The organism is Streptomyces sp. NPDC059003, assembly GCF_042740445.1.
Taxonomy (GTDB): Bacteria; Actinomycetota; Actinomycetes; order Streptomycetales; family Streptomycetaceae; genus Streptomyces.
This window is the reverse complement of the sequence record NZ_JBHYJH010000027.1, coordinates 1-55353: the sequence shown is the minus strand read 5'-3', so window position 1 is coordinate 55353 and position 55353 is coordinate 1. Positions and strand designations below refer to the sequence as shown.

The window sequence follows — 55353 nt, the reverse complement described above, 5'->3', positions numbered from 1 at the left end:
GCGGTGGTTGGCGCGTCGGAATGCGGCGGTGCGTGGCGCGCACCGGCGGGGTGTGCCGGTGGACGTCCTCGCGGCGCGGCTGCGCTGTTCGCCCGGGTGGGTGCGGCAGGTCCTGAACGGGAAGACCGAGCCGGAGGTTGAGGAGGCCGCGTAGCCGTATGCCGAAGCGCTCCTGTCCTCATGACCGTGGAAGGCGCTATCGCATGCGGAGCACGGCGCCTCAGGTGCTGTCAACAACTTCTTCGAGGTGGGGCTGCTCGTCGCTGTCAGCCTGTGGCGGGATCTTCTTGTCGGCTACCTGATCCCGGCGACGAGGGCCCACGGCCAGTTCCAAAGGATCACTTGGCGATCAGTCAGGATCACATCGTCAATGCTCCGCCGCTGGTAGGCAGCGTATGCAGAGTCTGACCGTTCCACCTGATGGCCTCCTATGTCACCGATTCCCCTCCGGTTCTCCTCCGCCCCCTTTGATTCCTGTGGTTTCCCTGGTTCCCTTGGAAGGTATGCCGCCGACCGACGGATTCCGGGCCAGCGCCGCGTACGAGGGACTTCCCGGCGGGATCGGGGTGTCGCGCCTGCGGGTGTACGACTGGCCCGCCGCCGACGGGCTGCGCGGTGGGACGCCGCACCTCCATCTGACGTGCACGGAGGGCTACGCGGTGGTGAGCGGTCGGGGCGCCGTGCAGACCCTCACGGGATCCGGGTTCCGGCACACCCCGCTCGCGCCCGGCGCCCTCGTGTGGTTCACCCCCGGCACCGTCCACCGCCTCGTCAACGAGGGCGACCTGACCCTGCACGTCCTGATGCAGAACAGCGGCCTGCCCGAGGCGGGCGACGCGGTGCTCACGCTGCCGCCGCCGCTCCTCGCGGACGCGGACGCCTACCGGGCCGCGGTGGCGCTGCCCGCCCGAGGGAGCGAGGCGGACCAGGAGCGCGCCGCGCGCCGGCGCCGCGACCTCGCCGTCGAGGGGTTCATGGCGCTGCGCGCCGCCGCCGACGCCGGGGACCCCGGGCCGCTCGCCGCCTTCCACCGGGCCGCCGCCGCGCTCGTCCGACCGCTGGCCGACCAGTGGCGCGAACGCTGGCGGGCAGGCGCCGCCGCGGCGGCAGCGGCCACCGGCGCACAGCTCGACCTCCTGGCGGACGGCGACGCCACCCATCTCGCGCGGGCCCGGGTACGGGCCGAACAGCCGGTGGCGCGCGGGCGGTTCGGGATGTGCGGGCGCCTCGACGTGTACGACACGGGCGCGCTCTCAGACACGGGCGGGCTCTGAGACACGTGTGCGCTCTCAGACACGGGCGCGCTCTCAGACACGTGCCCGCCGCGGCGCGGGCCCTGCCCCGTCCGCCGCGCCCCCTCCCCCGTACGCTGCGAGCCGCCGTCCCCGTACGCAAGGAGCACCCCATGAGGCTCGTCGCCGAACCGCTGACCAGTGAGCGGCTCTCGCTCGAACCTCTGCGCGTCACGCACGCCGAGGAGATGGCCGTCGTCCTGTCCGACCCGGCGCTGTACGCGTACATCGGTGGCGCCCCCGACGACGTGGACGCGCTGCGCGCCCGCTACGCGCGGCAGGTCGCCGGGGCGCCGGACCCCGCCGTGTCCTGGTGCAACTGGGTCGTCAGGGTCACTGCCGACGGGCGCCTCGCAGGGACCGTGCAGGCGACCGTGCGCCCCGGGGACGCCGCCGGTGGCCTGGTCGCCGAGGTCGCCTGGATGGTGGGCGCGGCCTGGCAGGGCCGCGGGTACGCGACGGAGGCGGCGGGCGCCCTGGTCGGCTGGCTGCGCGGTCACCCGGAGGTGACGTCCGTCGTCGCGCACATCCACCCGGAGCACGCCGCGTCCGCCGCCGTGGCCCGCGCCGCCGGGCTCGCCCCCACGGACGAGTGGCACGACGGAGAGGTCAGATGGCGGCTCGCCCCGGGGCGTTGAGACCCCGGGCGGGCGCCGCCCCCGGCAGGGACGGGGCCGAATTCCACGTCGAGGCGTGGATGACGGATGATCGTGGCATCCGTACCACGCAGGTTTGTGCAACTCAGGGAGGACCACCCCATGGATGAGCGCTTCGACGTCGTCGTGCTCGGAGCAGGACCCGGTGGCTATGTGGCCGCCATCCGCGCCGCCCAGCTCGGCAAGCGGGTCGCGGTCGTGGAGGAGAAGTACTGGGGCGGTGTCTGCCTCAACGTCGGCTGCATCCCGACGAAGGCGCTGCTGCGCAACGCCGAACTGGCGCACTTGTTCACGCACGAGGCGAAGACCTACGGCATCAAGGTCGACGGCGAGGTCTCCTTCGACTACGGCGAGGCGTTCCGGCGCAGCCGCACGGTCGCGGAGGGCCGCGTCAAGGGCGTCCACTTCCTGATGAAGAAGAACAAGATCACGGAGTTCGACGGCCGGGGCACCTTCCTCGACGCCAACACCCTTCAGGTGGCGAAGTCGGACGGCACGACCACCACGATCGGCTTCGACAACTGCATCATCGCCACGGGCGCGACCCCGAAGCTGCTGCCCGGCACGCGCCGCAGCGACCGCGTGGTGACGTACGAGGAGCAGATCCTCGCCGACGAGCTGCCGCAGTCGGTCGTGATCGCGGGCGCGGGCGCGATCGGCATCGAGTTCGCGTACGTCCTGCACAACTACGGCGTGAAGGTCACCATCGTCGAGTTCCTGGACCGGATCGCGCCCCTGGAGGACGCGGACGTCTCCAAGGAGCTGGCCAAGCAGTACCGCAAGCTCGGCATCGACGTGCTGACCTCGACCCGGGTCGAGACGATCGACGAGTCGGGCCCGCAGGTCCGCGTCACCGTCACGGGCAAGGACGGCAAGAGCCAGGTCCTGGAGGCCGACAAGGTCCTGCAGGCCATCGGCTTCGCGCCGAACGTCACGGGCTACGGCCTGGAGGCGACCGGCGTGGCCGTCACCGAGCGCGGCGCCATCGACGTCGACGGCCGCTGCCGCACGTCCGTGCCGCACATCTACGCCATCGGCGACGTCACCGCCAAGCTGATGCTCGCGCACACCGCCGAGTCCATGGGCGTCGTGGCGGCCGAGACCATCGCGGACGCCGAGACGATGGAGCTCGACTACCCGATGATCCCGCGCGCCACCTACTCGCAGCCGCAGATCGCGAGCTTCGGCTGGACCGAGGCGCAGGCCAAGGAGAAGGGCTTCGACGTCAAGGTCGCCAAGTTCCCGTTCCAGGCGAACGGCAAGGCGCACGGCCTCGGCGACACCGTCGGCTTCGTGAAGATCATCAGCGACGCGAAGTACGGCGAGATCATCGGCGCCCACCTGATCGGTCCTGACGTCACCGAGCTGCTTCCGGAGCTCACGCTCGCCCAGCAGTGGGACCTCACCGTGCATGAGGTGGCGCGCAACGTGCACGCCCACCCGACCCTGGGCGAGGCCGTCAAGGAGGCCGTGCACGGCCTGGCCGGACACATGATCAACTTCTAGTCCGGTTCCGGTCCGCGCAGGTCACGCCGCTCCTGCGCACCCGTCTCCGCCCGCCCCCGCCGCTCCCCGGGCCCCCGCCCCGAGTGGCGGGGGCGCATGGCCTCGCCGATGCTGGGCAGGATGCGATGTGCCTCGGGGGCGAGGAGAGGCAGTAGTACATGTTCTCTGCACTGGGCCGATTCGTGGTCCGCCGCCCCTGGTGGATCATCCTTGCCTGGGTGGTCGTGGCCGGTGCCGTCATCTCGCTGGCACCGAAGCTGACCTCCAGCACCGACGAAGCGAGCTTCCTGCCCGAGCACTACGAATCCATCCGCGCGTCGGACCTGCAGGAGCGGGAGTTCCCGCAGCAGGAGAACATCGGCGCGATCGTCGTCTTCCAGCGCTCCGACGGCGGCCGACTGACCCCCGCCGACTCCGCCGAGGTCACCCGCGTCTCGAAGGACCTCCAGGCGAAGAAGATCAAGGAGGTCCAGGCCGTCACGCCCGGCGAGGTGTCGCCCAACAAGCGCGTGCAGACATCCGTCGTGGCGATGCCGAAGATCACCAACCCCGAGGACACCAAGCAGCAGGACGCCGTCGAACAGCTCCGCAAGGACCTCAAGGCCGAGCTCAAGGGCACCGACCTCAGCGCGGGCATCACCGGCTCGGCGGCGCAGGCCCTCGACGAGAGCGACGCGTCCGAGCGCGCGGGCCTGCTCGTCGGCGTCGGCACGATCGTCATCATCGTCGTGCTGCTGCTCGTGATCTTCCGCAGCCCCATCATCGCGCTGCTCCCCGTGGTCCTCATCGGTCTGATCTCGCCGATGGCGACGGGCCTGATCGCCTCGGCGAACAAGGCCTTCGACATGAAGGCGGACTCCTCCATCCAGGAGCTGCTCACCGTCGTCCTGTTCGGCGTCGGCACGGACTACATCCTGTTCCTGCTGTTCCGCTACCGGGAGGCGCTGCGCGCCGGCGAGGACCCCAAGGGCGGCATGGTGCACGCCGTGGAGCGGGTCGGCGAGGCCATCACGTCGGCGGCCGGTGCCGTCATCGTCGCGTTCGCCGCGCTCACGCTGTCCTCGCTCGGCATGCTGCGCTCGATGGGGCCCGCGCTCGCGATCGCCGTGTTCCTGACGCTGCTCGCGGGCCTCACGCTGGTCCCCGCGGTGGTGTCGCTGCTCGGTACGAAGGTCTTCTGGCCGTCGAAGTCCTGGCAGCGGGAGCCGCACGGCACGGGCTTCGCCAAGCTCGGTACGTCGATCGCCCGCAAGCCCGCCGTGTGGGCGGTCGTCTCGGCGCTGTTCATGGGCGCCCTGGCGCTCGGCGCCCTCGGCTACAAGGCGAACTTCGACCTCGCGGGGTCCTCGCTGCCCAAGGACAAGGAGTCCGTCGTCTGGCAGGACAACCTGGAGAAGGGCTTCCCGGCGGGCACCACCGACCCGACGTTCGTGTATCTGACGTCGACCGGTGACGGGGCGCTGCCCGACGATCAGCCGGCCGCGTTCCGCAAGCAGTTGGAGTCCGTCGAGGGCGTCGGCTCGGTGGCCGCCCCGCGGATCAGCAAGGACGGCACGACCGCCGCGTACTCCGTGGTGCTCTCCGATCCGCCCGCCTCCGAGAAGGCCCTGGACACCGTCAAGGACCAGCTGCGGACCACCGCCCACCAGGACGCTCCGGCCGGCACCGAGGCGCTCGTCGGCGGCACGACGGCCGTGTACGTCGACATCAACAAGGCCGTGGACCGCGACTACTCGGTCGTCTTCCCGGTGGCCGCGATCGCCATCATGGTCATCCTCGGCCTGCTGCTCCGCAGTCTCGTGGCGCCGTGGTACCTGATGCTGTCGGTCGCGCTCGGCTTCGGCGCGACGCTCGGCGCGACGTCGATCATCTTCCAGCGGATCGGCAGCCAGCCGGGCCTGATGTTCATGCTGCCGGTGATCATGTACTTGTTCGTGGTCGCCCTCGGCACGGACTACAACATCCTCATGGTGTCGCGCCTGCGCGAGGAGGCCCGCGAGGGCCGCGATCCGCACGACGCGGCGGGCACGGCGGTGCGGCACTCGGGGCCGACGATCGGCTCGGCGGGCGTGATCCTCGCGGGCACGTTCGCGACCCTGATGCTCGCGGGCAACTCGACGCTGTCCCAGATGGGTTTCTCGCTGTCCTTCGGCATCGTGATCGCGGCGTTCGTCATGGCGATGCTGTTCACTCCGGCGTTGACGGCGTTGATCGGCCATGCCGCGTGGTGGCCCGGCCATGGGGATCAGGCCCCTCCGTCCGCCGAGGGGGAACCCGGTGTCAGGCACCGCGAAGAGTCCCGCCGTTGACCTACGGCGCCGTCGATCGGCCTTCGGCCTCGTCCTCGAACTCCCCCACAGCTCTTAAGGAGCAGGGGGTACCCCCTCGACGGCCATGTCGCGGCCCGCCCGGGAGCGGCCCACTCCCGTCCGTGTCGCCGTCACCGCGATGGCGACCAGGCCTCCGCCCGCCGCCAGGCACACCGCGGGGACGCCCCAGGTGCCCGCCGCCGCGGTGACGGCCGCCGCGCCCACGGGGCCGAGCGCGTTGTGGATCGTCCAGAACGACGACGTGACGCGGCCCAGGAGGTGGCTTGGCGTCACTTCCTGGCGCAGTGACATGGAGTTCATGCCCGCCATGGCTGTGCAGAAGAGCACGACGGCGGCCAGCGCGCCCACCACCGGCACGCTGCCCGTGAGCCCCAGCGCGGCCACGGCTATGCCCGCGACGACGTGCACGCCGACCCAGATCACCCCGAAGCCGAGGCGTTTGCGCGTCCGGTCGACCACGGCCGCGGCGGCGAGCGTGCCGAGCATCCCGGCCGCGAGGACATAGCCGACGGTGCTGTCGCCGTGGCCCAGTTCGTCCTTCACGCGGAAGATGATGACGTCGGTCATGCCGTAGGTGAGGAAGATGACCAGGGCGAGGAGAGCCGTGAGCGGCCGCAGCACCGGGTGCCGCCACAGGAACCGCGCACCGGTGACGAACTCCCGCCGCACCCCGGCCCGTTCGGCCCCCGCGTCCGCGTCCGCGCCGGGCGGCGGTGCGGCGCGGAACCGCACGAAGAGGATGCCGACCGCCGACACCGCGAACGTCGCGGCGTCCATCCCGATGGCGGCCGCAGGTCCGAACGCGGCCGCGACGAGGCCCGCGAGCATCGGCCCACCCGCGCCCGCGACCGCGTACGTCCCGAACAGATGGCTGTTGGCCTGGAGTATCCGGCCGTGCGGCACGATGGCGGGCACGACCGTCACGAACGTGACCTGGAACAGCATCGAGAAGACCCCGGCGAGCGGCACCACCGTGTAGACCAGCCAGATCGGCGTCGCGAAGAGCCACACCACCGGCACCAGGGCGAACAGGACGCAGCGCGCGACGTCGGCGAGCACGAGCAGGCGGCGCCGGTCGACGCGGTCGGCGACGACTCCGGCGAACAGGCCCGTGACGATCGTGGCGACGCCGGTCAGACCGGTGACGAGGCCCATCTGCGCGACCGACCCCGTCCGGTGCAGGACGAGCAGCGGGATCGCCACGTGCGAGAAGGAGTCGCCGAGCGCGGACAGGCCCTGCAGCGCGAGGAACAGACGGTAGTTGGGGTCGGCCCACAGGCTCGGCGACGCCGCGTCGGGGTCCGCCGTCCTCCCCGTACGACGCGACGTGTCCCGCCCTGCCATCCCTCCCCCTCCCCGCCTCGCCCCTCCCGCCCCGGCCCGCACTACCGTCCAGGCTCGCACACCTGCCCCTCGTACACCGTCGCGAGATCTTGCGCGTCGGCGTACGACAGGACGTCCCTGGGGCCCGCGGCTCCGCGGGCGAACTCCTGGGCCACGTCGACGGCTTGCTGCACGGCCGCGCGGAACAGCAGCGACCCGGTGCTCACGCGCCGCACGCCGAGGTCGGCGAGGCGCGCGGGGGACAGCGTGCCCGGCGCGTACAGGATGTTCAGCGGTACGTCGAGCGCGGCGACCAGACCGCCGATCACGGCCTCGTCCTGGACCCCCGGCACGAACACCCCGTCCGCGCCCGCCTGTTGGTACGCGGCCGTGCGGCGCTCGGCCTCGGGTGCTCCCCCGGCGTCCAGCCAGTACGCGTCCGTGCGGGCGTTCACGAACAGCTCGGGCGCGGCCTCCTTCACCGCCCGGATCAGCTCGCTCTGCGCGCCGACGGCCGTGAGCGTGCCGTCAGGGCGTCCGTCCTCGATGTTCACGCCGACGACACCCGCCGCGGTCAGCTCCCGGGCGAGCGCGGCGACGTCCTCGGGGCGCTCGCTGAAGCCGCCCTCGATGTCGACGGTGATCAGCGCGGGCAGCCGCGCGATGCCGCGGGCGAGCCGCACCGTCTCCTCGCGGGCGGCCCCGGTGGCGTCCGCCTTGCCCGCGGCCGCGGCGACGCCGAGGCTCGTCGTGCCGATCGCCGCGAATCCGGCGCGGGCGAGCGCGGCGGCGGACGCGTGGTCCCAGGCGTTGGGCAGGAGCAGCGGGGCACCGGCGCGGTGCAGGGCGCGGAAGGCTTCGTGACGATCGGTCATGACGGGCACTGTGCCAGAGGGGTCTGACAGTGGGGTGCGGCGGTGACGCTGATCGGACGCCAACAGGAACCTGACAGTTTCCTCATAACTTCGCGCCAGCCTGTGCCTCGTGCCCGGCGAGGGGTCCCTGCCTCGCCGGGCCTTGCCCCGTACGACCTGGAATGGAGCCCACACCATGTCCCACCGCCGCCACCGTCCCCACCGCCGTCAGCTGCGGGCCGCGGCCGTCGTCACCGCCGTGACCGCGGGCGTGCTCGCCGCCCCGGCCGGCATGGCCTTCGCGACCGAGGCGCCCAAGCCGAAGCCGTCGGTCTCCAAGGCCCCGTCGACCCCGTCGGCCCCGTCGGCCCCGTCGGCGCCGTCGAAGGAGGACATCGCCAAGAAGCGCGCCGCCGTGGAGAAGGCCAAGGAGGCCCGCAAGGAGCAGGCCGCCCCGCGCGGCGGCGTCGCCGCGGGCGAGCGTCCCACGACCGGCGACGACAACACCGGCACCCTCATCGGCACGGCCGCGGGCATCGCCCTGGTCGCGGGCGCGAGCACGGTGGTCCTGCGCCGCCGCGCCGCCGGGCGCGTCCAGGGCTGACCACACCCCCCGGTCACACCTGACGCCCCTGTCCCGCCCGACCACACCGTGGTGGTGCCGTCCACGCCAGGGCGGCACCACCGCGTACGGAGCCCCATGTCTTCGACGACGTCCCCGACACCCCACCGGCACCGGCCGACGCGGCACCGGCGCGCGTCCGCGCTCGCCGCGCTCGCCCTCGTCTGCGCGGCCGCGAGCGGCTGCTCGTCCGGCGGTGGCACCGACGCGCCCCGCTCCTCGTCGACGTACTCGGTGGACGCCTCGGGCGGCGACGAGCCCGCCGCGCGCAGCGGCACCGTCACCCGGGTCGGGGCCGCCGACCCGGTGCGCGTGTCCATCCCGTCCATCGGCGTGAGCGCCCCGCTGATGCGCCTCGGCCTCAACGCCGACCGCACGGTCGAGGTCCCGCCCCCGCACAAGGGCATGACGGCGGGCTGGTACACCGGCGGCGCCGTGCCCGGCGAGCGGGGCGCGGCCGTCCTCATCGGCCACAACGACACGCGCTACGGCAAGGCCGTCTTCCACGACCTGAAGGACGTGCGGGCGGGCGCCCGCATCACCGTCCGCGACGCGCACGGCCGGACGGTGCGCTTCACCGTCACCCGCACCGAGACGGTCCGCAAGAAGGCCTTCCCGACCGACAGGGTCTACGGAGCGACCTCGTCCCGCGCCCTGCGCCTGATCACCTGCGACGGCGCGTACGACGCGCAGGGGCATCCGGTGGACAACCTCATCGTGTACGCGACCGCGAACCCATGACCGTCGGCCCGCCGGACGAGCGGGTTAGGCTACTTCGGCAATCTGTTCATGTGTGCGAAGTGGGGATCTCGACGGTGTCCGATCCGGGACGGCTCGTGGCGGGCCGCTACCGCCTGGTCGAGCGCGTGGGCCGGGGCGGCATGGGCACCGTGTGGCGGGCCGAGGACGAGCTGCTAGGGCGCCATGTCGCCGTGAAGAAGCTGCACGTGCCGCCGCATCTGCACGACGACGAGATCGAGACGCTGCACGAGCGCACGCGCCGCGAGGCCCGCAGCGCCGCCCGCATCGCCCACCCGCACGTGATCGTGGTGCACGACGTCGTCGACGACGAGGGCCTGCCGTGCATCGTCATGGAGTACATCCCCTCCCGCACGCTGGGCGACGTCCTGAAGGAGCGCGGGGCGCTGCCGCCCGGTGAGGCGGCCCGGGTCGGCCTCGCCATGGCGTCCGCGCTGCGCGCCGCGCACGACGCGGGCGTCCTGCACCGGGACGTCAAGCCCGCCAACGTGCTGCTCGGCCGCGACGGGCGGATCGTGCTCACGGACTTCGGGATCGCCGTGGAGAGCGGCACGCCGTCCCTGACCAGGACCGGTGAGCTCGTCGGCTCGGTCAAGTACCTCGCGCCCGAGCGGCTGCGCAGCGCCGGGCCCGGTCCCGCCTGCGACCTGTGGTCCCTCGGTGTCACGCTGTACGAGGCGGTCGAGGGCCGCCACCCCTTCCAGCGGGACGGCGCCATGGAGACGGCGTACGCCATCGCCACCGAACCGCACGAGCCGCCGCGCGACGCCGGGGAGCTGACCCCGCTGCTCGAGGGCCTGCTCGCGAAGGACCCGGAGCGGCGCATGGACGCGCACGAGGCCGAGCGCCTGCTGCGCCGGGCGTCGGAGGCGGGCACCGCCGTCCTGGACGCGGCCGCGCACCCGAAGCCCGCCGCGTCTTCCGCTTCTTCCGCTTCTTCCGCGCACTCGAAGTCCACCGCGCCCTCCGCGCGCCGTGGCGGGCGCGGCCGCCGCGCGGCCCTGTGGTGCGGGTCCGCCGCCGTGGTCGCCGGCTGTGTGGCGGCCGGTGTGCTCCTGTGGCCCGGCGACACCGACGCGTCCGGCGCCCGGTCGTCCGGCTCCGGCACCCCCGACCACCGCCCCTCCCCGTCGTCCGTCCCGCCGGTGCCGTCCGGGTACCACCTGGAGAAGCCGGACCGCCGCATGTCCCTGCCCGTGCCGGACGGCTGGACCCGCAAGGTCCTGAAGGGCGGCGACGTCGCCTACCTCGACCCGTCCGGGCGCGTGGGCCTGCGGGTCAACGTCGCCGAGTTCGCCGGGTCCGACCCGGTGGAGCACTGGCGCGAGACCGAGGAGGAGCAGACGCGGCGCGACAACCGGAACTACGAGCGGGTGCGGATGGCCTCCACGACCTTCCGCGGCAAGCCCGCCGGGTACTGGGAGTTCACCTTCGACGGCAGGGCCCGCACGTACCGGGCGGTGGAGATGGCGTTCGCCGACGGCGACGGCACGCAGTACGTCGTCTACCTCTCGGCGCCGGACGAGCAGTGGAAGCAGCACCGGCCGGTCTTCGACAACGCCATGAAGGGCGTCCGCCTCAAGGGCTAGGTGCGCCCCGGGGTCCGGGCGCGGACGGACGCGCCTCGTGCCGCCCGGCGGCCCGCGCGTGCTCGGGCACACGGCCCTGGAGCTGCGCTGCCCGCTCCCTGATCGCGGGCAGCTCGGCCCGCAGGGCGGCGCCCGGGCAGTGCGTCGAGTAGCCGTCGGCGTGCCCGGCCACGGCGTCGAACTCGGCGGGCGTGCCCGCGGGGAACCGGCTCAGGTTGTTGCTGGACACCAGGCGCGCCCGCAGCCTCGGGTCGACGTCGGCGAGGCCGAGCTTCCACGCGGCGAGCGCGGCGATGGCCTCCGCCATCGGGCCCGGCACCGGCGTGCCCTCCGTGAACGTGCCGATCGCGGCGATGCCCGCCGTGCGGTGGTTGAAGCCCTGCGTGTGCGCGCCGACGACGGGCTGGTCGACGCCGCCCGCGCGGCCCTCGTAGATCGTGCCGCAGCGGTCGACGAGGAAGTTGTAGCCGATGTCGTCGAAGAGGCGGGCCTTGGTCTGGCCCGCGGCGAGGGCGCGGATGATGCGGGGCGCGTCGGCGCAGTCGTAGCGGTTCGGCGAGTCCGTGTGGTGGACGAAGACGGCGGCGACGGGACCGCCGTAGCGCACCGGCGGATGGCTGGGCGGCGTGTCGCCGAGCCAGCGTGCGCGCGGCACGATCACCGGCCGGGCGGCCGGGTGCCCCGCCGCGACGGGCCTCACGGCGGCCTTGCCCCCGCTCCCGTCCGCCGCGTCCTGCACGCCCACGGCGCACAGCACGAGGGCGGCCGCGGCGGCCAGGCCGGGCGCCACCGCGAGGACCAGGCGCGCCACGCGCGGGAGCCGCCCCGCCCTGGCATGCGGAAGCAGCCCCGCCACCATGTCCCGCAAGGCACGCATGCCCTCACTCTCCCGGCAGCGGCCCGGCGGCGCGCCGTGGGGTGCGCCGCTCGGGGGACGCCGCGCAGGACGTCGCGCAGGACGGCTCCCAGAAGTAGGGCGAAAGAAATCCGCGGAACGTGTCGAGAGCGGGTCGCCCGCTCCGACGTCCCCTGTGAGAGTTGCCCATGAGGGGTGACCACACAGCCGAGGAGTACGGACATGAAGTACTTGGTGATGGTGCAGGGCTCGCAGGCCGACTACGACGCGATGAGCGGCAAGGCCTCCGCGCACAGCCCGGCCTGGAGCGAGCAGGAGCTCCAGGCGATGTTCCAGTTCATGGGTGCCCTGAACGACGATCTCGCCGAGTCCGGTGAGTTCATCGACGGCCAGGGCCTGACCGACCCCGCCCGGACGCGTCTGGTGGGCCGGGGCGACGACGGCCGCCCGGTGATCACGGACGGTCCGTACGGCGAGACGAAGGAGGTGCTGGCCGGGTACTGGCTCCTGGAGTGCGAGAGCCTGGAGCGGGTCACCGAGATCGCCGAGCGGATCCTGCAGTGCCCCGGCCCCGAGGGCGCGCCGACCCCTCCGGTGGTGATCCGGCCCGTGCAGGAGGCGGGCGGCAGCTGCTAGGGCCTGTCCGAGCGGCACCGCCACCACCGTCAGGAGGCCGTGGGTGAAACACCCGAGTGAGGTCGAGGACCTGCTGCGGCTGCACGCGCCGCAGGTCCTCGGCGCGCTGGTGCGCCGCTACGGCCACTTCGGCGAGGCCGAGGACGCGGTGCAGGAGGCGCTGCTCGCCGCCGCGGGGCAGTGGCCGGAGCAGGGGGTGCCGGACAACCCGCGCGGCTGGCTGATCAAGGTGGCGTCGCGGCGCCTGACGGACCAGCTGCGCAGCGACGCGGCCCGGCGGCGCCGCGAGGAGAACGCGGCCCGGCTCACGCCGCGCGACGCCCTCGCGGCGCCCGCGCCGGGCGAGAGCCGCGCCCCGTCCGACGACGACACGCTCACGCTGCTCTTCCTGTGCTGCGACCCGTCGCTGACCCCGGCCGCGCAGATCGCCCTGACGCTGCGGGCCGTCGGCGGTCTGACGACGGCCGAGATCGCCCGCGCCCACCTGGTGCCGGAGGCGACGATGGCGCAGCGCGTCAGCCGCGCCAAGCAGAAGATACGGGGCGCGCCCTTCACGCAGCCGGGGCCCGCCGACCGCGACCAGCGGCTCGCCGCGGTCCTCCAGGTGCTCTACCTGATCTTCAACGAGGGCTACACCGCGACGTCGGGCGCCGCGCTGCACCGCACCGACCTGGCCCGTGAGGCGATCCGGCTGACCCGTGCCGTGCGCCGCCTGCTGCCCGCGGAGGGCGCGGTGACGGGACTGCTCGCGCTGATGCTGCTCACGGACGCGCGCAGTGCCGCCCGGACCGGGCCGCGCGGCGAGCTGATCCCCCTGGACGAGCAGGACCGGGGCCGGTGGGACGCGCGGGCGATCGCCGAAGGCACCGCCCTCGTGGAGGAGGCGCTGCGGCAGGGCCCCGCGGGCGCCTACCAGGTGCAGGCGGCGATCGCGGCCCTGCACGACGAGGCGGCGCGCGCCGAGGACACCGACTGGCCGCAGATCCTCGCCCTGTACGACGTCCTGGTGCGCCGCGCGCCGGAGCCGATGGCCGAGCTCGGCCGGGCCGTCGCCGTCGCCATGGTGCACGGCCCGCGGGCGGGCCTGGCGGAACTGGCGGACCTGGAGGACCGGTTGGCGGGGCACCACCGCCTCGAAGCGGTCCGCGCCCACCTCCTGGAGAAGGCGGGCGACGTCGAAGGAGCACGCGCCGCCTACCAGTTGGCGGCCCAGCGCACCCTCAGCCGGCCCGAGATCCGCTACCTCCAGACGCGCGCCGCACGCCTCACTCCGTCCTGAACGGGAACGGCACCCCTTCTCAGACGCGCGCCGCCCGGCCGCCCCCGCCCTGAGCGGGGACGGCACCCCCGCCCCGGCAGTCGGCGGCCACCGTGTCCGCGAAGGCGCGGGCCAGGGGGCTGAGCGCGTCCCAGCGGCGCACGGCCCAGCCGACCGAGAGCGCGGGCAGCTCCGGGATCGGGACGAGGCGCAGGCCCGGCGGGCCCGCGTCGCGCCAGCCGGGCAGTTCGGGGACGACGGCACGGCCGACGCCGAGCTCGGTGAGCAGCAGCGCGGTGTCCCAGTCGGCGACGCTGGTGTGGCCCGTCGCGCTCAGGCCCGCGTCGCCCATGGCCGCGTCCAGTTGGGCGCGCGAGGTGGAGGCCTCGGGGGGGCGGATCAGCTGACAGGACGCCAGGTCCGCGAGGCCGACGTGCGACTTCGCGGCGAGCGGGTCGCCCGGGGGGACGGCGAGCACCCACGGCAGGTCGGCGACGGGCCGCTGCTCGATGCCGCGTACGGGGTCGCCGACGGTGATCCACGCGAGGTCCAGGTCGTCGGCGGCGAGGGCGTCGAAGCAGGCCCTGCTGGAGCTCGCCGTCTGGAATTCGAGGGTCACTCGGGGGTAGCGCCGCCGGAAGCCGACGATCGCGTCGGCCATGAAGTGGCGTACGGTCGTCGCGCCCGTGGTGATGCGCACGGCGCCGCTCTCGCCGCGCACGAGGTCGCGCAGGCGGCGCAGGGCGAGGTCGATGCCGCCGATGCCGTCGGACGCGGCGGCGTGCAGGATGCGGCCCGCCGGCGTCGGTACGACACCGCGCGCGTGCCGCTCCACGAGGCTGACGGCCAGCTCCTTCTCCAGGCGTTTGACGTGCTGGCTCACCGCCGACTGCGTACAGGAGAGTTCGCGCGCGACCGCGCTGAGGCTGCCGGCGCGGCAGACGGCGATGAAGACACGGAGATCGTCGAGCGTCACGGCACCGAAGCTACAACGCCCGGCGCGGGGAGCGGGAACGGGGAGAGAGGTGACCGCGTCCCGCGGTCACCTCTGCGTCCACCTCTTTGTCCGCCTCTTCGTCCGCCTCTCCATCCACCGTGTCGTCCGTCCCCCGGCCGCGTATCCCGCGGTGGTCACGCCGCGAGGGACACCGCCTCCACCGCCGAAGTCCGCAGCGTGCGCCGGGCCGTGGCGAGGCTCGTGCCGAGCGTCGCCGCTCCCGCGACGGCCACGATGGCGCACCAGATGCCGAGGCCCTGGTCCGGCAGGACGCCGTCCGTGCGCACCACCGTGAACGGCACGATCCCGGCGATCCCGGCGAGCGAGCCGAAGAACACCCCGGTCACGGTGAGCGCCAGGCCCTCCATGGCGACGGTGCCGAGCACCTGCCGGGGCGTCGCGCCCGCGAGGCGCTGCTGCCCGAACTCGCGGGCCCGGTAGGACGTCGCCGCGTACAGGCTGTTGACCAGCATCACGCAGGCGAAGACGACGATGATGCCGACGACCGTGAGGTTCAGGGTCTGCACGTTCTTGTCGTCGACGGACTTGGCCAGGCCGGAGGCCTCGATGGCGTCGTTCTCGACGGCCTGCATGTACAGCGTCGCGATCGCCATGCCGGTGAAGAGGATCAACGGCATGAGGACACCGGCGAGTTCACCGGCGCGCCTGCGCAGGGTGTGCACGGTCAGATAGCCGCTCGCTCCGGTGAGCGCGGTGAGCGGCCGCTCCAGGAGCCCGAGCAGCGCGTGCAGGAGCCGGGGCGACAGGACGGCGAAGCCGACCGCGAGCAGGATGGAGCCGTAGGCGGCGGGCGCCATCAGGGCGGGGTCCGTCGCGTCGAACGCGAAGGTCGAGCTGACGCTCACGGCACCGGCCGCAAGGGCCGCGTACGCGAGGACGTCGCGCCGCCGGTTTCGGGGCGCGCGCTCCCCCGCCGCGGCCTTCGTGGCCCGCCGCACCGCGAGGAGCGCCGCGCCGACGGCCGCGAGCAGCGTGACGTCGATGCCGGACAGGAGCGCGACGGGACCGAAGGCATAGTCGACGGAGTCGGCGACCTGCCCGCTGTCCTGGAACATGCCGAGCAGCAGCCGCCCGCCGAGCATCGCGGGCCCGATCGCGAGGACGGCGCCGATCAGCGCGATGACGGCGGCCTCGCCGACGACCATGCGCTTGATCTGGGCGGGCGTCGCGCCGGTGGCGCGCAGCAGGGCGATCTCGGTGCCGCGCTGGCGGACGTTGACGGTGAGCGTGGAGGCGACGGCGAAGAACACGAGCAGGGTGCCATAGCCGCCGACGACGCTCGCCGCGGTGGTCAGGGACGAGGAGCTGGTGCTGTCGACGCCGGGGGCGCCCGCGGTGTCGTGCAGCGAGTTGAAGGTCATGATGATGGCGGCGCCGAGGAACGCGGACAGCAGGGTCGCGACGGAGCGTCCGGGGCGCTGCCGCAGGGAACGCAGGGCGAGCAGGAACATGGCTCACACCCCCACGGGCACGTCGTGGCGGGCACTGTCCTGGGCGGCGACCGCGTCCCCGAGGTGCGCGAGGCGCTCGGCGACCGCGTCGACCGTCGGCCGCTCCATGTGCCCGGCGAGGCGGCCGTCCGCGAGGAAGAGCACCGAGTCCGCGTACGACGCCGCCACCGGGTCGTGCGTCACCATCACCACGGTCCTGCCGTGCACCCGCACCGCGTCCTGGAGCAGCCGGAGCACCTCACGCGCGCTGCGGGTGTCGAGCGCGCCGGTCGGCTCGTCCGCGAAGATCACGCTGGGCTCGGTGACCAGGGCACGCGCGATGGCCACGCGCTGGCGCTGGCCGCCGGAGAGCTGGTCGGGCCGGTGTCCGAGCCGCTCGCCGAGGCCGACCCGGTTCAGGATGTCCCGGGCGTGGCGGCGGTCGACGCGGCGTCCTGCGAGCCGCAGCGGCAGCGTGGTGTTCTGCTCGACGGTGAGGGTGTCGAGGAGGTTGTACTGCTGGAAGACGAAGCCGACGCGCTGCCGCCGGAACTTGGTGAGCGCCGCCTCGGTGCCGCCCGTCATCTGCTCGCCGTCCACCATGACGATGCCGCTGTCGGCCCGGTCGAGGCCGGCCGCGCACTGGAGCAGCGTCGACTTGCCGGAGCCCGAGGGACCCATGACGGCGGTGAACGTCCCGGCGGGCAGGCTGAGCGAGACCCCGTCGAGCGCCCGGACGACGCTGTCGTCGCTGCCGTACGCCTTGCTGACCTTGACGAGTCGCAGCGCTTCCGCGCTCCTGGCGGATCCGGCCCCGCGCGTGCGGCGAAACTGTCCGAACATGACCCCGTATCCCTTCTCGGCGCTTCACAGGAGGCACGTGCCGCGCCCCACTCACGAAGCTACGGACGCGGGGACGCGGGCACATTGGGCGTACGCACCGAGCGTGGGGTGGTGCTGAGTACACCTGGCGGACTCCGGACGAGAAGCCACGAGAAGCCACGAGAGGCGACGAGAAGCCGCGAGTAACGCAGATCACACATAAGCGGAATCGCCGGAGGGAACGCCCCTGCCTATTTCACCGTTGAACAAGATAAGAGCCCCGACCGCGATTCCCCCGTCCGGCCGGGGCTCTCCCCTGTCCACCGGGACGCTCCGGCACGGCCACCCCACCGCGCTCCGGCACCCGCCCCGCCGCGCCACCCGTTCCGCGTGCGGCCACCCCATCGAGCGGAATATGCCAACCCCGCCGCGCGCGACCGGACAGGACGGCATCATGCGTCCATGGACGGCGCCAAGCCTGTGCAGGTCTTGTTCTCACCCGACGAGTACGACGCCGTGCTGCGGCACGCGGACCGGCTCGGGATCACGGCCGCGGAGTTCATACGCCGCGTGGCGGCCGTCCACATCAGGGGCGACGCCGACCCCCGCGGGCCCCGGCGCGGCGCGTCCGTGCCGCCGGTGCGGCGCCGCCTGGAGGCCGGGGCCGCCCCCGCGCTGCAGCGGTTCCTGGACACGCTCGCGACGGCGGCGGACCGGGATCCGGTGCCGCCGCCGCAGCCGACGGTGCGCAGCTGCCCGGGCCAGTGACAGCTCGGACCTGCGACGCCTCAGGCCAGTGACACCTCGGGCTTGTACAGGTCGAACCACACGGCCAGGTCGAGCGCCCGCTCCAGGCCGCGCCGCGACGCCTGCCTGATCTGCGGGGTGTCCCGCTGCGCGAGGCGGCGCAGGGCCTCCCGGTCGACGAGGCCGAAGACCGGGTGGTCCGGATCGGCCAGGAGGTTCTTCGCGTGCTCCTGGAGCGCGAAGGCGTACTTGGGGTCCTGCGTGGACGGATACGGGCTCTTCACCCGGTCGTAGACCGACCGCGGGAGCCGGTCCGCGGCCGCCTCGCGCAGCAGCGACTTCTCGCGGCCGTCGAAGGACTTCAGCGCCCAGGGCGCGTTGTAGACGTAGTCGACGAGCCGGTGGTCGCAGAACGGCACCCGCACCTCCAGGCCCACCGCCATGCTCGCGCGGTCCTTCCGGTCGAGCAGCACGCGCACGAACCGGGTCAGGTAGAGGTGGCTGATCGTGCGCATGCGGTACTCGAAGTCGCTCTCGCCGTCGAGGCGTTCGACGGCGGCCGCGGCCGTGGCGTAGCTGTCGCCCACGTACGTCGACAGGTCGAGGGAGTCGAGGACGTCCCGGCGCAGGACGCCCGTGTCGTCGCCGAGGGTCTCGGCGTTCCGCACGAGCCAGGGGAAGGTGGTGCCGCGGCGGGCGTCCTCGTCGAAGAACTGGAGGTAGCCGCCGAAGACCTCGTCCGCCGACTCGCCGGAGAACGCGACCGTCGAGTGCTCGCGGATCGCCTGGAACAGCAGGTAGAGCGATGCGTCCATGTCGCCGAAGCCGACGGGCAGATCGCGCGCCGTGAGCATCTTCGCGCGCACCTCGGGGTCGGCGAGCGCCTGGGAGTCGAGGACGATGTCGCGGTGGTCGGTGCCGGCGAGGCGCGCGACGTCATGGGCGTACGGGGTGTCCGGGGTGCCGCGCAGTTCGTCGGCGACGAAGTGGTCGGTCTGGCCCGCGAAGTCGACGGAGAAGCTGCGCAGGGTCTCGCCCGTGCCCGCGAGCTGGTGGGCGGCGAGCGCCGCCATCGCGGAGGAGTCGAGCCCGCCGGAGAGCAGCACACAGCGCGGCACGTCGGACACGAGCTGGCGGCGCACGATGTCGTCGAGCAGCGAGCGGACGTGCGCCACGCTCTCCTCGCGCCCGTGCGTGTGCGGGCGGGTCTCCAGGCGCCAGTAGGTCCGGGTGCGCAGGCCCGCGCGGTCGACGGTGACGACGGTGCCGGGCTCGACCTCGCGCATGCCGTCCCACACGGCGTGCCCCGGCGTCTTCACGAAGGCGAAGACCTCACGCAGGCCTTCGACGCCCACGCGCGCGCGGGCCAGCGGGTTGGCGAGGATCGCCTTGGGCTCGGAGCCGAACAGAACGCCGTCGGGGGTCCGGTAGTAGTAGAAGGGCTTGATGCCCATGCGGTCGCGGATCATCACCAGGCGGTCGCGGCGCCCGTCCCACACGGCGAACGCGTACATCCCGTTCAGCCGCTCGGCGACCTCCTCCCCCCACTGGAGGTAGCCGCGCAGGACGACCTCGGTGTCGGACGAGGTGGTGAACTCGTGCCCGAGTCCGGCCAGTTCGGCGCGCAGCTCGGTGAAGTTGTACGTCTCACCGGAGTACACGAGCGCCACCGTGCCGCCGGGGGTCGTGGCCGTCATGGGCTGGCGCCCGCCCGGCAGGTCGATGATCGCCAGGCGCCGGTGCCCGAGCGCCGCGGGCCCCTCGGCCCAGGTGCCGCGGTCGTCCGGGCCGCGGCAGGCCATCGTCTCGGTCATCGCGTCGAGGGCCTGCCCCTGGGCGCGCAGATCACGGTCAAAAGAGACCCAGCCGGTGATGCCGCACATGCGGAATGCCTCCACGAAAATAGTTGTATCTAGCAGCTATATCGCCAGACTCCGCCTCCGGCCGCATACGGTCAACACGCCCGTAACCCGGCGCACCCGCCCGACCCACGGCGTTTCGGCCGCAACCCGCCGAAGGTCAAGACATCACCATGGGGCCGCACCCGCCCTCGGCACACCGGACCCCGCCCCGGCACCAACTGGAACGCCGGATTCCAGCCATCCGTAAAGATTCGCTCAACACTCCGGCGTCAGACAGGCCTGGACGGCGGGCGCGTACCGGTCGGTGATCTCTGCTATCGCCGTCGCCCGCAGATGGGGCCCGCGCGCGATGCCGTACATCACCCCGAGGCCGAGCAGCATGCCCACGGCCAGCTCGGCGCGCAGCCCCGCGTCGGGGCCCGGAAGGCGGTCGCCGAGCCTGCGCACCACCTGCGTACGGAAATTGGCGCGCAGCACATAGCCGTGCTCGCGGTGCAACGGCGCGTACACGATGCGCAGGATGGGGTCGGCGCCCTGCTCGGCCTGGCTGGTCAGCAGGTGGTGCACCATGTGGCGGCCGAGGTCCTCCAGGGGCGCGTCGAGGACGGCCGCGGCGTCGGCCTCGAAGGACATGATCTGCGCGAACAGGGCGTCCTTGCTGCCGAAGTACTTCAGCACCAACGGCGGGCTCACACCGGCGCGTTCGGCCACCGCCTTGAGCGTGATGTCGGTGTGCGCGTGCCGCGCGAGCAGATGGCGGGCGGCGCGCACGATGGCGGCCTTGGTCGCTTCGGCGTCGCGGCGCGCGGAGCCCGGCGGTACCGGCGCCGGGTGCGAGGTCGAGCTGGGCATGGCGTCACTTTCCTTCGGTGGCCGCCCAGTTCGACGGCCGAGTCCGAGGGTAGGTCGACCGGGGCCGCGCGGGCCACGAACGGGCCGTGCCGGACCGGCCCCGACGGGACGTTCGGGTCCGGACAGAAGCGAGCAATCACGTGCGCACCGAATAAAACGGATGATGTCGGAAACTCCCCGCCGGAGGTGGGCAGTCCGTATGTTTCCCCGGCACATTCCCCCGGTAACGAGTGAATGGCAATTCACCAGGCCTCGTGAATTGCCATTCAAGGGGCAACAGTTGACGGATCGTTGAGAAAGCAAGGCGGCTTGACGGTGCGCCTGAGCCGATCCCGTGAACGTTCTTCACCGGGTACGTGAGGGCGTACCGCGAGTAGGTCCGGACCATATTCGCTTTCCCGTACACCGTAGAACACACTGTTCCCGCACCGGCGGCCGAGAAGCGTCGGTCGACGACCACCGACGGGGCCATGGGGCGGCCACAGCACCCTCCGCCATACTGCGGCCATGAGCAGACTTCGTGTGGGTTTGATCGGTACGGGTCCGTGGGCGACGGCGACGCACGCGCCGGTGCTCGCCGCGCACCCGGACGCCGAACTGTCGGGCATATGGGGCCGCCGCCCGGAGGCGGCCACGGCGCTCGCGGGCGCGCACGCCACCACGGCGTACGCGGACGTGGACGCCCTCTTCGCGGCGAGCGACGCCGTGGCGTTCGCCGTGCCGCCGGACGTGCAGGCGCCGCTCGCCGTGCGTGCCGCGGCGGCGGGCTGCCACCTGCTGCTCGACAAGCCGGTGGCCACCACCCCGCAGGCGGCGCGCGCCGTCGTCGCCGAGGTGGAGCGCGCGGGGGTGGCCTCCGTGGTCTTCCTCACCCTGCGCTTCGCCCCGCCCACGGCCGACTGGCTGGCGAAACAGGCGGCCGGCGGCCCCTGGTTCACGGGCCGCGCCGACTGGTACAGCGCGTTCTACGCGGCCGACGGCACCGGGGCCTTCGACTCGCCGTGGCGGGCGAGCAAGGGCGGCCTGTGGGACGTCGGGCCGCACGCGCTGTCCGTCCTGACGGCGGTGCTCGGCCAGGTCACGTCGGTGACGGCCGCGCCGGGCCCGGCCGACGCCGTCCATCTGATCCTGCGGCACGCCGGTGGCGCGTCGAGCACGGCGGCCCTGACGCTGCGCGCCCCGGAGGCGGCGTCGGGTCATGTGCTCGAGTTCCGCGGCGAGGGCGGGACGGTCTCGCCGCCGGTTTCCGGGGAGACGGGGTGGGGTGATTCGGGCGACGCGTTTCGGTCAGCGGTCGCCGCGCTCGCGGCCGCGGCGGCCGGCGGTGAGCCGCACCCGTGCGACGCGCGCTACGGGCTCGGGCTTACAGAGATCCTGGCCGAGGCGGAAAGACAAGTGCGCGCACTCGGTGCGACGGAACAACGGCCCCGGACACCGACTCAGGCCCCTTGAGCGAATACCGGCCACGCGAGCCGCCCGGAACAACACGGGCGGCCGGTACCGTGGCCGCTACGTAATGGCGAGTGACGGCACCGGCCGCAGCCAGTGAACCCAGGAACCGAACCGGGCAGTAACAGCCACGCAGGTACACACTGCTCAGTTTCCGACCACACAGATCGGAATACGAACAACCGGTCCCGCGCACTCCCCGACTACGACCCCGTAGGCCTAGGGGGTATCCCGCGCCGAGGAATTTCAGCCATTTTCTCGCTCCCCGGACAAGATGCCCCTGAGTTGTGCCCACGAGCCCTCCGACGATCAAACCTGCAGGTCGGTGGTCTCGCGTACTCCATGATGCCGCACCGACTGATCGTTTTCTTCAGGCAATGTTTATGCCCAAAGAAGATGCGAATATTTAGACTGCTGACGCTCAACTCGGCGTGTACGAAGAGGGATTACCCACCATGAACAAGACGGCGCTGCGCGCTCTGCTCCGCGAACGACGCGCCCTCATCGCCCCCGAATCGCACGGCTTCGTCCGGACGACGGGGCAGGGCAGACGCGCCCCGGGACTGTCCCAGCACCAGGTGGACCAGCTCCTCCACCGCACCCTTGGTACGTACCACCGCCTCGAGTCCGGCAACTACCCCAACCCCCCGAGCGCCCTGCTGCGCGACGTGGCCCGCCTGTTCGGGCTCAATGAGCAGGAATGGGTGTCCCTGTGCCGCTATGCCCTGCTCCAGGATCCCCCCGGGCCGCTGCACCTGTCGTCCGGCAAGGAGGTCCCCGGGGTCTGGCAGGAAGCCGTCGACGGCGTGCGGCACATGGCGTACGTCACAGACGCGTCCTGGGACATGCTCGCCCACAACGAGGCCTTCACGCGGATGTTCCCGGACGGCCAGGCGCCGACGAACGTCATGCGGTGGATGGTCCTCGACCCGGTCGGCCGCGAGATCCTCCTCGACTGGCACACGGCCTGGGCCCCGCTGGTCCTCCCCCAGCTGCGCGGCGCCCTCGCCGCCCGGCCCGAGGACGAGACCCTGCGCCAGATCGAGAAGGAGGTCCTCGCCGACCCCGAGACCGCCCCGCTCTACAGCGCCGGGCGGCCCTACCCCCACCCCGACGGCGACGAGCGCCCGCTCCTGCACGCCCAGAAGGGCCCGGGGTGGGTCACGATGTGCGCGGCGCAGCCCCTGACGGCGCCCGGCGCCCGCCTGATGATGCTCGTCTTCCACCCCGGCAAGGAGCGCTCGCACCCGCGCGCGCCCATGCTCCGCTCCTCCTGACCCCCGCTCCCCACGATTCCCCTTGGCCCCACGGGCCACCGGCCCCGTCATGATCCCCTCGGCCCGCCCGTCGGCGTTCGCCCTGCTCACGCGGCGGCCGGGGTGGGAGCGGCACGACAGGACGCATGTTCGATGTGGTGCAGTACTTTGGCTCCAGATGCCCACATCCGACTGCGCCCGTGGGAGCCGCCTCCATGCCAGCACATGTGCTCAGACCGCTGACCGTCGTGGGCGACCACAAGGTCACCACAGCGGAGATAGCCGACGACATCCGTGTCCACCATCCCGACCACCCCCGATTGCGCGCGTTCCTGCGGGTCGTGGGCAACTGCGGCGTCCAGACCCGCTACTTCACCCGCCCCCTCGGCGCGCCCACGATCTCGGGCAGAGCGGGCATCGAGGACCGCACCCGCGCGGTGTTCACCGACGTGCTCGCCATGGCCGAGCGCGCGGCCACCGCGGCCCTGGAGGCGGCCGGGCTCGACGCACAGGACATCGATGCCGTCGTCACCACCCACACCACCAGCTGGAGCATCCCGAACCTCGACATCAACCTCATCGAGCGGCTCGGGCTGCGCCCCACGGTGCGCAGGGTCGCCCTCACCACGGTGGCGTGCCCGGGCGGCACCCAGGCGCTGATCCGCGCCGCCGACCTGGTCGCCGCGCGGCCCGGCAGCAAGGTCCTCGTGGTCGCGGGCGAGGCCCTGTCCGGCATCTACCACCACGCGGACACCACCATCGAGTCGATGATCTACAAGGCGCTGTTCGGCGACGCGGCCGCCGCGACGGTCGTCACCGGCGAACCGCTCGGCCCCGGCCTCGTGATCGAGGACACCTTCGAGTACGTCCTTCCGCACAGCATCGAGCGGCAGGCGGGCATGATCAACACCGACGGTATCCACTTCGTGTCTACGAAGCAGGCGCTGTCGGCGGCGCACGACGTGTTGCCGCAGCTGAAGGACTGGGTCGGCGACGACCGCCCCGAGTTCGCCGTCATCCACCCCGGAAGCCCGCGCATCATCACGGACACCGCGGCCGCCCTCGGCCTCGGTGACCACGACGCACGGCACTCCACGGAGACCCTCGCCCACGAGGGGAACATCGGCGGCGTCAGCATCCTCCGGGTCCTGGAGCGCACCCATCACGACCCGCCCGCGGACGGCGCGCGCGGCTACACCGTCGCCTTCGGCCCCGGGTTCGCCACCGCGGCCCTGCGCTGCCGCTGGCAGTCCTGAGGACGGCGGCGGGCGCTCCTGAGGGCGGCGGGCGCGCCCGGGGCCGACAGCGAGGCCCGAGGCCGCGGCGGCGAGAGGCGGGCGGCGCGGCGGAAATTCCGTTGCCGCGCCGCCCGCCCTCCTGCTGAAGTGACCGGATGGATCAAGCAGCGGTACTCGCGGCGTACGAACGGCAGATTCGGCAGAAGCTGGACCCCGACGGTCCCGGCGTGACCGTGGAGCGGACGGGCGGGGTGATCCGGCACGTCGGCGCCGCCCACGACTGGAGCGCCGTCGTCTGGTCGGACCTCGACGCGGACACCGCGGATGAGGCGATCGCCGCGCAGGTCCGGCACTTCGCCTCCCTGGGCCGGGAGTTCGAGTGGAAGCTGTACTCCCACGACCTGCCGCACGACCTGCCCGAGCGGCTGCTCGCGGCCGGCTTCACGCCCGAGCCCGCCGAGACGCTGATGGTCGCCGACGTCGCCGAGCTGCCGTCGGACGCCGCTCCGCCCGAGGGGATCCGCCTGGTCCCGGTGACGGACGCCGCCGGTGTGGACCTCATGGTCTCCGTGCACGAGCAGGCCTTCGGCACGGACGGCACCGCGCTCGGCCGCCAGGTCCTCGACCAGCTGACCGCGACGCCCGACAAGGTCGCCGCGGTCGTCGCCCTCGCCGGTGACGCGCCGGTGAGTTCGGCACGCCTGGAGTTCCAGCCGGGCACGGACTTCGCGGGCCTGTGGGGCGGCGGCACGGTGGCGGCATGGCGCGGGCGCGGCATCTACCGCTCGCTGATCGCCCACCGCGCCCGGCTCGCGGCCGCACGCGGCGTGCGCTACCTCCAGGTCGACGCGACCAGCGACAGCCGCCCGATCCTGCGCCGGCTCGGCTTCGAGGAGCTGAGCACGACCACGCCGTACGTGTACAAGCCGTAGGCCCGCTCAGCCGCACCCCGGGGGCCCGCTCAGCCGCGACGCGCAGGCCGCTCAGCCGAGCAGCTTGATGATCGCGTCCGTGGTGTCCGTCTCGCCGAGCAGCGGGAAGACCCGCTCGACGCTGTTGCGGTGGGTCCGCTCGTCGAGGTCGGTCACGGCGTCGACGGCGACCGTGACGTGGTAGCCGTGCTCGTGGGCCGCGCGGGCCGTCGACTCCACGCCGAAGGCGGTCGCGATGCCGCCGATGACGACCTGTGTGACGCCCCTGCGGCGCAGCTGGAGGTCGAGGTCGGTGCCGTGGAAGGCGCCCCACTGGTGCTTGCTGACGACGATGTCGCCGTCCTGCCGGTCGAGCTCGGGCCGCAGCTCGGCCCAGTCCGACGGCGGCTCGCCGCCCCCGCCGAGCGTGACCTGGGTGCGCCCGGGGGCACGGCCCACGACCCGGACGAGGGCGACGGGCAGTCCGTGCGCGCGGAAGGCGGCGGCGAGCCGGGCACCGCGCTCGACGACCTCGGCGGCCGGATGGACGGTGGGCAGGGCGGTGATGCCCTTCTGGAGGTCGACGAGGACGAGCGCGGTCTTCGGGTCGAGGGTGGTGGCGGTCATGGGTGTGCCTTTCTCGTACGGGTGGTCGGGGCGCCGGGCCCCAGCGCCCGGTCGGTGAGGGTCAGGGCGATCAGGGCGAGGGCGAGGACGGCGGCGACCCCGGTCATGAGGTGCAGGCCGCTGTCGGTGGCCCGCTGTCCGTAGGCGAGGCCGATCAGGCCGGATGCGGTGATGGCGCCGACGTACTGCGCGGTGCGCTGGAGTCCGGCGGCGGAGCCGATGGCGTCGGCGGGCGCGAACTCCTGCACGGCGGCCTGGTTCCCGGTGCCGATCAGGCCCTGCGGGACGCCGAAGCAGGCCCCGGCGACGAGCAGCACCGCGAGCGGGGTGGAGCCGGTGGTGAGGAACAGCACACCGCTGCCCGCGGCGAGCAGCACGGCGGCCACGGTGAGCGGCGCGCGGATGCCCTTCGTCCGCGCGCCGAGCAGCGAACAGACGAGGGCCGCCAGGGACATGGGAAGCAGGACGAGCCCCGTGTGCAGCGAGGACAGGCCGCGCGCCTCCTCCAGCCACTGGCTGAAGCCGTACATCGCGCAGTAGACGACCAGATAGCTCAGGCCGTGCCGCAGATAGGTGCGGGTGAGGGCGCGGTTCTGGCCCAGCATCCGCAGGTCGATGAACGGGCGCGGGTGGCGCAGCTGCCACCAGGTCAGGACGGCGCCCAGGACGGCCACGGGCGCGAGCAGCCACCACAGCGGGTGCCGCAGGTCGAGCAGGAAGAAGACCAGACAGCTCAGGGCGCCGGTGAACAGCAGGATGCCGAGCGAGTCGAGCGCGTGCCCGCCGCGCTCGCAGGCGCGGTCGCGGGGCGCGTCGGCGGGGATCCACCACAGCGCGCCGACGAACGCGACCAGGGCCACGGGGACGTTGACGGCGAAGATGCCGCGCCACCCGGCGACCGCGACGAGCAGCCCGCCGAGCGTGGGCCCGACGGCGGCGCTGCCGAGCGCGGCGAAGGAGAGCCGCCCGAGGACGGTGCGCGGCGTGGCGACGCCGACCCGCCGCGACTCGTCCCGCAGGACCGCCATCGCCGCCGGGTACGCGGCCGACGTACCGACGCCGAGGAGCAGCCGGGACACGAGCAGCCAGCCGAAGCCCGGCGCGAGCGCGCCCACGAGCCCGGACGCCACGACGCCGACGAGCCCGCCGAGGAAGACCCGGCGCGGCCCGACGCTGTCGGCGAGCTTGCCGAGGACGGGCTGGGCGACGGCGCTCGCCAGGTACAGGACGGAGACGAGCCAGGCGGTGCCGGCGGGCCCGACGCCGAAGTCGTGCCCGATGGCCACCAACCCCGTGGAGATCATCGTGGTGTTCAGCGGGTTGAGGACCGAGCCGAGCAGCAGGGGCGCCGTGAGCCGCGCCCCGAAGGCGCGCGGCTTGTCCGCGGTGGGTGCGGGCGGGCGCTCCGTGTCCGGGCGGTTCACGGACGGATCAGCCGTTCCAACAGCGCGACCGCGTCGGCCAGTTGTTCCCGCTCGCGCTCGTCGAGCCGGTCGGCGATGGCCGCCGCGAGCCAGGTGTGCTTGGCGGCCCGCGTCTCGGCGAGCACCGCACGGCCCTTGTCGGTCATGGACACCACGGACTGGCGCCCGTCGTCGGGGTCCGGCGCGCGCCCGACGAGCCCTTCGGCTTCGAGCGCGCCGATGGTGAGCCGCATCGACTGCGGCCGGACGTGTTCGGCGCGGGCCAGGGCCGCGGTGGTCGCGGATCCCTCGTCGAGCAGGGAGAGCGCGGACCGCTGCGAGGTGGTCAGACCGGTCTCCGGCGACGCGGTGCGCAGCCTGCGCACCAGGCGTCGCACGGTGGTCGTGAGGTCGGCAGCCAGGTTCTCGGACGTCTCAGCCATGACACCACCCTAGGAGATAGGCAGGTTACCTTGCAAGTTTTCCTGCCTACCCTCGGGCGTCGCGGCGGCTAGCTGTTCGGCGGGGTCTCGTCCGGGAAGATCTTCGTGACGACCTTGCCGTCCTTCGTCAGATAGCCGTGCAGCATGCCGGGGCTGCTGTGCGGGGCGTCGAAGTCGCCGTTCGGGGCGAGCGCGATCACGCCGCCGTCGCCGCCGAGGGCCGGGAGCCGCTTGACGATCACCTCGTACGCGGCGGCCGCGACGCCCACGCGCTTGAACTCCATGAGGTTGGAGATCGTCGAGGTCGCCGCGCCCCGGATGAACACCTCACCGGCGCCGGTGGCGCTCGCCGCGACCGTGCCGTTCTTCGCGTACGTGCCCGAGCCGATGAGGGGCGAGTCGCCGACGCGGCCCGGCAGCTTGTTGGTCATGCCGCCGGTCGAGGTCGCCGCCGCCAGGTCGCGCCGCCCGTCCACGGCGACCGCGCCGACCGTGCCCTTGGACTGCGCGTCGGCCAGGGCCGCCGGGGAGTCCGCGGCCTTCTTGTTGCCCTTCTCCGCCTCCTTGGCGGCCATCAGGGCGTCCCAGCGGGCCTGCGTCCAGTAGTAGTCCTGGGTGACGGTCCTGAGGCCGTGCCGGGCGCCGAAGTCGTCGGCGCCCTCGCCCGCGAGCAGCACGTGCTTGGACTTGTCCATGACGAGCCGGGCGCCCTCGATGGGGTTGCGCAGGCTCTTCACGCCCGCCACGGCGCCGGCCTTCAGGTCCGAGCCCCGCATGATCGACGCGTCCAGCTCATGGCCCGCGTCGGCGGTGAACACGGCCCCCTTGCCCGCGTTGAACAGCGGGTCGTCCTCCAGCTTCGCGACGGCCGCCTGGACGGCGTCCAGGCTCGAACCGCCCTTGTCGAGGTTCCGCTGCCCGGCCTTCAGGGCCGCGGTGAGCCCGTCCCGGTACGCCTTCTCGCGCTCCGGGGTCGTCTTGTCCCGGTCGAGCGCGGTCCCCGCGCCGCCGTGGACGGCGAGCACCACGTCCCGCGCGTCGGGCCGCGCCTTGCCCGCGGGGCGCGCGTCGAGCGCGGCGGGGGCGGCCCGGTCGTCCGGTCTCCGGTCACCTCCCTGGGGCAGGGCGAGCGCGGTGGCGGTGACCGCGGCGGCGGTGGCGAGGGCGGAGAGCAGCCAGGTCGAGGGACGTATGCGCATGGGCACTCCTCAGGACGGCGACGCGCCCACCGTAAGGGCATGCACATGACGTCAACCAGGGGGCGATGCGGTCACATCGCCCCCCGGTCCCCCACGCGTGTCAGCGGATCGGCAGGCCCGACAGGGTGCGCGCGATCACCAGGCGCTGGATCTCGCTCGTGCCCTCGAAGATCGTGTAGATCGCGGCGTCCCGATGCATGCGCTCCACGGGGTACTCGCGCGTGTAGCCGTTGCCGCCGAGGATCTGGATCGCCTGGGCGGTGACCTTCTTGGCGGTCTCGCTGGCGAACAGCTTCGACATCGAGCCCTCGGCGTTCTCGAACTTCCTGCCCGCGATCGCCATCCAGGAGGCCCGCCACACGAGCAGGCGGGCCGCGTCGATCTGCGTGCGCATGTCCGCCAGCTGGAAGGCGACGCCCTGGTTGTCGATGATCGGGCGGCCGAACTGCGTACGCGTCTTGGCGTACTCGAGGGCCTCCTCGTACGCGGCGCGGGCCGTGCCCACGGCCATCGCGCCGACGGCGGGCCGCGAGGCCTCGAAGGTGGCCATGGCCGCGTTCTTCACGCGCTCCCCGTCCTTGCCGACGCTCTTCGCGCGCTCCCGGGCCCGGGCGAGCCGCTCGTCCAGCTTCTCCTTGCCGCCGAGCAGGCAGGAGCCGGGCACGCGCACGTCCTCCAGGACGACCTCGGCGGTGTGCGAGGCCCGGATGCCGTGCTTCTTGAACTTCTGGCCCTGGGACAGGCCCGGGGTGCCCGGCGGCACGATGAAGGAGGCGTGCCCCTTGGAGCCGAGGTCGGGGTCGACGACGGCGACGACCACGTGGACGTTGGCAATGCCGCCATTGGTCGCCCACGTCTTGGTGCCGTTCAGCACCCACTCGTCCTTGGCCTCGTCGTACACCGCGCGGGTGCGCATGGAGGCGACGTCGGAGCCCGCGTCCGGCTCGGACGAGCAGAAGGCGGCGACCTTCACGTCGTTCACGTCGCCGTACATCTGCGGGATCCAGGTGCCGATCTGCTCCTCGGTGCCGTTGGCGAGGACGCCGACGGCGGCGAGCCCGGTGCCGACGATGGACAGGGCGATGCCCGCGTCACCCCAGAAGAGCTCCTCCATGGCCATGGGTATGCCGAGTCCGGTGGGGTCGAAGTACTGCTGGGCGTAGAAGTCCAGGGAGTAGATCCCGACCTTCGCCGCCTCCTGGATGACCGGCCAGGGCGTCTCCTCGCGCTCGTCCCACTCGGCGGCCGCGGGGCGGATCACATCGGCGGCGAACCCGTGGAGCCAGTCCCGGACCTCCCTCTGTTCGTCGTTGAGCTCCATGGTGAACTCGGCCATGACCCCTCCAGAACTGCGGAACCCTGCTACGTTACTTCCGGTAACTGGAGTCTGTTACCGGCCGGTAGCCGATGTCAACTCCCGGCAGCCCGTTCGATGAGCACCCCCGCGCGGGTGTTACGTTGCGCGTGCGCAGGCCATCGCACGGGCGGAGAGAACACCACATGGAGACCACGCAGCGGACCGACAAGGAACGGTCCGCCGAGCAACGACGGCGCGAACTCCTTGAGGCGGCCGACCGGGTCGTGCTCCGCGACGGCCCCGGCGCCTCGATGAACGCCATCGCGGCCGAGGCGGGCATCACCAAGCCGATCCTGTACCGGCACTTCGGCGACAAGGGCGGCCTGTACGCGGCGCTCGCCAAGCGCCACACGGACGCGCTCCTCGACTCGCTCAGGGCCGCCCTCGACGCCCCCGCCGAGCGCAGGGAGCGGGTGGAGGCGACACTCGACACCTACCTAGCGGCCATCGAGGCCCGGCCGCAGGTCTACCGCTTCCTGATGCATCCGGCGGAGGCGGCCCCCTCCGGCGACCACGCGGGCGACGGCCGCTTCGAGGTCGGCCTGCACTCCGCCCCGCTCCTGCGGCGCATGGGCGAGGAGCTCGCCGAGGTCATCGAGGAGCGGGTCGACCTCGGCCCCGGGAGCGCCGAGCTCGCGCGCGTGTGGGGCCACGGCATCGTCGGCATGATGCACGCGGCGGGCGACTGGTGGCTCGGCGAACGGCCGTGCTCCCGCGCCCAGTTGGTGCGCAGCCTCGCGGACCTGCTGTGGGGCCGCCTGGCCGCGGCGGGCAACCGCGTCGGCGGCCCCGGCTTCTGACGCCCCGGGCGCCCGTCAGGCCGTCGTCGCCCAGGGTGCCCGCGCCGCCTGCCGCAGCACCCGGCGACGACGCCACCCCGTGACGTGGTCGGTGTACACTCCGCCCTCCAGGTGGTCGCTCTCGTGCTGCAGGCAGCGCGCGAAGAACCCGGTGCCGTGCACCCGCACCGGCTTCCCGTCCGCCGTGACGCCCTCGACGACCGCGTGGTCGAAGCGCGGCGTCGCCGCCTCCAGGCCCGGCAGCGACAGACAGCCCTCGGGGCCGCGCACCGTCACGCCGTCCACGTCCACCAGGCGCGGGTTCACCACGTGCCCGAGGTGCCGGACGTCCTCGTCGTCCGGGCAGTCGTACACGAACACCCTGAGGCCCACGCCGATCTGATTGGCGGCCAGGCCCACGCCCCGCGCCGCGTACATCGTGGCGAACAGGTCCTCCACGAGCTCCGCGAGCCGCGGCCCGAAGTCGGTCACCTCCGCACAGGGCGTGTGCAGCACGGGGTCACCGAGCAGGGTCAGAGGTCGTACGCGCCCTGAGGCGCCCGGGATCGAGCCGTGTCGCATGGCGGCAAGAGTACGGTCCTGGGAGACGGCGGCGGTCCCGGAGGGTGGTGCGATTCGGGCTTGTCAGTCGATCTCGATAGGCTGGCCCGACACGATGCCGGGCAGGCGCGGCGCCGTACGCAAGGAGGATCCAGAACGATGGCAGGACACCCTGGCAGTGCAGACCCGCTGTCGGCGCGGGCCAAGCTGGCCGTGACGGCGGGGAAGGCGGCCGCGGCGGTGTCGCGCGTCGCGGGCCGCGGCAGCGGTTCGGTGATCGGCGGCAAGGTCGCCCTCAGACTCGACCCGGAGCTCCTCGGACGGCTCGCGACCCACTTGGATGTGGTCCTGGTCTCGGCGACGAACGGCAAGACGACCACGACCCGCCTGATCGCCGAGGCCCTGCGCGCCAGCGGCCCGGTCGTGTCCAACGCCCTCGGCGCGAACATGCCCGCCGGCATCACCTCCGCCCTCGCGGGCGGATCCGACGCGAAGTACGGCGTGATCGAGGTCGACGAGAAGTACCTGGCGGGCGTCGCCCGTGACGTCGACCCGAAGGCGATCGCGCTGCTCAACCTCTCGCGCGACCAGCTCGACCGCGCCGCCGAGACCCGCATGCTCGCCGAGAAGTGGCGCGAGGGCCTCGCGGGCTCCAAGGCCGTCGTCATCGCCAACGCCGACGACCCCCTGGTCGTCTGGGCCGCCTCCTCCTCGCCGAACGTGGTGTGGGTGGCCGCGGGCCAGGCCTGGAAGGACGACGCCTGGTCGTGCCCGGCGTGCGGCGGCGTCATGCAGCGCCCCGGCGACGACTGGTACTGCGGCGAGTGCGGCTTCCGCCGCCCCACGCCCAGCTGGGCCCTCTCCGGCGACCACGTCCTGGACCCGCACGGCTCGGCCTGGCCCATCCACCTCCAGCTCCCCGGCCGGGCGAACAAGGCCAACGCCACCTCGTCGGCGGCCGTCGCCGCCGTCTTCGGCGTGCCCCCGCAGGTCGCCCTGGAGCGGATGTACCAGGTGCAGGCCGTCGCCGGACGCTATGACGTGGTGCAGTTCCAGGGCCGCGACCTGCGCCTGCTGCTCGCCAAGAACCCGGCGGGCTGGCTCGAAACGTTTTCGCTGATCGACCCGCCCCCGTCCCCGGTGATCCTCTCGGTCAACGCCCGCGGCGCCGACGGCACGGACACCTCCTGGCTGTGGGACGTCGACTACACCCGCCTCGCGGGCCACCCGATCTTCGTGCTCGGCGACCGCAAGCTGGACCTCGCCGTACGCCTGGAGGTCGCGGGCCTGGACTTCCGCGTCTGCGAGACCCTCGACGAGGCCGTGCAGCTGGCCCCGCCGGGACGCATCGAGACGATCGCGAACTACACCGCCTTCCAGGACCTGCGCCGCCGCGTCGGCAACTGACGGCGCCCCGACCGGCACTGAGGACGATGAGGACGAATTGAGCATGAGCGACAACAGCCTGCGGCTGGTCTGGGTCTACCCCGACCTGCTGTCCACCTACGGCGACCAGGGCAACGCCCTCGTCGTGGAGCGCCGCGCCCGCCAGCGCGGCCTCCAGGTCGAGCGGTACGACGTGCGCAGCGACCAGCCGGTGCCCACCTCCGGCGACATCTATCTGATCGGCGGCGGCGAGGACCGGCCGCAGCGGCTCGCGGCCGAGCGCCTGCGCCGCGACGGCGGCCTCCAGCGGGCCGTGGGCAACGGCGCGATCGTCTTCTCGGTCTGCGCCGGCTACCAGATCCTCGGCAACGAGTTCATCAACGACCTCGGCCAGCGCGAGCCGGGCCTCGGCCTGCTCGACGTGGTCTCCACGCGCGGCGAGGGCGAGCGCTGCGTGGGCGACGTCCTCGCGGACATCGACCCGCAGCTCGGCCTCCCCGAGCTCACGGGCTTCGAGAACCACCAGGGCGTCACCCACGTCGGCCCGAACGCCCGCCCCCTGGCCCGCGTCCGCCTGGGCAAGGGCAACGGCACGGGTGACGGCACCGAAGGCGCCTACAACGGCACGGTCTTCGGGACGTACATGCACGGGCCGGTCCTGGCCCGTAACCCGCTGATCGCGGACCTGCTGCTCAAGCTGGCCCTCGATGTGAACGCGCTGCCGCCGACGGACGACCGCTGGTACGACGCGTTGCGCGCCGAGCGGGTCGCTGCGGCGCAGCAGCCGGCCTAGCACCTCCCGGCGTGGGGCGCCGTTCTTGTCGCGCTTCGCGCTCGTCCTCAAACGCCGGACGGGCTGAAACTGCCCGTCCGGCGTTTGTCTGCAGCCGTGGGACGTGCGCGTGTCCGGTGGGTGGGCGTTCTCTGCGGGGCCGGGTGGTGCGCCGGTAGGGTTGCCGGAATCCTGCCGGACGACGTGGTCCGGTTCTCCGCCCACGTTGCAAAGGTTTCCGCACCATGCGTATTGGTGTCCTCACCTCCGGCGGTGACTGCCCCGGTCTGAACGCCGTCATCCGCTCCATCGTGCACCGCGCGGTCGTCGACCACGGCGACGAGGTCATCGGCTTCCACGACGGCTGGAAGGGCCTCCTCGACTGCGACTACCGCAAGCTCGACCTGGACGCCGTCGGCGGCATCCTGGCCCGCGGCGGCACCATCCTCGGCTCGTCCCGGGTCCAGCCCGCGCACCTGCGGGACGGCGTCGAGCGCGCCAAGGGCCACGTCGCCGAGCTCGGCCTCGACGCGATCATCCCCATCGGCGGCGAGGGCACGCTGAAGGCCGCCCGGCTCCTGTCGGACGCGGGCCTGAGAATCGTCGGCGTGCCGAAGACCATCGACAACGACATCGCGGCCACGGACGTGACGTTCGGCTTCGACACCGCCGTCGGCGTCGCCACCGAGGCGCTCGACCGCCTGAAGACCACCGCCGAGTCGCATCAGCGCGTCCTGATCGTCGAGGTCATGGGCCGGCACACCGGCTGGATCGCGCTGCACTCGGGCATGGCGGCGGGCGCGCACGCCATCGTCGTACCGGAACGGCCCTTCGACATCGAGGAGTTGGCCCGCAAGGTCGGCGAGCGGTTCTCGGCGGGCAAGAAGTTCGCGATCGTCGTCGCGGCCGAGGGCGCCAAGCCGCGGCCCGGCACGATGGAGTTCGACGAGGGCGGCAAGGACGTCTACGGCCACGAGCGGTTCGCGGGCATCGCCCGGCAGCTCTCCCTGGAACTGGAGCAGCGCCTCGGCAAGGAGGCACGCCCGGTCATCCTCGGGCACGTCCAGCGCGGCGGCACCCCCACCGCGTACGACCGCGTGCTCGCCACCCGCTTCGGCTGGCACGCCGTGGAGGCCGTCCACCGCGGCGAGTTCGGCAAGCTGACGGCGCTGCGCGGCACGGACATCGCGATGGTGTCCCTCGCCGAGGCCGTCGAGACCCTGAAGACCGTGCCCGTGGAGCGGTACGAGGAAGCGGAGTGCGTGCTGTGAGCGGAAGCACGCGGTCCTGAATCCGCCCCCGGTCGCGAGCGCGGCCGGGGGCGGTTCTACTCTGGTGCGGACACACTGCGCACAATCTGTACGAAACAGCACCGCGCACCCTCTCACTCTCTGCACGAAACAGGAGCCAGCGGATGGATCACGGCGGGCACGGCATGCACGGCATGGACCATGGGATGAACATGGACCTGCCGCCGTTCACCCTGAGCCGCGGTCTCGAACCCTCGGCCGAGCCCTTCTTCCTCATCGGCGGCATCCTGGCCCTCGCCCTGTACGGCTGGGGCGTGCTCCGCCTCGTACGGCGCGGCGACAAGTGGCCCGTCGGCCGCACCGTGGCGTTCGTCGTGGGCGTCCTGAGCGTGCTGCTCGTGATGTGCACCAAGCTCAACGACTACGGCATGGTCCTGTTCAGCGTGCACATGGTGCAGCACATGGTGATCAGCATGCTGTCGCCGATCCTGCTGCTCCTCGGCGCGCCGATCACGCTCACGCTGCGCGCACTGCCGCCCGCGGGCCGCGGCCGCACGGGCCCGCGCGAACTGCTGCTCGCGCTGCTCCACAGCCGGTACATGCGGATCATCACGCACCCGGCGTTCACGATCCCGATGTTCATCGCGAGCCTCTACGCGCTGTACTTCACGCCGCTCTTCGACACCCTCATGGGCTCCAAGGCCGGGCACATCGGGATGATGGTGCACTTCCTCGCCGTCGGCCTGATCTTCTTCTGGCCGATCATGGGCGTGGACCCGGGCCCGCACCGCCCCGGCTATCTGATGCGGATGCTGGAGCTGTTCGCGGGCATGCCGTTCCACGCGTTCTTCGGCATCGCGCTGATGATGGCGTCCGAGCCCATGATCGACACGTACAAGAACCCGCCGGCCTCGCTCGGCGTCGAAGCGCTCGCCGACCAGAACGCGGCGGGCGGCATCGCCTGGGCGTTCAGCGAGATCCCCTCGGTGCTCGTCCTGATCGCCCTGCTCTTCCAGTGGTACCGCTCCGACCAGCGCGAAGGCCGCCGCAAGGACCGCGCCGCCGACCGCAACGGGGACAAGGAGCTGGAGGAGTACAACGCCTATCTGGCCGCACTGGCCGCGCGCGGCCGCTAGCGGCGGGGCCCGCTCACGGGTGAGGATGGCTCCGAGGCCACGGTCTCGGCGCTCCGGAATCCGGACACGCCCGGGGCCGTCTGTCGTGAGGAGGCAGGGCGATGCCGGGTTCTACGAAGACGATGGGCGCGTTCACCATCGGCGGACTTGTCATGGTGACCGCCTACACGGTGGCGCTCGGCAGCAACGGCTGGCTGTGGTTCGGCTGGGTCGTCCTCGGGCTCATCACGGTGGCGATGATCTTCTCGCGTACGACGTGAGGGGCCCGGGCGGCCGAGGCTGCCCGGGCGTCAGAACGCGAAGGCGGCGCCGGTCGCCGCGCGCAGCACGCACGCGTTGGGGTACGTCCGCCGCCAGGTGACCGTCCGGTCCCGGAGCGGGCCCGTGGCGCTCGCGGTGACGGGGTCGTACTCCTTGATGCAGTGGCGCCGCTCCCCCGGCAGCGCGTCGAGGTCGCCGTCCGCCGCGTCGAGCTGGGCGCAGGCCTGCCGCGCGTGCGGGTGGTGGCCGGACGGCTCGGGCGCGCAGTGCAGGACGACGCCGCGGGCCCAGGTGTGGTGGCTGCCCGAGATCGTGAGGATCAGGCCGCGCTCGCGGGGCGTGGCGGCGGCGGGTGCGGCGGCGGCCACGAGCGCGAGCAGGGCGGCGGTGACAGTGAGTGAGCGCATGGCTCAGCGCACCCCCGGAGCGTGACGCCCGCTCAGCACGCACGCCGACGCCTCCCCCGCCCGGCCCCGCGACACGACCCGAACGGGCTCTCGCCTCCTGGCCGCCGATTGACTACTGTGCGTCGGCACCACCCCCGGGGGAAGGCGGCGCCCGCATGTTCTACCTACTCCTCAAGTACGTGCTCCTCGGGCCACTGCTCCGGCTGATGTTCCGGCCCAGGATCGAGGGCCTCGAGCACATCCCGGAGACCGGCGCGGCGATCGTCGCCGGGAACCACCTGTCGTTCGCCGACCACTTCCTGATGCCCGCCATCATCAGGCGGCGCATCACCTTCCTCGCGAAGGCCGAGTACTTCACGGGCCCCGGCGTGAAGGGCCGGCTCACCGCCGCGTTCTTCCGCAGCGCCGGGCAGATCCCCGTGGACCGCTCCGGCAAGGAGGCGGGGCAGGCCGCGATCCGCGAGGGGCTCGGCGTCCTGCGCAAGGGCGAGCTCCTCGGCATCTACCCCGAGGGCACCCGCTCGCACGACGGGCGCCTGTACAAGGGCAAGGTCGGCGTGGCCGCGATGGCGCTCAAGGCCCAGGTCCCGGTGGTCCCGTGCGCGATGATCGGCACCTTCGAGGCCCAGCCGCCCGGCCAGGTCGTGCCCCGCTTCAAGCGGGTGACGATCCGCTTCGGCGAGCCCCTGGACTTCACGCGCTACGTCGGCATGGACGGCGAGAAGGCGGTCCTGCGCGCGGTCACCGACGAGATCATGTACGCGATCCTCGGCCTCTCCGGTCAGGAGTACGTCGACAAGTACGCCGCCGTGGTGAAGGCGGAGGAGGCCGCCGAGCACACGGGCAGGCGGCCGTTACAGGACCGGTTCCCGAGGATGCCGCTGAGCTGATTCGGCCCCGAAGTCCTCGTCTGCTCACCGCTAAACCCCCTGCGGCCCGCCGCGCCCCGGCCGTACGGTCCGGTCATGAAACAAGCGGTGGTGATCGGCGCGACGGGACAGATCGGGCGAGCGACGGTGCGGGCGCTCGCCGAGGACGGCTGGGAGGTGACGGCGGCCTCGCGCGGGGGCGGGCGCGACGACGCCTGGCCGGACGGCGTGCGGGCGGCGCGCGTCGACCGCGAGGACGACGCGGCGCTCGCGGAGCTGGTCGGGGACGGCTGCGACGTACTCGTCGACGTGGTCGCGTACGGCGCGGAACACGCCCGCCAGGTGGGGTCCCTCACCGGCCGCGTCGGGTCGGCCGTGGTGATCTCCAGCGGTGCGGTGTACGAGGACGAGCGGGGCCGCGGCTTCGACACCCAGGGCGAACCCGACGGCTTCCCGCGGTACCCGGTGCCGATTCCCGAGACCCAGCGGACGGTCGGGCCCGGCGAGGCCACGTACGGCACGAAGAAGGTCCGCCTCGAACGGGACCTGCTCGCGCTCGGTGACGCGCTGCCGACGACGCTGCTCCGGGCGGGCGCGGTGCACGGCCCGCACTGCCGCTCGCCGCGCGAGCTGTACTTCGTCAAGCGCGTCCTCGACCGGCGGCGCACCCGCGTCCTGAGCCGGGGCGGCGCGAGCCGCTTCCACCCGGCGAGCACCCGGAACCTGGCGGAGCTGATCCGGCTCGCCGCGGCGAAGCCGGGCCCGCGGATCCTCAACGCGGCCGACCCGGACGCGCCCACGGTCCAGGAGATCGGCGCCGCGGTCGACGCCGTCATGGGCTTCGAGAGCGAGACGGTCCTCGTCCCCGGCGAGGCGCCCGGCAAGGGCGTCGGCCTCACGCCGTGGACCACGGCGCATCCGGTGGTGTACGACATGTCCGCCGCCGAGCGGGAGTTGGGCTACGCGCCCGTGACGACGTACGCCGACTCGCTGCCGGACACGGTCGGCTGGCTGGTGGACCGGCTCGGGGGGCGGGACTGGCGGGCGGCCTTCCCCGCCCTGGCCCGCGCATATGATCCAGTGATCGATCTCTTCGACTACCAGGCGGAGGACGCCTGGCTGGCACAGCGGGAGGCCTGAGGTGTCCGAGCAGCACGCCCAGTACACGAAGCTCATCGGACTGCTTGACGAGCGCGGCGCGGCGTACCGCGTCATCGAGCACGAACCGGAGGGCGCCACGGAGGCGGTGAGCGCGCTGCGCGGCCACGAGCTCGCGCAGGCCGCCAAGTGCATCGTGGTGATGGTGAAGCTGGACAAGAAGACGAAGCGGTACGTCCTCGCGGTCGTGCCCGGCGACCGGCGCGTGGACCTGAACGCGATCAAGGCGCTGGTCGGCGGGGTCTACGCGGGCTTCGCGACGCAGGAGGTCGCGGAGCGGCTCTCGGGGAGCGTGAGCGGCACGATCCTGCCGTTCTCCTTCGACCCCGAGCTCGAACTGGTCGTGGATCCCGACCTGTTGGCCCACGAGGAGCTGTTCTTCAACGCGGCCCGTCTGGACCGCTCGCTCGCGCTGAGCACCGCGGACTACCGGGAGATCGCGCAGCCGAGGCTTGAGGCGATCTCCCAGTAGCCACCGGGGTGCGCTACGGCGTTACGGCTTGGGCGTGGCGTGCGGCGCGCACGTCACGTCCTGGCTGTCGACCTTGCCGGTCAGCAGGTAGGCGTCGACCCGCTCGTTCAGGCAGGGGTTCGCCAGGTTGGTGATGCCGTGCGAACCGGCGTCCTTCTCGGTGATCAGACGCGAGCCCTTGAGCCGCTTGTGCAGCTCGACGGCGCCCTCGTACGGGGTGGCCGCGTCACGCGTGGACTGGGCGATCAGGACCGGGGGCAGGCCCTTGCCGGTCTTGACCTCGGTCGGCTGGTGCTGCTTGCTGGGCCAGGTGGCGCAGGGCAGGTTCATCCAGGCGTTGGCCCAGGTCATGAACGGGTGGTCCTTGTGGAGGCGGGTGTTGTCCCGGTCCCACTTCTTCCAGCTGGTGGGCCACTTGGCGTCCGCGCACTCGACGGCGGTGTAGACGGCGTTGCCGTTCTCCGCGTCCTTGTTGCCCGCGATGTCGGACATGTCCGGGGCGGCGGCCTTGATCAGCGGCTCGCGGTCACCGGCGACGAACTTGCTCCAGTTCGTGGCGATCCTGACCCAGTAGGAGTCGTAGTACGGCGCCTTCTGGAAGTACCCGATCAGCTCGGCCGGGCCGACGGCACCGCCGAACGGCGCCCGCTTGGCCTCGGCGCGCAGCTTGGTCCACTGCGCGTACACCTTCTCCTGCGTGTCACCCAGGTGGAAGGTCGAGTCGTACTTGGCGACCCAGGTCATCCAGTCCTTGAGCCGGACCTCGAAGGCGACGTCCTGGTCGAGGTTGGCCTCGTACCAGATCTTCTCCTTCGACGGGTTCACGACCGAGTCGACGACCATGCGGCGCACGTGCGACGGGAAGAGCGTGGCGTACACGGCGCCCAGGTAGGTGCCGTAGGAGACGCCCAGGTAGTTGAGCTTCTTGTCGCCGAGCGCGGCGCGCAGGACATCGAGGTCACGGGCGCTGTTCCGCGTCGTCATGTGCGGCAGCATCCAGCCGCTGCGCTCCTTGCAGCCGTCCGCGTACTCGGCGGCGAGCTTGCGCTGGGCGCGCTTGTCGGCCGCGGAGTCGGGCACCGGGTCGAGCTTCGGCGCCTTCACGAACTCCTGCGGGTCGACGCAGGAGATGGGCGTGGAGCGGCCCACACCGCGCGGGTCGAACCCGACGAAGTCATACGCCTTCGAGGTCTTCTCCCACAGCGGCAGCTTGTTCGCGACGCGCAGCGGGAAGCCCATGCCGGAGGCACCGGGGCCGCCCGGGTTGTACACCAGGGAGCCCTGCCGCTCCTCCTTGGTGCCCGTGCTGACGGCACGGTCGACGGCCAGCTTGATCTGCTTGCCGTTCGGCTTGGCGTAGTCGAGAGGCACGGTGATCCAGCCACACTGGACCGGCTGCGGGAGCTCCCACTCCTTGGGACAGTCCTGCCAGTCGATGCCCTTCTTGGCCGCCCGGGCCGCGGCGACGGCCGCGCCGCGGGCCTCGCGGTCCTTGGCGTACGCGGTACGGGCCTCACCCGTACCCTGGGCGCGCGCCGCGGGCGCGGCGGGCGCCCCGGCTATCAGCGTCACCGCAACGAGCGAGCCCGCAGACCCGAGCGTCACCGCCCGCCGGGTCCTCGTGGTCATCGGGGTACGTCTCAAGTGGGGCCTCCCGCACATAGATTTGGTCAATCCCTCGGTACGGGGATACTTCCGCCTGTGAGGTCCCTGACAACAGACGTGGTTGTGGTTCTTTACCAATCCGATAAACGGAGTCCTTAGTACCGGTGAACGGCCACGGCAGGTCAGAGACCCGACCCCTGGAAGGGACCGGGCCTCTGACGCGGACTGCGTGTCTAACTGAGTGACTACGACTCGGGCGCGGGCCCGAAGATGCCGTCCATGGCGGTGGCTCCGGTCTGGATGACCGGCCGGATCTGCTTCCGGTAGACGGTCTCTGTCGTGGTCTGGTTGGAGTGGCCGACGAGCCGCGAGATCTCTTCGAGCGGCACGCCGGAGTCGGAGAGCAGGGACACGAAGGACGTCCGCATCTCGCGCGTCGTCCACTCGTAGGGCTTGATCTCGACTCCTTCGACCTTGACCCGGCCGAGGACGCGTCGGAACTCGCGTCGCGCGGCGGTCGCGTCGAGCTGCGTGCCGACGCTCGTGGTGAAGACGAGCCCGTTCTCCCGCCACCTGTCCCCCGCGGCGACGCGTTGGAGACGCTGGCGCTCGCGCTGGACCTTGAGCGCGTCGATCGCCCGGCCGGGCAGCGCGAGCGTGCGGCGCGACTTGCGGGTCTTGGTGTCCCCCGTGCGCCGGACCGACCGCCACACCGCGATGTGCGGAGGAACCGCGGGCTCGGCTTCCGGGTCGCCCTCAAGGTCCACATGCTCCCACGTCAGCGGACGAAGCTCCTCCGTCCGGCCCCCGGTGAGGAGCGACACGGTGATGTACGCGTACATCGGGGACTCTTCGGCGGCGACGAGCACCCCCTCTGCTTGCGCGAGAGACAAGGACTTCGAGGGACGCCCGGGTTGCCCCGTCGGCACGTCGCACAGCTCGACGACGTTGCGCTTCACCTTGTCCCGGGCCATGGCGCGCTTCACGGAGCGGTTCAGGCATGCGCGGATCATGGTGAGCGAAGTCGTGCTGAGCACCTTGGCCTTCTCCTCCAACCACCTGTCCACGTCGTCGGCGCTCAAGTCGCGGAGCTTCCGTGCACCAAGGTCGGGGATCACGTGGCACTTGCAGAGGCTCTTGCAGGTGCCGAGCGTGCTGTTCTCGTCGCGGCCAGGGAGCCCGTAGGCAAGCCAGTCAGTCACCGCGTCCTTGACCGTGTAGCCCGTCGGCGCGATCGCGAGACCGTCTTCGTAGTCCCGCAGCACCTCTTTGAGCTTGGCCTTGGCTGCCGTCTTCGTCCTCCCACTGGCCCGCTTCACGATCCGCTTGCCTCTGGGGTCGTAGCCGAGACTGGCTGACGCGATCCAGCGTTGGCGCTTGTCGTCCCAGTGGAGACCACCGTCACCCCGGATTCGGCGCTTGGGCATCAGGCCGCCTCCTCAAGCCGTGCGCGGAGGTAGTCCTGAAGGGCGCTCTCGGGGATGCGTCGGGCACGGCCCTCGGTGATGGAGACGAGGCGCTTCGTGCGGATCAGGTCGTAGACCTTGGTGCGCCCGTACTTCAGCCGCGCCATGACTTGCGGCACGGTCAGGAGGACGACAGGGGCGGTGGTCATGGTGCGACTCCTTCCAGAGCGAGTTGGGCGGGCAGTTCTTGGCGGGCGGTTGCGCGGTTGGCCTGGATGTCGCGGTGGATCGAAGCGGCGAGCCAGGATTCGCCGGGGGTGTGGCCGTGTCCGGCGTAGGTCCAGTGGGCGAGGGTGAGCACGCTTGCTTCGGGGTGTTCGTCGGGGTCGGGCAGGCCGAGGGCCTGGCGTTGCTGTGCGGCGCGGTAGTCGGCGCGGACCTGGCGCAGGGCGCCCAGGGTGGTGGAGTAGCGGCGGGACTTGGTGGAGAAGTGGCCGCGGAAGCCGAGCATGTGGGCCCAGTCGCGTAACTTCCGCTCGGGGTAGGCGGCGTGGAGGTCGAGGCAGGCTTCGATCAAACGCCGGGGGTGGTCGGGGACGTTGAGGAGGGTGAGGGCTTCCTTGTTGCCGATGCGACGATCCACGGTGCCCGTCGTCTCCGCCGCCTTGGTGGCGTACTTGGCGACGTAGGAGGCCACGGCCTGTTCAGTGATCTCTTCGCCGTGGCCGAAGGCGCCGATGGGTTGCAGGTCGAGTTGGGTGCCCCAGGACAGGGTCCGGGCCGGCTGGCCGTCGGCTGGGGGGACGTCGACGCGGACGCGGGCAGCGGCCGCGTGGATGGCGTCGGTGAGCAGGGCGAGGGTGGCCCATGCCGGCGGCGGGGTGTCGGGTCCGTCGGGTCCGTCGAAGCGGATCACGGCGTGGAAGTGCACGGCGCCGCGTTTCTGGTACTCGGCGACCTTGCCGAAAGACAGCCGGGAGGCTTCGCGGGCGGCTTTCTGGGTGAGCCCTGCCCGGCGTGCGATCTCGCGGCGGAGGTAGATCGTGAAGTAGCGCCACAGGTCGCTCGCGTGGTTGTTCCACAGCACGGCGCCCGCGTAGTCGTAAGTGTCCGGGTCGAGCGGAGTGCCGAGTTCGGGCGCGTCCTCAGTGTGGCGGGTGCCGCAGCGGCAGCGGCCGGACGTGGGGCGGTTGTGGACGGGGCCGAACGAGGGCGCGGTGAGGGTGGCGAAGATGCGGGGGTGGTCGCGCACGGTGGGCGGGGTGCCTTTGGCGGGGTCGCCGACGAGTCCGGCGCGGATGAGGTGGTAGGTGTCGCCGGCGTAGGTCCAGGCGCAGGCCGGGCAGCGGGAGGCACGGCGGTTGCCGCAGGCGATGCGCAGCACGCCGCCGGGTTCGCGGTCGGTGGTGTAGGCGTGCAGCACGGTCTTGTTGGCCGGGTCGATGGTCCGGGTCCCGCCGGTCAGGCGGATCGGGTCGGCGCATCCGCCGGTGCGGCTGATCTGCTCGTGCCAGCGGTCGAAGTCCGGTTGCCCGGCCACCCGTAGTGCGTCGGTGAGGGTGGCCGGGTCCGGGCCCGCCAGGGTGGCGGTGTCGGTCATGCGGCCACCTCCAGCGCTGCCGGGATCAGGGGGCGCAGGGCGGCAGTGGCGAGCAGGGGCGGGACGGCGTTGCCGATCTGTTCGAACTGGCGGGTCTTGGTGCCCTGGAAGGGGTAGCCGGGAGGGAACGTCTGGAGAGCGGCGGCTTCCTGGATGCTGATCCGCACCGAGTCGTAGCCCGCGGGCGTCTGGGAGTGCCAGGAGACGTCGTTGCCCGCGTGTCCGAACACCAGGGTCGCGGCGGGTTCGTCGGCCCGGCGGACGGTGGCGTTGGCGCGGTTGCTGTGCTTGAGGACCCATTGAGCGCCGGTTTTCCCGGTCAGTGTGGGCGCCGGGCGGGTATGCGGGTTGACTGTCTGCCGTGTCCCGTCAGGGCGCTGGTCTCGGTTGGTGTGCAAGAGCCAGGCGCCGCGCTTCTGGGCGTCGAGGAGGGCTTTGCGGGCCTGCGTCGGGAAGGGTTCGGCTCCTCCGGTTTTGCCGCCGCCGGCAGCCGGAGGCCCCCAACCGCCCCAGCCGCGGGGCCACGCCCCAGGTGGCGCGGGCCAAGCCCGTGAACTTCCACCACCACGATCCGACCTTGTAGGGGGAACGCTTCAGCATCCCTAAGACCACAAGGCGCACGCATCAAGAACACCCTCACCAGGCCCGAGCCGTCCCGCAAGGGGCTCAATCCGAAGGATCGAGGGTCCCAAAGGGGTGGGACGCCGCCCCGCCGCTAAATGTCTCCGCCGCCGCTGCAGGTCGCCGTCCGTTACCCACCCACAGGGCTAAGAACCCAGCACCGGACCATGAGGTCAAGGGGATTGCCGCACCTCAAGGTCACAGACACTTTGTGTTACCGATCAGGCCGGATCGTGGCGGCGGAAGTCCACGGGCTCACCCGCTACCTGGGTCGTGGCCCCGTGGCTGGGGCGGTCGGCTCCACGGCTTTAGGCAGCCACTTTGGGGCGAGCCTCGAAGATCACGGCCCACACGTCCTGCTTTAACGGGCAGGTCCACAGACTGCCCGACTCGCCGGAAGCTTAATGGGCCATGATCACTCGCCCCAAAGCAGCTCCCGCCCAAAGCCGCTCCATCGACCTAGTTAGCAACCTGCACCTCGGTTAACCTCTGGAAATTGCTCACCATTAGAGTCACTCACGCTCATGTCGTGATGACGATAGAGACTGCATTAGGCCAAATACAGGATCACCTTCATGCGCATCGACGCCTATATCATTTTCGTCAAAGTCATCATATTGGCCCATCTCGGCCGCCTCAATCCCTTCCCAGGACGCCACACCAAGATCGCTCATCATCTGCTCCCAGTCGGGCCAAAAGTTCTCTCTAGGAGCCCACTGTTCTGCAAAATGCAGCGCTACTTCGACATCGTCGTAGCCAACATCCCCCCAGGCATCGTCATATTCATCCAGAATTCCGTAGGCAACGCCAACGGCCGCATCACAGATCCTGAAACATGTGGCTTCACCCAGAAAGTCTACGAGCTCTAGCGCGTAGAGCGCGGCACGAACAGGAGCAGCCCGCCCCTCTTCCCGATTAAGGATTGCACTCAACCCTTCCAGCCGCACACTTTCATAACAGGCTCGGATGTGTGGATTCTTTGACTCTCCGACACCCTTGATCAGTTCAAGTATTTCCGAGAAGTATCGAATTCTATAAACAACACCTCGAGTGGACAGCATTTCAGCAACCCGCTTTGCGAGCTTTGCATTTCCGGAGGCTTCCGCAATTTCAAACGAAGACACGATGAGCGAAGAGCCGAATGCGCGATCGGTGCCGCCTTTACCACAGAATGTTAGCGCCGAGTCGGCCAGAATGCTGACGTACGCCTCATACTCATCCAACCCTTCGGTGAACCGTTGAAGAAGGAGAGACCACAATTTCTCAAGCTGCTCAAAGGATCGCACGGCTGAAATTATGTCAGCCAAAGCTGACGGGTGACTGAACAACTCTCCAACAACAAATTCAGACGCCGAGGGATTATGGAACTCCACTGTCGGGAAGCTCCCCTGACGAACGGAAAGGAATGTACCATCCAGCACTTGAAGGCTTTGCCTGATCTGGGGTCGCGTCCAGCCAGTTCGCGCAAGCAGTGCATTTTCGAGTGCGGATACTTGCCCTCGCGGCAGCGTTAGGACAACGGAGAGCAAATCGCGTTCCCACTTAGACAACTGAAGCTCATAGATGTGCTGCCAAACAAGGGCAGGATCATCCAAGTTGCCTACAAGTTGTGATGATGGGTGCCCGAGACTCGCATCAAAGTCCGCAGCTAGCGTGGCAGAGATTACGCGCGGGTTGAAATTCCTGTGTTCAATTACTGGCTCATAGTTGCCCGGAATGGAAAACATCGCCTTGATTTCATCTGGCCAAGCCGACCAAAAGACATGGTTGTACAGAATCGCCGCTCGAACGTCGCGAGTGTATTGATCCACTTCAACAGTAAACGTCATAGGTGAGAAATCTGCACTACTCAGCCGCTCGTACCTCTGCCGAGCTTGCTCCAAAATGTATCCACGAGTCGTGCAGATGAGTCTTTTGCGAGGATCCCCTTTGATTCTCTTCATGATGGATATCAAGCGTTGGTCTTCGTTCTTGTTAAGCTTATCATCAAGTACGCTTTGTCCCAGAAAATCGTCGTACACAAATAGCTGACGGGCCCTCTTGTCCCAAAGTCGGTATGCGTCCTCGATATCTGCAGAGATGTGCACTAGCTCATAGCCCTGATCCGCATAGTTCGCAGACAGGATGTGAGCTAGCGTAGTCTTCCCCACTCCCGGAATTCCTGAAATTATGCAGACATGTGACTCTTCGAGCAGGCCCAATGCTTGACGAAAACTATCATTCGGTACATATGTCCGCAGAGTTTCCTGCACCTCTTCCGAAAAGTGCTCTGACCTCCACAGGACATTACGCGACAATGCCGACTCAAGCACCGTGGCGTCATTCAACCACAGCCTAATGTGCCGCCTGACAATTTCAGGCCGAGACGCAATGAATCTCGTAATGTCTTCAAGTCCGAGAATGTCGGACGGTGACTTTACATACGGATCGAAATCCGCCTGAATGACTTCTTTGGCTTGTGGATTCATTGGAACGCTCGTGGCAATAATATAGCGTTCCGGCTCCAGCTTTCTAACTTTCGGCAGCTCGTCCTTCTTCAGGCGGCGAATGAAAGTGGAACGGTCGGACTTAAACCAATGTTTGCACTGGATCACGATACTCGATCCGCGCGCTGACATATAGCGCAGATCGATTCCCTTATCTGCGCCCTGAGAGAAGATCTCCAGCCTAACTCCGAGAATCTCCTCCAGCACGTCTTTACAGAGCGCCTCGAAATCATAGTCCGTCAATTTCTGGAGATCGAAAGAGTCCATGCCCCCACCTATTCAAAGCTGCACTGCGCAGTTACCTACTGTAATGGCATCGATCAGGCGACGCGTGGTAAGTGGTGAACTTTGTTGGTCCCTCAGGCAGGGCAGGGCGGTCGGGGCTACAAAGGCTCGGCCCACCGACGCCATGATGCCGAGTCGATTGTGGGTCGAGCTAGACCAGGCCAGCGCCGCAGACCTACACGAGGTGCTGTGGCTCGTAGGTGAACACCTTGCGGCCAGCGCGCCTATGCCACCTCTGCCCCGCTAGACGAACGAGCTGCTGGGGCAGGTGTTTCGGGCGCTGACCGACACCCTGGGCATGAGCAGTACCTATACGTGGCCCTGCGGCGTATCTACGGGATGGCTCCAGTACTGGCACCTGAGCGTCGCCCTGACCATGAGAGATCCGCGGGACCCAACCGGCCTCCGAAGCCGTTGCAGTTTCGCTGCAACGGCACCACCCTCAGACGAATACGTATCGACGTTGCCCCTCCAGACCCCAAGTATCGTCACTCCACAGCAGGTCAGAGCTCTATGGCTACACAAGTGCACGGGGCCCTTCGGGGCAATTGACCGCAAGTCGCCACCATGCGGCACTGAGTGTCTAACTACGTGACAATTCCGACGGACGACCCCGGACAGGCGCGAACAGCGGCGGCCCATCCGGGCAGGTCAGCTGACCAGTTGGCCCCGCTCAAACCCTCCCCTGACTTGCCAATCCGATAAACGGAGTCCTTAGTACCGGTGAACGGTTCCCGCATGTCGCGGCGAGGGTTGCTTCGGCGCCCAGCAGTGCCTCACCGCGCCCCCACGGCGGCGAGGACGAGCACAGGCTCGACATGGACCGGGAAGCCGACATAGCGCTCCAGCACTGCCTGCACGCGATGGGCCTCCGTCTCGCTCTTGCGCCCGTCGGTCGTGCGCCGCAGCAGCCAGTTGACGACCCGTTGGGCCGACGTGGGCCCCTCTGCCGCGAGAAGCTTGCGCAGGCTCTCACCGGGGCGGTTCGACGCGAGATCATCCCCGGGCAGCAGAGGAGGCAACTGCGGTGCGAGGGTTGCTTCCTGCCACGGAAAGGACAGTTGATAGCGCAGGGCGTCGACCGGCGGAGTACGGTCCGCTCATGCCGCGTGACTGCGTGACAACGCCCACGGACGGCGACGAGCGCACGCGAAGGGAAGCTGCCCGTCACAACCGGAGCGGGGCGTACGGCGGGCTAGTCCAAGGTGCTCAGGGCCTCGTCCAGGGTGCGGCGGAGGTGTCGGGCGTCTGGCATGACTGCTGTGATCAGGACGGCGGGGCCGGGGAGGGGGGTGAGGGCTGCCCATTCGGTCAGGAGGGTGGGGCGGGGGCGCTGCGTTTCGAACTCTGGTGTTACGACTATGAGTTGGCCTACCGCGCGGTGGCCCGCCAGGACTGCGGGGCCGTCCCAGCCTGTGGGGGCGCCGGGGCCGCAGTGCAGTTCCTGGTCGAGGAGTGGGCGGCCTGCGTGGCGTACGGTCAGGCGGGTGCTGAGTCGGCCCGGGGCCTCGCCGGTCCGGCCGAGGACCTGTTCCTCGCGCAGCACCAGGCGCCCGCCCGGAGCCACGTCGACGTTTGTCGTGACCCGCAGGGCGCTTCCCCGGACCGAGATCAGCTGTTCGGGCAGCCAGCGCAGTTCGGCGCCCTCGGCGACGGTCAGACGCACGTCGTAGCGGGCGTCGGAGCCGTCCTGGCCGGGCAGCGCCAGCGTCGCCGCGGCGGAGCCGACGCGCAGCCGTGCCCCCGCCTCTGCCGTCGCCTCCACGGCCAGGTGGTCGCCGCCCAGCGGTCCGCTCATCGCCCCCACGAGCGTCACGTGGGCCTCGCGGCCCGCGGCACGGGTGCGGCGGAGCGCGAGCGGGCCGTCGCTGTCCAGCACGGGCAGCGCCGTGCCGCCCCGTCCGTCGGCGCGGGCGACCACTCGGGCCGTGGCGTGGACGCCCGCCGGAGCGTGCGGGGCCGCCTTGCCTGCCAGGGAGTGCGTCACGGTGACGTCGTCCATGCCGCGTACTGTGCGCGCACCCAACCCGCGACCTCCGCGACGTGGTCCTGAGACCTCAGCGACTGGAAGACCACCGGCAGTTCCGCGCGCTGCGCCTTCGCGTCGGCGGCCATGCGGGCCAGGTCGGAGCCCACGTGCGGGGCGAGGTCGGTCTTGTTCACGACCAGGAGGTCGGCCGTCGTGACGCCCGGGCCGCCCTTGCGCGGGATGTCGTCGCCGCCCGCCACGTCGATCACGAAGATCTGCGCGTCGACCAGGCCGCGCGAGAACGTGGCCGTCAGGTTGTCGCCGCCGGATTCGACGAGGATGAGGTCGAGGGGGCCCACCTCGTCCTCCAAGTCCTCCACCGCCTCCAGGTTCGCGGAGATGTCGTCCCTGATGGCCGTGTGGGGGCAGGCGCCCGTCTCCACCGCCGTGATCCGCTCCGGCGGCAGCACGGCCTCCCTGAGCAGGAATTCGGCGTCCTCCTTGGTGTAGATGTCGTTCGTCACCACGGCCAGGGAGAGTTCGTCGCGGAGTGCGTGGCAGAGGGCCGCGACGGTGGCTGTCTTGCCGGAGCCGACCGGGCCGCCCAGGCCGATCCTCAGGGCTCGGCGGGTGCCGTCCGGGCGGTGGGCGTCCGCGCTTATCGCGGTGGCGTGGTCGTGGGAGTGGTCCAGGTGCATGGGTGCTCCTTGTTGTTGGGGGGCTGGGTGGTGGTGCGGGTGGGTGGGTGCCGCGCGGGGCGCCCCAGGCCCGCCCCTTCCCGAACTAGAGGGCTGCGCCCCCTAGCACCCCGCCTTATCGGCGCTGCGCGCCTCGTCCTCAAACGCCGGACGGGCTGGATCCATCGGGAGCTCTCGACCGGCTATGACGCGAACAGGCGCACCGGCCGAGCCGCATGTGCCTCCCCCCAGATCTCAAGGAGGGGGGCCGAGCCCGCGGGGAGGGCGTCGGTGCCGTCGGCCACGGCTCGCGCGGCCGCCGCGGAGGCACGGTGGGCCACGTCGTCCAGGTCGGGCCCCAGCCGCGCGAGTGCCGCCGTCGCGTCGAAGGGGTCGAGGCTGAGCAGTCGTACGACGGCGGTCGCGGGGCCGCTCACGCTCTCGTACGCCGCGCAGTACGCCGCGTCATCGGGCCCGAGCCCGGCGGCCCGCGCGGTCACGCCGAGGACGACCGGCTGGTGGGCGCCCTTGGGGAACCGGCGGGCGAGGGCGTCGAGTTCGGGGCAGGGCCAGGCCGCGCGGGCTGCCCGCAGGAGCTGGCGTCCCAGTTTGCGGGCGGCGGCCCGCAGGGCGGCGGACGGAGTCCGGGCGTCCGCGGCGGCGTCGAGTGTCACCGGGTCGAGACCGAGGGCGGCGGCCGCGGCGAGGCCGGCGTTCACCAGGCCCGTCGTGTGCAACCGCCCGCGGCAGAACTCCTCCAGACTCGCGGCCCCGGTGATCCGCCCGGCCTTGACCGCCGCTTCGGCGCCGCCGGAGTGGGCGTGCCCGCCGGCGGGGAAGCGGCCGTCGGCCAGGACGAGGAGTGCGGCTCGTGACATCGGCACCCCTCAGAAGAGGAAGTACCGCTGGGCCAGCGGCAGCTCGGCGGCGGGGGCCGGCTCGACGAGTTCGCCGTCGATGGTGACGGCGAAGCTGTCGGGGGCGACCTCCACGCGGGGCAGCGCGTCGTTCTCGCGCATGTCGGCCTTCGTGCGTCCGCGCGTGGAGCGGATGGCCACGAAGGGGCGGTCCAGGGCGAGCCGCTCCGGCAGACCGTCGTCCAGGGCGGACTGGGTCACGAAGTTCAGGGAGTTGCGGGCGGGCGCCTTGCCGTGGGCGCCGAACATGGGGCGCGGCAGGACCGGCTGGGGCGTCGGGATGGAGGCGTTGGCGTCGCCCATCTGCGCGTACGCGATCTGGCCGCCCTTGAGGACCACGTGCGGCTTCACGCCGAAGAACGCCGGGTCCCACAGGACCAGGTCGGCGAGCTTGCCGCTCTCCACCGAGCCGACCTCGTGCTCGATGCCCTGCGCGACGGCCGCGTTGATCGTGTACTTGGCGACGTACCGCCGTGCCCGGTGGTTGTCGGCGCGGGTGTCGCCGGGCAGGGAGCCCCGGCGGCGCTTCATCACGTGGGCCGTCTGCCAGGTGCGCATGATGACCTCGCCGACGCGGCCCATCGCCTGCGAATCCGACGACATGATGGAGATGGCGCCCAGGTCGTGGAGGATGTCCTCGGCCGCGATGGTGGTCGGGCGGATGCGGGACTCGGCGAAGGCGAGGTCCTCCGGCACCGCGGGGTTGAGGTGGTGACAGACCATCAGCATGTCGAGGTGCTCCTCGACGGTGTTGACGGTGTGCGGGCGCGTCGGGTTGGTGGAGCTCGGCAGCATGTTGGGCAGCGAGACCGCCGTGATCATGTCGGGGGCGTGGCCGCCGCCCGCGCCCTCGACGTGGAAGGCGTGCATCGTGCGGCCCGCGACGGCGGCGAACGTGGCGTCGACGAAGCCCGCCTCGTTCAGCGTGTCGGTGTGGACGGCGAGCTGGGCGCCGGTCTCCTCGCACACGTTCAGGCAGGCGTCGATCACGGCGGGCGTCGCGCCCCAGTCCTCGTGGATCTTGAAGCTGACGGCGCCGGCGCGGAGCTGGGCGTGCATCGACGCGGCGGACACGGTGTTGCCCTTGCCCAGGAAGCCGATGTTGACCGGGCTCGACTCCATCGCCGCGAACATCCTCGCCAGGTGCCAGGCGCCGGGGGTGATCGTGGTCGCCTTGCTGCCCTCGGCCGGGCCCGTGCCGCCGCCGATGAGCGTGGTGACGCCGGAGGCGAGGGCCTCGTCGACGATGGTCGGCGAGATGAAGTGGATGTGCGTGTCGATGCCGCCCGCGGTGAGGATCCTGCCGTTGCCCGCGAGGACCTCGGTCTCGGGCCCGATGACGAGGTCGGGGTGCACGCCGTCCATCGTGTCCGGGTTGCCCGCCTTGCCGATGCCGGTGATCCGGCCGTCGCGGATGCCGACGTCGGCCTTGACGACGCCCCAGTGGTCGAGGATCACGGCGCCGGTGACGACGGTGTCCGGCGCGCCCTCGGCGCGGGTCGTGCGGGACTGGCCCATCGACTCGCGGATGACCTTGCCGCCGCCGAACACCGCCTCGTCGCCGGAGAGTCCGGGCCCGCCGGCGCGGTCCTCCTCGATCTCGACGAGCAGATCGGTGTCGGCGAGCCGGATCCGGTCACCGGTGGTGGGGCCGAAGAGGTCCGCGTACGCGGGCCGGGAGAGCTCAGGCATCGGGGGCACCTCCGGCCCGGTCGGCGGGGGTGTGGGCGGGCGCGTCGAGCGGGCCCGCGGTCTCGCCGCGCAGGCCGGGTACGACCCGCGCTCCGGCGAGCGGGACGAGTTCGACGTCGACGGGGATGCCGGGCTCGAACCGCACGGCGGTGCCCGCGGCGATGTTGAGCCGCTTGCCGTGGGCGGCGGCCCGGTCGAAGTCGAGCCCGGGGTTGGCCTCGGCGAAGTGGTAGTGGGAGCCGACCTGGACGGGGCGGTCGGCGGCGTTGAGGACGGTGAGACGGGTGGTCGCGCGGCCCTCGTTGAAGGGCACGGGCGCGTCGGCGAAGAGGATCTCTCCGGGGATCACTGGCGCGTAACTCCCGTCACACGATCGGGTCATGGACCGTGACGAGCTTGGTGCCGTCCGGGAAGGTGGCTTCGACCTGGACGTCGTGGATCATCTCCGGGATGCCCTCCATGACGTCGTCCCGCGTGAGCACCCTGCGCCCCGACGACATCAGGTCGGCGACGCTGCGGCCGTCGCGGGCGCCTTCGAGGATGTGCGAGGTGATGAGCGCGATCGCCTCGGGGTGGTTGAGGCGGAGCCCGCGCGCCCTGCGCTTCTCGGCCACGTCGGCGGCCACATGGATGAGCAGTCTCTCCTGCTCGTGCGGGGTCAGTTGCACGTCCCACCTCACAGTCCTCGCGCCGGACCGTGCGGGGTCCGGCTGCCGCGGCCACCGCGACGATAGATGTAGCGCGCAGCGATATGCGCGCCCTTGCGCACCTTAGCTACGGAGATCTCCAGGTGGCGTGGCGTGGCAGGCTAGTGGGGCGGAGTTTCAGCGAGGTTAACCACTCTTTGACCCGGCCATGACCGTCAGCGGGGTTCCGCCATACCCGTTCACCTGGGCCCCGCCATGCTCATCAGGCCACGCAGCCCCTGCTGCAACGCCTCGACCGGCACGTCGTCGAACAGGGCGATCTGGGCGACGAATCCCTGCGCGGCCGCGATCATCGTCCGCGCGACGTGGTCGGCCGGGACGTCGTCACGGATCATGCCCGCCGCCTGGTAGCCCTCGACGATCCCGACCCAGGCCGCGCGCACCCGGTCGTAGCCGGACTGCATGACCTCGCGCAGCTCGGGGTTGCGCAGCGTCTCCGTCCACACCTGCACGATCAGGCGCGGGAAGTAGGGCCTGTCGCCGTCGCGCAGGCCCGGCTTCAGGTCGAGCACCTGGCCGAACGCTCGGCCGACCAGGACGTCCGGGGGCGGGGGCGGCGTCTCGCGCCCCGCGGCCTCGAAGGTCTCCCTGAGCTCGCGGAGCACCTCGCCGACGATGGCGCCGATCAACTCCTCCTTGCCGCTGAAGTAGCGGTACACCGCGCCCGCCGAGAGGCCGACCTCCTTCAGCACGTCCTGCATGGAGGTGGCGTGGAAGCCGTTGCGGGCGAAGCAGAGCGCGGCGCCGTCGAGGATCTGACGGCGACGGGCGTCGAGGTGTTCCTGGGATACGCGAGCCATGGCGCTCAACGTAAAACGAACATTCCTTCTTGACAAGTGCGAGAGCCCGCCCTCACAGTGGGGCCAGGAGCAAAAACGAACGATCCTTCTCTATAGCCCGCTCTTCACAGCGCTCTACGTGACTTCGTTGGAGAACCCCATGTCCACGCCGCCCACCGCCTCGCCGACACCGGCACCGGCACCGGCACTGACCCGCCGCATGATGACGGTCGCCCTCCTCGTCCCCGTCATCGTGGCGTTCACCCTGTGGGCCTTCGCCTGGCCCGCCGCCAGGACCGCGCCGCGCGACCTGCCGCTGGGCGTCGCGGGCCCGGCGGTCGCGACCGGTCCCGTGCAGCGGCAACTGGAGCAGCGCGAGGGCGCGTTCGACATCCACCGGTACGCCGACGAGGCGGCGGCCCGCGCCGCGATCGAGGACCGGACCGTGTACGGGGCGGTCGTCGCGACCGAGCGGGGCCCGAAGCTCCTGACGGCGTCGGCCGCGAGCCCGGTCGTGGCCCAGCTCCTCAAGGAGGCCGTCACCGCGGGGGCGCCGGAGGGCACGCGGATCGCGACGGTCGACGTGGTGCCCGCGCCCGCCGGCGACCCGCGCGGCTCAGCCCTGGGGGCGAGCGTGCTGCCGATGGCGATCACGGGGGTCGCGGCGGGCGCCCTGGTGGCACTGCGCGGCCTGCGCGGCGCCCGTGCCGTCGGCGCCCTGCTGGCCGCCGCGGCACTCGTGGGCCTGGTCGCGGCCGCGCTCACGGACAGCTGGCTCGGCATCCTGACCGGCAACTGGTGGGCGGAGGCAGGGACCCTGGGCCTGTCGACGCTCGCCGTGGCCGCCGCCGTCGCCGGGTGCGCGGCGCTGCTCGGACCGGCCGGGATCGGCGTGGGCGCCCTCCTCATGGTGCTGCTCGGCAACCCGTTCTCGGGCGTGACGAGCGCGCCGCAGCTGCTGCCCGAGCCGGTCGGCCTGATCGGTCAGCTGCTTCCGCCGGGCGCGGGCGGCTCGCTGCTCCGGTCGGTGGCGTTCTTCGACGGCGCGGCGGCCACGGGGCCCGTGGTCACGCTCGCCGTCTGGGCCGGGCTCGGCCTGACGGCCGTGCTGCTCGGGGCGCGGCGCGGGCGCCGTACGCCGATGGCACCGGCCGTGCCGCGCGAGCCGGCGGCGGTGGCCTGACGCGGGGTTCCGCCGAGGCAGCCGTGCGCCCCCGCTGTAGCGGACGGGGGCGCACGGCTTTCGCGTGTGTGCCACGGCAC

Annotated in this window: 53 protein-coding genes; 24 read left to right on the top strand and 29 right to left on the bottom strand. The window is 71.5% G+C overall.

All coding sequences use genetic code 11. The annotated features are described in order from the left end of the window. The first annotated feature begins 503 nt into the window (after positions 1 to 503). The 4 genes from ACFWZ5_RS13485 to ACFWZ5_RS13470 all read left to right on the top strand — a co-directional run bounded on the left by ACFWZ5_RS13485 (position 504) and on the right by ACFWZ5_RS13470 (position 5763). Positions 504 to 1274 (top strand): cupin domain-containing protein, encoded by a 771-nt coding sequence (locus ACFWZ5_RS13485; RefSeq protein WP_384790375.1) that lies wholly within the window; start codon positions 504 to 506, stop codon positions 1272 to 1274. 131 nt (positions 1275 to 1405) lie between these two features. Then, positions 1406 to 1930 carry a GNAT family N-acetyltransferase gene (locus tag ACFWZ5_RS13480; protein ID WP_384790379.1) on the top strand — a complete coding sequence of 175 codons (525 nt, stop codon included), beginning with the start codon at positions 1406 to 1408 and terminating at the stop codon, positions 1928 to 1930. 120 nt (positions 1931 to 2050) lie between these two features. Beyond that, positions 2051 to 3454: a dihydrolipoyl dehydrogenase gene (gene lpdA / locus ACFWZ5_RS13475; RefSeq protein ID WP_384790382.1), complete on the top strand. Its 1404-nt coding sequence runs from the start codon at positions 2051 to 2053 to the stop codon at positions 3452 to 3454. A gap of 158 nt (positions 3455 to 3612) precedes the next feature. Next, the gene (locus ACFWZ5_RS13470; protein ID WP_384790385.1) at positions 3613 to 5763 is read left to right on the top strand and encodes an MMPL family transporter; all 2151 of its coding nucleotides are present in this window, start codon (positions 3613 to 3615) and stop codon (positions 5761 to 5763) included. 54 nt (positions 5764 to 5817) lie between these two features. On the opposite strand, the gene ACFWZ5_RS13465 is transcribed toward ACFWZ5_RS13470, so the two are convergent. Together ACFWZ5_RS13465 and ACFWZ5_RS13460 are read right to left on the bottom strand one after the other, a co-directional pair. Beyond that, positions 5818 to 7128: an MFS transporter gene (locus ACFWZ5_RS13465; protein ID WP_384790388.1), complete on the bottom strand. Its 1311-nt coding sequence runs from the start codon at positions 7126 to 7128 to the stop codon at positions 5818 to 5820. Between the two features lie 41 nt (positions 7129 to 7169). Beyond that, on the bottom strand, positions 7170 to 7982 hold the full coding sequence (locus ACFWZ5_RS13460; RefSeq protein ID WP_384790391.1) for an isocitrate lyase/phosphoenolpyruvate mutase family protein: 813 nt from the start codon (positions 7980 to 7982) through the stop codon (positions 7170 to 7172). A 175-nt stretch (positions 7983 to 8157) separates the two neighbouring features. Here ACFWZ5_RS13460 and ACFWZ5_RS13455 point away from each other — a divergent pair, with 175 nt between their 5' ends. The 3 genes from ACFWZ5_RS13455 (at position 8158) to ACFWZ5_RS13445 (ending at position 10931) form a co-directional block, all read left to right on the top strand. Continuing rightward, complete coding sequence (locus tag ACFWZ5_RS13455) at positions 8158 to 8565, top strand: sortase-dependent protein (protein WP_384790394.1); 408 nt, start codon at positions 8158 to 8160, stop codon at positions 8563 to 8565. A 96-nt stretch (positions 8566 to 8661) separates the two neighbouring features. Further along, complete coding sequence (locus tag ACFWZ5_RS13450; protein ID WP_384790397.1) at positions 8662 to 9324, top strand: class F sortase; 663 nt, start codon at positions 8662 to 8664, stop codon at positions 9322 to 9324. A gap of 74 nt (positions 9325 to 9398) precedes the next feature. Beyond that, positions 9399 to 10931, top strand: a complete 1533-nt coding sequence (locus tag ACFWZ5_RS13445; RefSeq protein ID WP_384790400.1) for a serine/threonine-protein kinase — start codon at positions 9399 to 9401, stop codon at positions 10929 to 10931. Here ACFWZ5_RS13445 and ACFWZ5_RS13440 read toward each other — a convergent pair. Beyond that, positions 10921 to 11808 carry a peptidoglycan recognition protein gene (locus tag ACFWZ5_RS13440; RefSeq protein ID WP_384790403.1) on the bottom strand — a complete coding sequence of 296 codons (888 nt, stop codon included), beginning with the start codon at positions 11806 to 11808 and terminating at the stop codon, positions 10921 to 10923. The genes ACFWZ5_RS13445 and ACFWZ5_RS13440 overlap by 11 nt on opposite strands. Before the next feature lie 201 nt (positions 11809 to 12009). On the opposite strand from ACFWZ5_RS13440, the gene ACFWZ5_RS13435 reads away from it, so the two are divergent. Both ACFWZ5_RS13435 and ACFWZ5_RS13430 read left to right on the top strand, forming a co-directional pair. Next, complete coding sequence (locus ACFWZ5_RS13435) at positions 12010 to 12423, top strand: YciI family protein (protein WP_384790406.1); 414 nt, start codon at positions 12010 to 12012, stop codon at positions 12421 to 12423. Between the two features lie 43 nt (positions 12424 to 12466). Continuing rightward, the gene (locus tag ACFWZ5_RS13430; RefSeq protein WP_384790409.1) at positions 12467 to 13702 is read left to right on the top strand and encodes an RNA polymerase sigma factor; all 1236 of its coding nucleotides are present in this window, start codon (positions 12467 to 12469) and stop codon (positions 13700 to 13702) included. A gap of 19 nt (positions 13703 to 13721) precedes the next feature. On the opposite strand, the gene ACFWZ5_RS13425 is transcribed toward ACFWZ5_RS13430, so the two are convergent. The 3 genes from ACFWZ5_RS13425 to ACFWZ5_RS13415 all read right to left on the bottom strand — a co-directional run bounded on the left by ACFWZ5_RS13425 (position 13722) and on the right by ACFWZ5_RS13415 (position 16972). Further along, a complete protein-coding gene (locus ACFWZ5_RS13425; protein ID WP_384790412.1) occupies positions 13722 to 14657 on the bottom strand; it encodes a LysR family transcriptional regulator in 936 nt (311 codons plus the stop codon). Between the two features lie 155 nt (positions 14658 to 14812). Beyond that, a complete protein-coding gene (locus tag ACFWZ5_RS13420) occupies positions 14813 to 16150 on the bottom strand; it encodes an FtsX-like permease family protein (RefSeq protein WP_384790414.1) in 1338 nt (445 codons plus the stop codon). Positions 16151 to 16153: 3 nt separating this feature from the next. Beyond that, positions 16154 to 16972, bottom strand: coding sequence for an ABC transporter ATP-binding protein (locus ACFWZ5_RS13415; RefSeq protein ID WP_384790417.1), 819 nt, complete (start codon positions 16970 to 16972; stop codon positions 16154 to 16156). 441 nt (positions 16973 to 17413) lie between these two features. Between ACFWZ5_RS13415 and ACFWZ5_RS13410 the strand changes: the two genes are divergently transcribed. After that, the gene (locus ACFWZ5_RS13410) at positions 17414 to 17719 is read left to right on the top strand and encodes a hypothetical protein (protein ID WP_384790420.1); all 306 of its coding nucleotides are present in this window, start codon (positions 17414 to 17416) and stop codon (positions 17717 to 17719) included. Positions 17720 to 17739: 20 nt separating this feature from the next. Here the strand turns inward: ACFWZ5_RS13410 and asnB are convergent, their stop codons facing one another. After that, positions 17740 to 19581 carry an asparagine synthase (glutamine-hydrolyzing) gene (gene asnB, locus ACFWZ5_RS13405; protein WP_384790509.1) on the bottom strand — a complete coding sequence of 614 codons (1842 nt, stop codon included), beginning with the start codon at positions 19579 to 19581 and terminating at the stop codon, positions 17740 to 17742. Between the two features lie 234 nt (positions 19582 to 19815). After that, the gene (locus ACFWZ5_RS13400) at positions 19816 to 20412 is read right to left on the bottom strand and encodes a TetR family transcriptional regulator (protein WP_384790423.1); all 597 of its coding nucleotides are present in this window, start codon (positions 20410 to 20412) and stop codon (positions 19816 to 19818) included. Positions 20413 to 20919: 507 nt separating this feature from the next. Between ACFWZ5_RS13400 and ACFWZ5_RS13395 the strand changes: the two genes are divergently transcribed. The 4 genes from ACFWZ5_RS13395 (at position 20920) to ACFWZ5_RS13380 (ending at position 25287) form a co-directional block, all read left to right on the top strand. After that, positions 20920 to 21864 carry a Gfo/Idh/MocA family protein gene (locus ACFWZ5_RS13395; protein WP_384790426.1) on the top strand — a complete coding sequence of 315 codons (945 nt, stop codon included), beginning with the start codon at positions 20920 to 20922 and terminating at the stop codon, positions 21862 to 21864. 452 nt (positions 21865 to 22316) lie between these two features. Beyond that, positions 22317 to 23138: a helix-turn-helix domain-containing protein gene (locus tag ACFWZ5_RS13390; protein WP_384790429.1), complete on the top strand. Its 822-nt coding sequence runs from the start codon at positions 22317 to 22319 to the stop codon at positions 23136 to 23138. A 194-nt stretch (positions 23139 to 23332) separates the two neighbouring features. Continuing rightward, on the top strand, positions 23333 to 24373 hold the full coding sequence (locus ACFWZ5_RS13385; protein WP_384790432.1) for a PhlD: 1041 nt from the start codon (positions 23333 to 23335) through the stop codon (positions 24371 to 24373). 137 nt (positions 24374 to 24510) lie between these two features. Then, positions 24511 to 25287, top strand: a complete 777-nt coding sequence (locus tag ACFWZ5_RS13380) for a GNAT family N-acetyltransferase (protein ID WP_384790435.1) — start codon at positions 24511 to 24513, stop codon at positions 25285 to 25287. A 51-nt stretch (positions 25288 to 25338) separates the two neighbouring features. Here the strand turns inward: ACFWZ5_RS13380 and ACFWZ5_RS13375 are convergent, their stop codons facing one another. The 5 genes from ACFWZ5_RS13375 to ACFWZ5_RS13355 all read right to left on the bottom strand — a co-directional run bounded on the left by ACFWZ5_RS13375 (position 25339) and on the right by ACFWZ5_RS13355 (position 30274). Continuing rightward, entirely contained in the window at positions 25339 to 25893 is a 555-nt protein-coding gene (locus tag ACFWZ5_RS13375; protein ID WP_384790438.1) for an isochorismatase family protein, read from the bottom strand. Continuing rightward, positions 25890 to 27317 (bottom strand): MFS transporter, encoded by a 1428-nt coding sequence (locus tag ACFWZ5_RS13370; protein ID WP_384790441.1) that lies wholly within the window; start codon positions 27315 to 27317, stop codon positions 25890 to 25892. Before ACFWZ5_RS13370 ends, ACFWZ5_RS13375 begins: the two co-directional genes overlap by 4 nt. Then, a complete protein-coding gene (locus ACFWZ5_RS13365) occupies positions 27314 to 27739 on the bottom strand; it encodes a MarR family winged helix-turn-helix transcriptional regulator (protein ID WP_384790443.1) in 426 nt (141 codons plus the stop codon). Before ACFWZ5_RS13365 ends, ACFWZ5_RS13370 begins: the two co-directional genes overlap by 4 nt. A gap of 68 nt (positions 27740 to 27807) precedes the next feature. Next, positions 27808 to 28938: an isoaspartyl peptidase/L-asparaginase family protein gene (locus tag ACFWZ5_RS13360; protein WP_384790446.1), complete on the bottom strand. Its 1131-nt coding sequence runs from the start codon at positions 28936 to 28938 to the stop codon at positions 27808 to 27810. A 100-nt stretch (positions 28939 to 29038) separates the two neighbouring features. After that, positions 29039 to 30274 (bottom strand): acyl-CoA dehydrogenase family protein, encoded by a 1236-nt coding sequence (locus ACFWZ5_RS13355; RefSeq protein WP_384790448.1) that lies wholly within the window; start codon positions 30272 to 30274, stop codon positions 29039 to 29041. Between the two features lie 164 nt (positions 30275 to 30438). On the opposite strand from ACFWZ5_RS13355, the gene ACFWZ5_RS13350 reads away from it, so the two are divergent. Then, positions 30439 to 31095, top strand: a complete 657-nt coding sequence (locus ACFWZ5_RS13350; protein ID WP_384790451.1) for a TetR family transcriptional regulator — start codon at positions 30439 to 30441, stop codon at positions 31093 to 31095. A 15-nt stretch (positions 31096 to 31110) separates the two neighbouring features. Here ACFWZ5_RS13350 and def read toward each other — a convergent pair whose 3' ends face one another. Beyond that, a complete protein-coding gene (def, locus tag ACFWZ5_RS13345) occupies positions 31111 to 31656 on the bottom strand; it encodes a peptide deformylase (RefSeq protein WP_384790454.1) in 546 nt (181 codons plus the stop codon). A 138-nt stretch (positions 31657 to 31794) separates the two neighbouring features. On the opposite strand from def, the gene ACFWZ5_RS13340 reads away from it, so the two are divergent. The 5 genes from ACFWZ5_RS13340 to ACFWZ5_RS13320 all read left to right on the top strand — a co-directional run bounded on the left by ACFWZ5_RS13340 (position 31795) and on the right by ACFWZ5_RS13320 (position 36439). After that, positions 31795 to 33042 (top strand): MurT ligase domain-containing protein, encoded by a 1248-nt coding sequence (locus ACFWZ5_RS13340; RefSeq protein WP_384790457.1) that lies wholly within the window; start codon positions 31795 to 31797, stop codon positions 33040 to 33042. A gap of 43 nt (positions 33043 to 33085) precedes the next feature. Next, entirely contained in the window at positions 33086 to 33814 is a 729-nt protein-coding gene (locus tag ACFWZ5_RS13335; protein ID WP_384790460.1) for a type 1 glutamine amidotransferase, read from the top strand. 224 nt (positions 33815 to 34038) lie between these two features. Further along, a complete protein-coding gene (locus ACFWZ5_RS13330) occupies positions 34039 to 35064 on the top strand; it encodes a 6-phosphofructokinase (RefSeq protein ID WP_384790463.1) in 1026 nt (341 codons plus the stop codon). A gap of 143 nt (positions 35065 to 35207) precedes the next feature. Then, the gene (locus tag ACFWZ5_RS13325; RefSeq protein WP_384790465.1) at positions 35208 to 36179 is read left to right on the top strand and encodes a cytochrome c oxidase assembly protein; all 972 of its coding nucleotides are present in this window, start codon (positions 35208 to 35210) and stop codon (positions 36177 to 36179) included. 101 nt (positions 36180 to 36280) lie between these two features. Then, positions 36281 to 36439: a hypothetical protein gene (locus ACFWZ5_RS13320; protein ID WP_384790468.1), complete on the top strand. Its 159-nt coding sequence runs from the start codon at positions 36281 to 36283 to the stop codon at positions 36437 to 36439. Between the two features lie 30 nt (positions 36440 to 36469). Here the strand turns inward: ACFWZ5_RS13320 and ACFWZ5_RS13315 are convergent, their stop codons facing one another. After that, the gene (locus ACFWZ5_RS13315; RefSeq protein WP_384790470.1) at positions 36470 to 36847 is read right to left on the bottom strand and encodes an SSI family serine proteinase inhibitor; all 378 of its coding nucleotides are present in this window, start codon (positions 36845 to 36847) and stop codon (positions 36470 to 36472) included. A gap of 155 nt (positions 36848 to 37002) precedes the next feature. On the opposite strand from ACFWZ5_RS13315, the gene ACFWZ5_RS13310 reads away from it, so the two are divergent. The 3 genes from ACFWZ5_RS13310 (at position 37003) to ACFWZ5_RS13300 (ending at position 39346) form a co-directional block, all read left to right on the top strand. After that, positions 37003 to 37737, top strand: a complete 735-nt coding sequence (locus tag ACFWZ5_RS13310) for a lysophospholipid acyltransferase family protein (RefSeq protein WP_384790473.1) — start codon at positions 37003 to 37005, stop codon at positions 37735 to 37737. 75 nt (positions 37738 to 37812) lie between these two features. Next, positions 37813 to 38856, top strand: coding sequence for an NAD-dependent epimerase/dehydratase family protein (locus tag ACFWZ5_RS13305; protein WP_384790476.1), 1044 nt, complete (start codon positions 37813 to 37815; stop codon positions 38854 to 38856). A gap of 1 nt (position 38857) precedes the next feature. Continuing rightward, complete coding sequence (locus ACFWZ5_RS13300) at positions 38858 to 39346, top strand: YbaK/EbsC family protein (RefSeq protein ID WP_384790479.1); 489 nt, start codon at positions 38858 to 38860, stop codon at positions 39344 to 39346. 21 nt (positions 39347 to 39367) lie between these two features. Here the strand turns inward: ACFWZ5_RS13300 and ACFWZ5_RS13295 are convergent, their stop codons facing one another. From ACFWZ5_RS13295 to ACFWZ5_RS13230, 14 genes are all read right to left on the bottom strand, one after another. Then, a complete protein-coding gene (locus tag ACFWZ5_RS13295; protein WP_384890724.1) occupies positions 39368 to 40975 on the bottom strand; it encodes an alpha/beta hydrolase in 1608 nt (535 codons plus the stop codon). A gap of 221 nt (positions 40976 to 41196) precedes the next feature. After that, positions 41197 to 42378 carry a tyrosine recombinase XerC gene (gene xerC, locus ACFWZ5_RS13290; RefSeq protein ID WP_384790485.1) on the bottom strand — a complete coding sequence of 394 codons (1182 nt, stop codon included), beginning with the start codon at positions 42376 to 42378 and terminating at the stop codon, positions 41197 to 41199. After that, on the bottom strand, positions 42378 to 42566 hold the full coding sequence (locus ACFWZ5_RS13285; protein ID WP_384790488.1) for a helix-turn-helix domain-containing protein: 189 nt from the start codon (positions 42564 to 42566) through the stop codon (positions 42378 to 42380). The genes xerC and ACFWZ5_RS13285 overlap by 1 nt, the downstream gene beginning before the upstream one ends. Next, on the bottom strand, positions 42563 to 43957 hold the full coding sequence (gene repSA / locus ACFWZ5_RS13280) for a replication initiator protein RepSA (protein ID WP_384790491.1): 1395 nt from the start codon (positions 43955 to 43957) through the stop codon (positions 42563 to 42565). The genes ACFWZ5_RS13285 and repSA overlap by 4 nt, the downstream gene beginning before the upstream one ends. Then, the gene (locus ACFWZ5_RS13275; RefSeq protein ID WP_384790494.1) at positions 43954 to 44355 is read right to left on the bottom strand and encodes a DNA cytosine methyltransferase; all 402 of its coding nucleotides are present in this window, start codon (positions 44353 to 44355) and stop codon (positions 43954 to 43956) included. The genes repSA and ACFWZ5_RS13275 overlap by 4 nt, the downstream gene beginning before the upstream one ends. A 735-nt stretch (positions 44356 to 45090) precedes the next feature. Next, positions 45091 to 47331: a restriction endonuclease gene (locus tag ACFWZ5_RS13270; protein ID WP_384790497.1), complete on the bottom strand. Its 2241-nt coding sequence runs from the start codon at positions 47329 to 47331 to the stop codon at positions 45091 to 45093. Positions 47332 to 48125: 794 nt separating this feature from the next. Next, positions 48126 to 48371: a hypothetical protein gene (locus ACFWZ5_RS13265; protein ID WP_384790500.1), complete on the bottom strand. Its 246-nt coding sequence runs from the start codon at positions 48369 to 48371 to the stop codon at positions 48126 to 48128. A 173-nt stretch (positions 48372 to 48544) separates the two neighbouring features. Beyond that, entirely contained in the window at positions 48545 to 49351 is an 807-nt protein-coding gene (locus ACFWZ5_RS13260) for an urease accessory protein UreD (RefSeq protein ID WP_384790503.1), read from the bottom strand. Continuing rightward, complete coding sequence (ureG, locus tag ACFWZ5_RS13255) at positions 49333 to 50016, bottom strand: urease accessory protein UreG (protein WP_384790506.1); 684 nt, start codon at positions 50014 to 50016, stop codon at positions 49333 to 49335. The genes ACFWZ5_RS13260 and ureG overlap by 19 nt, the downstream gene beginning before the upstream one ends. A gap of 182 nt (positions 50017 to 50198) precedes the next feature. Beyond that, the gene (locus tag ACFWZ5_RS13250) at positions 50199 to 50873 is read right to left on the bottom strand and encodes an urease accessory protein UreF (RefSeq protein WP_384806010.1); all 675 of its coding nucleotides are present in this window, start codon (positions 50871 to 50873) and stop codon (positions 50199 to 50201) included. A 9-nt stretch (positions 50874 to 50882) separates the two neighbouring features. Beyond that, entirely contained in the window at positions 50883 to 52604 is a 1722-nt protein-coding gene (locus tag ACFWZ5_RS13245) for an urease subunit alpha (protein ID WP_384806012.1), read from the bottom strand. After that, on the bottom strand, positions 52597 to 52953 hold the full coding sequence (locus ACFWZ5_RS13240; RefSeq protein WP_384806014.1) for an urease subunit beta: 357 nt from the start codon (positions 52951 to 52953) through the stop codon (positions 52597 to 52599). Before ACFWZ5_RS13240 ends, ACFWZ5_RS13245 begins: the two co-directional genes overlap by 8 nt. A 16-nt stretch (positions 52954 to 52969) precedes the next feature. After that, complete coding sequence (locus ACFWZ5_RS13235) at positions 52970 to 53272, bottom strand: urease subunit gamma (protein WP_030676640.1); 303 nt, start codon at positions 53270 to 53272, stop codon at positions 52970 to 52972. A 218-nt stretch (positions 53273 to 53490) separates the two neighbouring features. After that, a complete protein-coding gene (locus ACFWZ5_RS13230; protein WP_384806016.1) occupies positions 53491 to 54111 on the bottom strand; it encodes a TetR/AcrR family transcriptional regulator in 621 nt (206 codons plus the stop codon). 139 nt (positions 54112 to 54250) lie between these two features. Here ACFWZ5_RS13230 and ACFWZ5_RS13225 point away from each other — a divergent pair, with 139 nt between their 5' ends. Further along, positions 54251 to 55273 carry an ABC transporter permease gene (locus ACFWZ5_RS13225; protein WP_384806018.1) on the top strand — a complete coding sequence of 341 codons (1023 nt, stop codon included), beginning with the start codon at positions 54251 to 54253 and terminating at the stop codon, positions 55271 to 55273. Positions 55274 to 55353 lie beyond the last annotated feature (80 nt).

Coding starts and splice junctions, on each gene's coding strand:
- ACFWZ5_RS13330 (WP_384790463.1), top strand. CDS start 34,039: ATGCGTATTGGTGTCCTCACCTCCGGCGGTGACTGCCCCGGTCTGAAC.
- ACFWZ5_RS13230 (WP_384806016.1), bottom strand. CDS start 54,111: ATGGCTCGCGTATCCCAGGAACACCTCGACGCCCGTCGCCGTCAGATC.
- ACFWZ5_RS13375 (WP_384790438.1), bottom strand. CDS start 25,893: ATGACCGCCACCACCCTCGACCCGAAGACCGCGCTCGTCCTCGTCGAC.
- ACFWZ5_RS13295 (WP_384890724.1), bottom strand. CDS start 40,975: ATGACCACGAGGACCCGGCGGGCGGTGACGCTCGGGTCTGCGGGCTCG.
- ACFWZ5_RS13270 (WP_384790497.1), bottom strand. CDS start 47,331: ATGGACTCTTTCGATCTCCAGAAATTGACGGACTATGATTTCGAGGCG.
- ACFWZ5_RS13245 (WP_384806012.1), bottom strand. CDS start 52,604: ATGCCTGAGCTCTCCCGGCCCGCGTACGCGGACCTCTTCGGCCCCACC.
- ACFWZ5_RS13435 (WP_384790406.1), top strand. CDS start 12,010: ATGAAGTACTTGGTGATGGTGCAGGGCTCGCAGGCCGACTACGACGCG.
- def (WP_384790454.1), bottom strand. CDS start 31,656: ATGCGACACGGCTCGATCCCGGGCGCCTCAGGGCGCGTACGACCTCTG.
- ACFWZ5_RS13355 (WP_384790448.1), bottom strand. CDS start 30,274: ATGGCCGAGTTCACCATGGAGCTCAACGACGAACAGAGGGAGGTCCGG.
- ACFWZ5_RS13400 (WP_384790423.1), bottom strand. CDS start 20,412: ATGCCCAGCTCGACCTCGCACCCGGCGCCGGTACCGCCGGGCTCCGCG.
- ACFWZ5_RS13250 (WP_384806010.1), bottom strand. CDS start 50,873: ATGTCACGAGCCGCACTCCTCGTCCTGGCCGACGGCCGCTTCCCCGCC.
- ACFWZ5_RS13360 (WP_384790446.1), bottom strand. CDS start 28,938: ATGCGCATACGTCCCTCGACCTGGCTGCTCTCCGCCCTCGCCACCGCC.
- ACFWZ5_RS13260 (WP_384790503.1), bottom strand. CDS start 49,351: ATGGACGACGTCACCGTGACGCACTCCCTGGCAGGCAAGGCGGCCCCG.
- ACFWZ5_RS13350 (WP_384790451.1), top strand. CDS start 30,439: ATGGAGACCACGCAGCGGACCGACAAGGAACGGTCCGCCGAGCAACGA.
- ACFWZ5_RS13365 (WP_384790443.1), bottom strand. CDS start 27,739: ATGGCTGAGACGTCCGAGAACCTGGCTGCCGACCTCACGACCACCGTG.
- asnB (WP_384790509.1), bottom strand. CDS start 19,581: ATGTGCGGCATCACCGGCTGGGTCTCTTTTGACCGTGATCTGCGCGCC.
- ACFWZ5_RS13460 (WP_384790391.1), bottom strand. CDS start 7,982: ATGACCGATCGTCACGAAGCCTTCCGCGCCCTGCACCGCGCCGGTGCC.
- ACFWZ5_RS13395 (WP_384790426.1), top strand. CDS start 20,920: ATGAGCAGACTTCGTGTGGGTTTGATCGGTACGGGTCCGTGGGCGACG.
- ACFWZ5_RS13485 (WP_384790375.1), top strand. CDS start 504: ATGCCGCCGACCGACGGATTCCGGGCCAGCGCCGCGTACGAGGGACTT.
- ACFWZ5_RS13465 (WP_384790388.1), bottom strand. CDS start 7,128: ATGGCAGGGCGGGACACGTCGCGTCGTACGGGGAGGACGGCGGACCCC.
- ACFWZ5_RS13470 (WP_384790385.1), top strand. CDS start 3,613: ATGTTCTCTGCACTGGGCCGATTCGTGGTCCGCCGCCCCTGGTGGATC.
- ACFWZ5_RS13335 (WP_384790460.1), top strand. CDS start 33,086: ATGAGCGACAACAGCCTGCGGCTGGTCTGGGTCTACCCCGACCTGCTG.
- ACFWZ5_RS13320 (WP_384790468.1), top strand. CDS start 36,281: ATGCCGGGTTCTACGAAGACGATGGGCGCGTTCACCATCGGCGGACTT.
- ACFWZ5_RS13310 (WP_384790473.1), top strand. CDS start 37,003: ATGTTCTACCTACTCCTCAAGTACGTGCTCCTCGGGCCACTGCTCCGG.
- ACFWZ5_RS13410 (WP_384790420.1), top strand. CDS start 17,414: ATGGACGGCGCCAAGCCTGTGCAGGTCTTGTTCTCACCCGACGAGTAC.
- ACFWZ5_RS13440 (WP_384790403.1), bottom strand. CDS start 11,808: ATGCGTGCCTTGCGGGACATGGTGGCGGGGCTGCTTCCGCATGCCAGG.
- xerC (WP_384790485.1), bottom strand. CDS start 42,378: ATGCCCAAGCGCCGAATCCGGGGTGACGGTGGTCTCCACTGGGACGAC.
- lpdA (WP_384790382.1), top strand. CDS start 2,051: ATGGATGAGCGCTTCGACGTCGTCGTGCTCGGAGCAGGACCCGGTGGC.
- ACFWZ5_RS13385 (WP_384790432.1), top strand. CDS start 23,333: ATGCCAGCACATGTGCTCAGACCGCTGACCGTCGTGGGCGACCACAAG.
- ACFWZ5_RS13380 (WP_384790435.1), top strand. CDS start 24,511: ATGGATCAAGCAGCGGTACTCGCGGCGTACGAACGGCAGATTCGGCAG.
- ACFWZ5_RS13480 (WP_384790379.1), top strand. CDS start 1,406: ATGAGGCTCGTCGCCGAACCGCTGACCAGTGAGCGGCTCTCGCTCGAA.
- ACFWZ5_RS13325 (WP_384790465.1), top strand. CDS start 35,208: ATGGATCACGGCGGGCACGGCATGCACGGCATGGACCATGGGATGAAC.
- ACFWZ5_RS13390 (WP_384790429.1), top strand. CDS start 22,317: ATGAACAAGACGGCGCTGCGCGCTCTGCTCCGCGAACGACGCGCCCTC.
- ACFWZ5_RS13420 (WP_384790414.1), bottom strand. CDS start 16,150: ATGTTCCTGCTCGCCCTGCGTTCCCTGCGGCAGCGCCCCGGACGCTCC.
- ACFWZ5_RS13225 (WP_384806018.1), top strand. CDS start 54,251: ATGTCCACGCCGCCCACCGCCTCGCCGACACCGGCACCGGCACCGGCA.
- ureG (WP_384790506.1), bottom strand. CDS start 50,016: ATGCACCTGGACCACTCCCACGACCACGCCACCGCGATAAGCGCGGAC.
- ACFWZ5_RS13285 (WP_384790488.1), bottom strand. CDS start 42,566: ATGACCACCGCCCCTGTCGTCCTCCTGACCGTGCCGCAAGTCATGGCG.
- ACFWZ5_RS13450 (WP_384790397.1), top strand. CDS start 8,662: ATGTCTTCGACGACGTCCCCGACACCCCACCGGCACCGGCCGACGCGG.
- ACFWZ5_RS13415 (WP_384790417.1), bottom strand. CDS start 16,972: ATGTTCGGACAGTTTCGCCGCACGCGCGGGGCCGGATCCGCCAGGAGC.
- ACFWZ5_RS13340 (WP_384790457.1), top strand. CDS start 31,795: ATGGCAGGACACCCTGGCAGTGCAGACCCGCTGTCGGCGCGGGCCAAG.
- ACFWZ5_RS13455 (WP_384790394.1), top strand. CDS start 8,158: ATGTCCCACCGCCGCCACCGTCCCCACCGCCGTCAGCTGCGGGCCGCG.
- ACFWZ5_RS13315 (WP_384790470.1), bottom strand. CDS start 36,847: ATGCGCTCACTCACTGTCACCGCCGCCCTGCTCGCGCTCGTGGCCGCC.
- ACFWZ5_RS13305 (WP_384790476.1), top strand. CDS start 37,813: ATGAAACAAGCGGTGGTGATCGGCGCGACGGGACAGATCGGGCGAGCG.
- repSA (WP_384790491.1), bottom strand. CDS start 43,957: ATGACCGACACCGCCACCCTGGCGGGCCCGGACCCGGCCACCCTCACC.